Here is a 57671-nt window from a genome sequence, read left to right as displayed (position 1 = left end):
TGCTGGCGAACCCGCCCCAGAGCGTCAGGGTCGTGACGGCCCGCCGGATCTGCGCCCCGGACAGGCGGGCGACGGCGGCGAAGGCGGCGTCGTACAGGGTCATGGCCTGGACCAGGCCCAGCAGCAGGAACACGGGGTAGAGATGCCAGGCGGCCTGCACCTGCGACCACGCCAGGAAACCGAGGCCCGCCAGGGCCGACCCCGCCCCCATCACCGCGCGGCCATGGCCCCGGTCGATGGCCACGCCGACCGGATAGGCGGCGAGCGCGGCGACGACCAGCGCCATCGACGCCAGCAGGTAGACGTCGGCCTTCGTCAGGCCGAACGCCCGCATCGTCGGTTCCGCCAGCAGGGGGAAGCTGTAGACCAGCGTCCCCCAGGAGACGATCTGCGCCACGCCGAGACCCGCGATGAGGCCGTGGCGCAGGGGAGCACCGCGCGGGGTGCCGGCGGCAGGCATCCCGGCCGGTGCGGTGACCGTCATGCCGCCTTCGGCCCGCAGCAGCCCGCCTTGACGGGGATCGCGGCGGTCTCGACGGCCGCTTGGGCCTGGGTCGGGGCCTGGGCCGGGGCTTGGGCCGGGGCATCGCCGCAGCCGCAGCCGGTCCCGCCCGCCGCCTTGATGTCGGCGTCCTTCACGCAGCAGGCATCCACCCCGGCCGCGGCCGGTCCGCCGCAGCAGCCGCCCGCATCCTCCGCCACCGGCACCGGGCCGGGAGCGCTGCTGCACACGCCGGTCTCGGGCAGCTCCAGCCGCACGTCGTGGGCGGCCTCGACATCGCCCGCCAGGAAGGCGGCGATCGAGCGGACCTGCTCGTAGCCGGTCGCCATCAGGAAGGTCGGGGCGCGGCCGTAGCTCTTGATGCCCACGGTGTAGAAGCCCGGCTCGGCGTGGGAAAGCTCGCGCACGCCATGCGGGCGCACGGTGCCGCAGCTATGCAGGTTGGGATCGATCAGCGGCCCGAGCGCCTCCGTGCATTCCAGCCACGGGTCCAGCCTCAGCCGCAGCTCGCGCAACGGCGCGAGGTCGGGCCGCTGGCCGGTGGCCGCGACCACCTCGTCGACGCCCTCGATGCGCCGGCCGTCGTCGCTCTCGAGCACCAGCTTCCCGTCCGCCTCGATGACCTTCGCCACCCGGAACCCGGTCACCAGCTCCAGCGCGCCGCCGGCCTGAAGGTTGCGCAGCGCCGTGCCCAGCGCGCCGCGCGCGGCCAGCGCGTCGGCCTCGCCGCCGCCGAAGGCCCGCGCCGGGTCGGCGCCGCGGACGGCCCACACCACCCCGGTCCCCGGCGCCTGCCCTGCCAGCCGCGCCAGGTCCAGCAGGGCGTTGGCCGCGGAGTGGCCGGACCCGACGACCACCGTCCTGCGCCCCGCATAGCGGTCGCGCAGCGCCCCCGCCACGTCCGGGATGCCGTAGTGGATGCGCTCGGCGAAGGTCCCCTCGCCGACCGCCGGAAGGCCGTTCGCGCCCAGCGGGTTGGGCGTGGCCCAGGTGCCGGATGCGTCCAGGACGGCGCTCGCGAGGATCTCGCCCTCGCCTTCGGCCGTCTCGACCCGGACCACGAAGGGCGAGGCGTCGCGGCCGCCGGTCTTCACCTTGTCCATGTGCCGGCGGCCGATGGCGACCACCCGATGGCCGAGCCGGAGGCGGGCCGCGATCTCAGGCAGGGCGGCCAGGGGCCGCAGGTAGCCGTCGGCCAGCTCGCGCCCCGTCGGCAGGACGTCCGACGCCGGCGCGGCCCAGCCGGACCGCGCGAGCAGCGCCGCGGCCTCCCGGTCGACATTGTAGCGCCACGGCGAGAACAGGCGGACATGGCCCCAGTCCAGGATGTTGGCCGCCACCTCGGGAGCGGCCTCCAGGACCAGCGGCTCCAGGCCGCGGGCCAGCAGATGGGCGGCGGCGGCTAGTCCCACGGGTCCGGCGCCGATCACGACGACAGGGTGCGCAATGTTCATCATCGCCTCTCTCCATCGGGGGCCGGACCCGTCACGTGGCGCGTCCGATACCCATTACCATATTTCGACTATAATCGAAATAACATCCGGCGGCAGGTCGGTCAAGGATCATTTCGATAAACATGGAAATATGCCCCTCAGCCCGGCGGCGTCGGCACGCCCTGCCCGCCCTCCGCGCCGAGTTCGGCGGCGATGCGCCTGACCGTCTCGCGGGCGCTGCGGCCGACGCCGATCAGGGTCGCCGATGCCGGGCCGGTCCAGCCGCCGTAGCCGACCAGCCACAGCCGCGGTTCGCGGACGGAACGGGTGCCGTCGACCGCGACCGTGCCATCCGGGCCGACGACGTCCAGACACGCGAGGTGGTCGAGCGCCGGACGGAAACCCGTGCACCAGATGACGGCGTCGGCCCCGGTCGCGGTGCCGTCGCGCCAGACGACCCCCGTCTCGCCGAAGCGCGCGAACGGGCGGCGGGCGTGCAGCACGCCGCGGTCCCGGGCCGCGGCCATCGGCGGCACCATGACGATGTCCCCGAGGCCGCCGGCCGGGATCTCCGGCGCGCGGCCCTCCTGGAGCGCCTTGATGCGCGCCGTGGCCCGGTGGAACAGCACCCTGCCGTCGACCTCGTCCGGCAGGAACACCGGCGGCCGTTCGCTCACCCAGGTCGTGTCGGCCACTTCGGACAGCTCGGCGAGGATCTGCGCGCCGGAATTGCCGCCGCCCACGACGACGACCCGCTTGCCGGCGAAGGACTCCGGCCCCTCGTAGGCGCCGGAATGGACCTGGGCGCCGCGGAACGCCTCCCGGCCGGGATAGTGCGGGACGTAGGGGTGCCGCCAGGTCCCGGTCGCGCTCACGACCATGCGGGCCGTCCAGTCGCCCCGGTCGGTCCTCGCCAGCAGGACGCCGTCGCCCGCCCTCTCGACCGAGCGCACCGTCACCGGCCGGCGGACGGGCAGTTCGTACCGGGCCTCGTAGCGGGTCAGGTACCCGACGACGTCGTCGCGGCCGGGATAGGTGGTCTCGCCGCCGTTCAGCGGCCATCCCGGCAGGGACGACCAGGCGGCGGGGGAGAACAGGCGCAGCGACCGCCACGCATGCCGCCACGCGCCGCCGGGGGCGTCCTCGGCGTCGAGGATGAGGAAGGTCAGCCCGGTCCGCCGGAGATGATAGCCGAGCGCGAGCCCGGCCTGCCCGCCGCCGATCACCACGACGTCGGCATGGCCCGTCATGGAACGCGGCACCTTCTTCCCGCCCGGGGCATGCGGGAGGGCATCAGGCGGCGCTCGATGCCTTCCCGCCGGGCTCGGCTACGCTGCCCGGCGCGCAGCAGGCCTCGTCGGCCCCCGGGCTGCCGCAGCAGTTCTCCATCAGGAAGCCGACGACGCCGTCCATGACCTCGTAGTCGGCGGAGTAGATCAGCGACCGGCTCTCGCGGCGCTGGACGATGAGCCCGGCATTCGTCAGCACGGCGAGGTGGAACGACAGCGTCGCGGACGGCACGCCCAGCGCCTGCGCGATCGCGCCCGCCGCGCGGCCCCTGGGACCGGACTGCACGAGCAGGCGGAAGATCTCCAGCCGGGTCTCCTGCGACAGGGCGCCGAGCGCTCCGAGCACGTCCTTCTGCGCCAGCTTTGCGGTGGTCGGCATCGGTCATCCCATGGCTTCGGAGGTTCGTACGTCATTTCCAGAACAATGGAGATGTAACGACGAGCGGCGCTTCGTCAACTCCCGAGGGCGCGCGGCAGGCCTCAGACGTCGAGTCGCGTCACTCCGCGCCGGGCGCGGCCGGGTCCGGCCCCCTGCATGACGATCCTTTCGGCGCCGGACGCAAGCTCATCCAACGGTCCGGTCATATGACCTCCGTAAGCGCTTGATCCTACCGAATGGCGAGTTCATGGTGCAAAAGTATAGAAAGTAAATACCCCCTTCGACGGAGACCATCGTGAAATCGGTTAAAGTGCTTGCTGCCGCCGCTGTCTTTGCCACGCTTTCTGCATACTCTGGTGTGGCACATGCCGGCCAAGGCTTCTACATCACGTTCAGTGCTGGGACGGATTTTCCGACCACGACGATCGGCAACATCAACTACAAGAACTGGTACGAGAAGGACCTCACGCAGGGCAAGTCCATCCCCGGCAACACTTCGACGAAGCTCTACACCGAGCATTGCGCCGCCTTCTTCGGCTGCGGCTCGGAGAAGGGCGACCAGTCCCTTCCGGACGACGGGATCCTCTGGTCGGTGATGAACGGCACCAACAGCGTCGTCAACTTCTGCCTCAGCAATAACTACCCGATCAGCAGCACCTGCGGCGTCCAGGGCGGCGGCGGTTCCCAGTTGATCTACGACAACTGGATCGCGGGCTGCTACGTGCCCAATGGCGGCTACACGTGCACCGTGACCTCGATGAACCAGTCCGGCGACCAGATCGCGATCACCTACTCGCTCGGCCTGCCGGCCCTGAAGAAGTGACGGCACGCGGCGGCGCCTCCGGCGCCGCCGCGCCCCCCGAAATCCTGGACAGAAACCGCAGGGCCCGCACCAGCCTGGGCCAGCCTGGGGAGGACGACATGCGCCTCAACGACGTTCGACGCTTCGCATGGACCATGCTGGCGGGCATCGCGCTTCTGATACCGGGAGGCCTGCTTCCCGGAGGAACGGCGCCCCTCGCGGCCGACGCCCCCGGCGTGGCGTTCCCGGACACCACGACGGTCGACGGCAACGGAGCGGCGACGTTCACCCTGCCGCTGGCCCTTCCCCAGGGGACGGGCGGCCTCACGCCCAAGCTGTCCCTCACCTACAGCAGCCACCAGGACGACGGCCTGCTCGGCGTCGGCTGGATGCTGTCGGGGACCCATACGGTCGCCCGCTGCGCGCCGACGATCGCCCAGGACGGACACACCGGCGGGGTCACCTTCACCACCCAGGACCGGTTCTGCCTGGACGGCCAGCGCCTGGTCCCGATCGAGGGCGGCGCGCAGGGCGGCGACCAGACCGTCTACCGGACCGAGGTCGACGGCTTCGTCAAGGTGGTCTCGTACTGGAACGGCGGCCAGTCCTGCGGCGGGGGACCGTGCTCGTTCAAGGCCTTCGCCGGCAACGGCACGGTCGTCACCTTCGGGACCGAGGGCACGGGCTTCGCGGGCGTAGGCGCGCCCCCAGGCGTCGTCGCGGTGTGGGCCGTGCGCTCGATCACCGATTCCGACGGCAACTTCATCACCTTCGACTACCAGTCGCAGTCCGCGACCGGCGAATACCAGCTCACCGGCGTGACCTATAGCGGCGTCGGTCTCACCGACACCCGCGGCGTCGATTTCACCTACGAGCCCAACGCCCCCGTCGAGGCGGTCACCCGCTACCAGGGCGGGGTCGCGACGACGACGACGGTACGGCTCAAGCAGATCGTCGTGAAGACGACGATCGGCGGGCAGGCATCGCCCGTCGCGACATATTCCATCGGGTACGAGACCGGCCCGACGACCGGGCGCAGCCGGATCGCGACGGTCACCGAATGCGGGCGGACCGGCCAGTGCGCGGCCCCCCTCGCGCTGGCCTGGTCCGATCCCGCCGGGACGGCGGGCGGCCCGGCCTACACGGCGACCAGCGGCATCGCGACGAACCTGAGCGCGGACCAGGCCAACGACCTGTTCTTCGCCGCCGACTTCGTCGGCGACGGGCGTTCGGGACTGGCGCGGATCAACACCCAGAGCGGGCTGGTCGACGTCCTGACCTACAACCCCTCGGGCGGGACCTTCACCAAAACGCCATGGCGCTCCCAGCCGTCGAGCCAGTGCGCCTCGGCGGCGCTGGTCGGCGACTTCAACGGCGACGGCCCGGTCGACATCCTGTGCATCGGCGTCTACGGGTCGACCTTCTCCGGGACGACCTACTCGACCGACCCGCGCACCGGCGGCGTCGTCACGACGGCCTGGAAGCCCCAGAACTCTCCGAGCACGAGCAACAAGCGGTTCCTGTCCAGCGACGTGAACGGCGACGGGATCACCGACCTGGTCCTCCTGGGCGTGGTCGGGCAGAACCTGAGCGTCACCTCCTACCTGGGCCAGCCCTCGGGCGTGTCCGGGCAGCCGGTCGGCGGCCCGAGCACGCCGGCACGGTTCACCTCGCTGGCGACGGCCGGCATAGAGGCGACCGACCTGACCGGCGACGGGACCGCGGAGCTGGTCTATCCCGTCGTCTCCGGCAGCACGCTCCAGCTCCAGGTCGTGCCCGACCTGACGAACCCGGCCGCGACGGCCCGAAGCTGGGCGCTGCCCGGGATTCCCACCTCCGTGGCGAGCCAGTTCGACCTGACCTTCGGCGACCTGAACGGCGACGGCATCCAGGACCTGGTCGGTATCTTCGACAGCACCGGCGGCAGGACCGTCAAACGGTACCTCGCGACCGGCACCGAGCTGAACGAGGTCGCCGGCACGATCGCCTTCGGCCAGCAGGTCGCCTCGGTCGTCGTCGAGGACTTCAACGGCGACCACATGGCCGATTTCGGGGCGTTGCGCCAGTACGGGTCCGGCGGCCAGCTTTCGGTCGTGCTCTCGGGCGGGAGCGCCACGCCCCAGACCTGGGCCACGTTCACGCAGCCGCTCAGCACCACCTCCCCGGTCCTGCAGGGAGACTTCACGGGCCGCGGCTTCGCCGACATGGTCCAGCTCACCGTCCGGTCGGGAAGCTGGCAGGCCGAGACCTTCTTCGGCGCGCCCTATACCGTCGCGGGCCTGAGCGAACCTCCGCCGCCGGACACGCTGGTCTCCGTCGCCAACGGGGTCGGCGCCACCACCACCCTCACCTACGCGCCGCTCAGCAACACCTACGGCCCGGTCTACGCCAAGGGCACGGCGTCGGCGTATCCCTACCAGGACGTCCAGGACGCCACCTACGTCGTGTCCCGCCTCGACAGGTCCGACGGCATGGTGGACTGCGCGGGCCCGGACGCGGCCGGCCACTGCTTCACCTACACCTACGCCTATGCCGGCGCGGTCACGAACCTGGAGGGCCGGGGCTGGAGCGGCTTCACCTCGGTGACCTCGTTCGACCCGCAGGCGGAGCGCGCCAGCGTCACGGTCTACGAGACGCAGTTCCCGTTCACCCATCTGGCCACCGACCAGCAGATGCGGGCGATCCTCGGCGACCGCCTCGTGCCGATGAAGGCCCAGCCCCTGGTCAAGCAGTCCTGCACGATGAGCACCGGCGGGACGCCGGTCGGGACGAGGACCGACGGCGCACCGGCCGACTGCGCCCAGCAGGCGGCCACGCCGGCCAAGGCGTTCTTCCCGGGCGTCTACCAGGTCCAGCAGGTGGCGGAACTGTCGAGCATGTACCCGAACCCGGACGGGAACGCGCCCGATCCGCAGCCGGCCTACACGCTGGTCGAGACCTACGCCTATGACGGCTTCGGCAACGTCACGCTGGTGTCCGACCTCGGCGACGCCGCCGACGCGGACTCGGCGCCGGTCTACACCTGCGCGACCTACAACGCGCCGCCGACCGACCTGAGCGCCCAGGGGCAGTGGCGCCTGGGCTACGTCATCGACCACAAGATGCGCATGTCGGCGGCAGGCTGCCTCGACGGCAGCGCCTTCGCGGGCTGGACGCCCGGCACCGACCTGACCTGGGAGCGGAACGGCTACGACGGTTCCTGGCAGGTCCTCTACAGCGCCCGCTTCCTCGACGCGCGATCCCCCGACGCCCGGAACGCCACCTGCGCCGCACCGGTCGCGGGCGGAACCTGGCTGTGCACGTCCTACGGCTACGACGCCTACGGCAACGTGACCGCCAGCACCGACCCGCAGGGCGCCACCGAGACGTTCGGGTTCGACGCGACCTTCCACACCTTCCCGGTCACGCGGACGTCACCCCCGGTCGGGGGCGGCGACACGCTGACCGTCAGCCGCACCTTCGACCTGGCGCTGGGCGTCGTCCTGTCGACGACCGATCCCAACGGCAACACGACCGGTGCCAGCTACGACGACTTCGGCCGCCCGCTCGCCGCCACGGCACCGTCCCCGACCGACGGCTCGCAGGTGCAGACGACGGCGGTCTCCTACGCGGCGGGCACGCCCGCCGGATGGACGACGACGACCTCGTCGTGCACGGACTGGCGGGATTGCGGCCAGGCGTCCGACGCCTGGTCCTGGACCAGCGTGTCGTATGACGGCATGGGGCGCGAGTACGCGACCGTCCGCAAGGGCGCGGCCGGGGACGGCCCCGTGGTCCTCGAGACCGTCGCGTTCGACGCCGCCGGCCGCGTCGCCGCCCGGTCGCTCCCGTATTTCGCCGATACCGGGACGGCCGCCTTGAACCGGACGGACTACGATGTCTACGACCGCCCGGTGCTGACCTGCGGCCCGCCGGACGCCGTGCTGGGCACGTCGACCGTCCAGACCTGGATCTACGACAACGCCGCGCGGACCACGACCCGGAACACCTATTCCGCCGCGAGCTGCGCGGCATCCACCAGCGAGGCCAGGAGCCTGGTGCAGACCACGGTGTCGTCCTACGATACCAGGGGGCGGACGCTGAGGACGACGGCCCCCGACGGCGGCGTCGGCACCTTCGCCTATGACGGGCTGTCGCGGATCGTCGAGCGCGTCGGGCCGCTGGATTCGAACGGCAGCGACACGACCGTCTACGCCTATGACAGCCTGAGCCGGACGACGTCGCAGAGCGACCCGACGCGGGGCACGATCGCGCTCGCCTACGACGCGCTGGGCAACGTCGTCTCGACGCGGGACTCGGCCGGCAACACCGTCACGCAGACCTTCGACGCCCTGTCGCGTCCACTCGAGCGCACGTTGGTCGACGCGGGCGACGTGGCCGTCGAGACCTCGACCTTCGGCTACGACACCGGCGCCAACGCCAAGGGGCGGATGTCGAGCGCCGCGAACGCCACCGTCGCGCACACCATGGCCTACGACCGGATGGGCAACCAGTCCGCGTTCACGACGACCGAGGGCGGCACGACCTTCTCCTTCGGCGCCCTGTTCGACCCGCTGGGCCGCGAGACGGCGGCGGTCGGCGCCGACGGCTCCGTCGTCGAGACCGTCTACGGCGCGGACCTCAACCTGCAGTCCGTCAACTACTGCGCGGCGGGCGAGTCCGCGTTCCGCACGATCGCGGCCTATGGCGACTACACCGCGCTCGGCCGCTACCAGACGCGCAGCTACGGCAACGGGCTGGCCTCGCGGTTCTCCTACGACGTCGTGGGACGCCTGACCGCCAGCACGGCGACGTCGGGGACGACGGACCTCTCGTCCATGACCTATGCGTGGGGCGCGCAGGACAACCCCGTCAACGTGCTGAGCCGGATCACCGACACGCTCGCGGCCGGCCAGTCCCAGACGCTGGGCTACGACGTCATGGGCCGGCTGACCAGCGCGGCCGGACCCTATCCCGATACCGCCCTGACCTACGACGCCGGCGGCAACATCACGAGCTGGCGGACGGGATCGCAGACCACGATCTTCGAGACCGACCCCGCGGCCGCCTACCGGTTGAGCGGCAGCGAGACCGGGACCGGCCGCGACACCTACGACTATCTCGGCAATGGCGCCCTGTCGGCCCGGACGGGCGGCGGCGGCGCCGACGCATGGGCCTACGCCTACGACCCCGAGGCCATGCTGACCGGCGTCTCGCTGAACGGCGGCGACGTGTCGGACATGGCCTACGGTCCCGACAAGTCGCTCGCGGTCGAGAGGGACGCCGACGGGACGACGACGGTCTGGCTCGGCCCCGGGCTGCACCGGACGGCCGCGGACACCGGCACGCTGTGGACGACGTCGATCTCCGGTCCCGACGGCATCGTCGCGACGATCACCACGGACGGCTTCACTCCGTCGGCCGGGCAATCGACCTGCCTCGCGGCGCTGGGCTCCACCACCGCCGGCAGCCGGAAGGCGGATGCCGGCGCGCCCGGCTGGCCCGTCTCCGGCGCGACGGTGGCGGCGGCCGGCGCCGTCGGCCTGCCGGGCGGGCTCATCCTGCTGGTCGGCGGATGGCGCCGGCGGGACGGCGCCGGGGCGTGGCTGCGCCGCACCCTCGTGGCACTGCTGGCGTCCACCGTCGCGTTGGCGGGGACCCCGTGGCCGGCGCATGCCGATCTGGTACCGGGCCCGAACGGCGCGGGGATCGAGCAGACCGGGATCCGGTACTTCCACCGCGACACCGTCCTGAGCCCCAACCTGGTGACGGACGCCGACGGCAAGGAGACGGCGCGCGTCGCCTATCTTCCCTTCGGCGGCCTCAACGAGCCCTCCAGCGCTGGCGTCGACGATTTCCGCGAGAAGTTCGGCGGCCGCGACCAGATCGCGACCACCGGGCTGCTGAACTTCGGGGCGCGGGTCTACGACCCGGCGCTCGGCCGGTTCCTGACGCCGGACCCGGCGGGGCAGTTCGACAACCCCTACAGCTATGCCGGCAACGACCCGTTCGGCCATGCGGATCCCGACGGGCGCTTCTCGACCGAGGCTTATTTCGGCGGGGCCGGCCTGACCCACCAGCCGCCCGCCACGGCCGCCGGGGGCGGTGCTGCGTCGTTCTCGCCGGGCAAGGTGCTGCTGCATATCGGCGAGGCGGTCGCCCTGATCGCGATCTCCGTCGCCTTCCCCGAGGTCGGGGTGGCGATCGGCGTCGCCTTCGCCGCCTACGACGCGGTGAAGTTCGTGCGCGACCCGTCGCTCGAGAACGGGCTGGCGCTCGGCTTCGACGTGGTGACGCTGGGCTTCGGCGGCGAGGCCGACGCGGCGGAGGCCGGGATCGAGGACGCCGTCCACTCGGAAGGCGCGGGGATGGAGGCGACGAAGGGCGACGAGCCGCTCGACTCCGGCCTCGCCAACGACGGCCATGACGGCCAGCAGAAGGCGCCCGGCGGGGACGAGGCGTCATGCGGCGCCGCCTCCTTCGCCGGCGGCACGCCCGTCCGGACCCGCGGCGGCCCCGTCGCGATCGAGGACCTGCGGGTCGGCGACGAGGTCCTGGCCGGGGGCGACCCGGCGGACGCGGCGTGGCGCCCGGTGACGCGCCTGTACTCCCGGGTGGCCGAGGACGCGCTCGACCTGACGGTCGGCGGGGAGACGCTGCGGACCACGGCCAGGCACCCGTTCCTGGTCGAGGGCGGCGACTGGACCGAGGCGGCCGAGCTGCGGCCCGGCCGCACCGTCGTCCGCGCCGACGGCACCGCCGCAGAGGTGACGGAGGTCCGCCCCGTCGGGGAAGCGGTCCGCGTCTACAACCTGGAAGTCGCCGACCTCCACGTCTACGCCGTTGGCGAGGACGGCGTCCTCGCGCACAATGTCCTGACGGTCACCTGCGCCTACGACCCGAACGGCAGGAAGACGACCGCCCAGACGACCATCACCCAGGCGGACCTGGATACGGGGACCGGGACCAACAAGACGACGCGGGACTTCGTGAAGGACGAGGCCGGGTTCACGAAGCTGTCCGGCGGGAAATACGACCCGAACTCGGGGCTGACCGACGAGTTCCCGGATGCCGGGCACATCTTCGCGAACCGCCTCGGCGGGAGCGGCAGGGACGTCGAGAACATCTTCCCGCAGTCCCGCAGCATCAACCGGGGCCAATACCGGGTGTTCGAGGGGCAGGTCTACGACTACGTCGATACCAACGGAACGGTGTCCGCCAGGGTCGATTTCATATACGAGGACTCGACCGCGGTGGCCTCCGAGGTGCGGTACCGGGTTTATCAGGGAAACAAGAAGGTCTTCGACGTGACGTTCGGCAACTACACCTCGTTCTGAGGGCTGCAGATGACGATGGACCCATCCATCCGCGACTTCGCCCAGCATGCGGGAGCGGGCCTGTCCCAGCTCCTGCTGATGGCCGACCTGGCCCGGAAGCGGAACTTCGCCCACGACCTGGACGAGGGGACGATCGAGTTCGAGCCGGACATAAGGCTGGGGGTCGAGGTGCTGGGCATCGCCAACGACGAGAGCGGCGACTGGGTCTGGGCCTGGGACACCACCACCTGCGACTTCGCCGACAAGGTGCTGGTGCGGGCCCGGGCGCTGAAGGCGCTCGGCGAGAGCACGGGCGAGCCGCTGTTCACGCAGCCGCGGATCGACATCTCGGGCGCGGTCGGGGGCGACGAGATCGCGCTGCTGGCGGCGGCCCGCTGCGGGGGCAAAGGCTGGTTCGTCTTCCCCCTCCAGGGGAAATGGCGGGTCTACGTGGTGGTGACCGACGACGGGGGCCACCTGCCCCCGCCCGGCGAACGGCCGGCGCTGTTCGTCGTACGGGTCATCCGGCGCATGGTCGAGGCCTATGGCTTCCTCGACCACCGCGTCCCGGTGCGCGCATATCTCGAACACGAGCGGTACACGGTCGCGCAGGACGGACCAGCGCGCCTGGTCGCGGACTCGCCCCGGGCCGGCCGGCTGGTCGCGAGTTTCGACGACCGGCACCGGCTGTCCAGCGTCGAGACGGAAGAAGCGTCGGGCTGAACGTCCAGGGGCATACCTCTAGTCCGGCGGCGGCTCGGGCAAGCATTCCAGATAGCCGCGATACCCGACCCTGAGGCTGTCTCCGACCTCGAACACCATGGTCGCCTCCCGGCTCGCAAGGCCGTCCCTGATCTCGTTCAGTTCCCCTGGTACCGGGGCGACGAGCGCTCGGATCGGTTCGGCGACCAGGGCGAAATCATCGGCCTGCCCGCCGCCGGCCGCCGCGGGTTCCGCCGGCGCAAGCTCCAGGACGATCAGGCTCCCGTTCAGCTTCAAGACGCCGCGGGGCGTCGACGCGCCCGATCCCGCGCCCACCGCCAGCACCGGCCTGCCGGTGCTCGTATAGCGGAACTCGCAGCGGGGTCCCGCGCCGACCGCCATGCGGATCTCCGCATCCTTCATCGTGTGGGGATCGAGGGTCGGGACGTGCGCGCCGTCGAGCACGGCTTGCACGGTCATGATCCTGGCTGGCTCGGGGGCTCGTACGGCGTCGATCGCATCGTCCGGCGCGTCGGCCTCGCCGCACCCCGTGAGCAGCCCGAGCCCGGCGATCAAGCCGGCGATCAGGAGGAAAGGGAAAGCGCCTTGCATCAGTCCCGCGCCTCCAGGTCGGCGGCAAGGTACTTCATCTCCGCGATCTCGCGTTCCTGGGCCTCGATGATCTCGTCGGCGAGCTTGCGGACGCGGGGGTCCGTGATCTGGGCGCGCTCACTGGTCAGAATGGCGATCGAGTGATGCGGGATCATCGCCCTCATGTAATCGACGTCGTCGACCGTCGCCTGGCTCCGCACGAGCCACAGGGACAGGGCGAACACGGCCACGGAGCCGCCAAAGATGGCGAGGTTGACCGCCCGCTTCCTGTACATGTTCAGCATGTAGCCGAGCATTATGACGGACATGGTCGCGCCCATGACGAGAGCCATCCAGGCGCGGGTCTCGCTCCAGAACACATGCTCGAATGCATAGGTGTTCAGGTACATCAGGATGTACATGACGATGGTCGAGGTTGCGATCATGGCGGCGAAGCGCCAGTAGGACATCTGCATGCCTTCCGTCTTCCGGACTCAGTTTGCGTGGCCGCTGCCGCCGTGGTGCCCGCCGCCCTCCTGGGCGTCGCCCAGCGCCGCATACTGCTCGGGCGTCATGCCGGGCAGTTGCTTCACGAAGGCGGCGATGCTCCAGAGCGTCTCATCGTCGTGGGATGGTCCGAACGCAGGCATTCCGGTCATCTTGATCCCATGCCTGACGATCCAGAACACTTCCTCCGGTTCCCACTCGGCGGCCGCCTCGGCAAGGTGCGGCGGTCGCGGTCGCATACCGCTTGCCCATTCGGCCCGCTCGACGCCTGGTCCGGCATGGCAGTGCTGGCACGTCGATTTGTAGGAACCGGCCCCCACCGCGATCATCTCCGCGGTCACGGCTTCAGGCGCGACGATGTCGTCGGCACGGCTCTCGACGGAGTTGTGGAAGGTGGTATCGAACGCCCACCGAGTGAAGGAGGCATGTTCTTCCGTCGCAGCGACGTTGTACGACCCGGTATAGACGACGAACAGGCCGACGATGCCGAGCAGCGCCAGGACGGCCACGGCGCCCGCAACGACACCTAGTCCTGCCGATTTCTTCCAGTCGCCCACACGTTTCCCCGGCAAAGGTTCCTCGTAATCGCCCATTCAGGGTCTTGGCCGCTCCCACCTCCCAACGCGATATCATGGGCGTGGTTCCCTTGATCGCGGCAGCGTGGCGCCCAGGCCATGACGCCGAACGGCCTGCGCACGTCCATGGAACGGCCCCGACGCCGCCGTTCCGCCCATGACGGACGGTGGAAGCTTTCCCGCCAACCTTGTTACTCCCGTCACCTTCCGGCCCGCCCCTAACGTCTTCTCGACCAGCACGAAGCCGTTTCGAAACCGCCGAGGCGCGTGGCGAATACGGGATATCAGGAGGATAGAACGATGAAATCGACATGGGCCGCGCCGCTCGTCGCAATCGGCCTTATCGGCGCATCGGCGTTTGCGGGGGCGTTTACGGGCGAGGCGGCCGAGACCGGCATCGACCGGATGCCGGCCGAACTCGAGGCCCGGTTCGCCCTGAGCGCCCTGCCTCCGGCGCTGCGGGAAGAGGCGACGGTTCATCTTCTCGACCCGGCGAAAGGCTACGAGCTTTTGCGGGAGGGGACCAGCGGCGTGACGTGCCTCGTGCAGCGCACCGTCTGGGAAATGGGCGACTTCCGCAACGACATCTACATCCCCCTCTGCTACGACGCGGCGGGCACCGACACCTATCTGAAGGTCATCATGGACGCGGCCGCCCTTCGCGCCGAGGGAATGGACGTCGACGCGCTGAAAGCCGAAGTCGCGCGCCGGTACGAGGACGGGACGTACGAGGCCCCGGAAAAGCCGGGCCTGTCCTACATGGTTTCGCCGGTATACCGCACGATCGGACCGCCCGACCTGAAGGTCCATACCCTGTCCATGCCGCACGTGATGTTCTACGCCCCGAACGTGTCGAACGAGGACATCGGAGCGGCGCCGGATCTTGCCGATCACTCGAGCCTTCACAGCCCCTTCATCGACAGGCAAGGCATCGACGAGCAGAGCTACATGATCCAGCTCGTCGGGGAGGCGGAGAAGGCGAAGATCCTGGCGGACGAGAAGGCGCTTCTCGATGATCTCTGCGCCTATCGCGACGTGTTGTGCATTCCCGCTGCGAAGCCCTGACCCGTACGTCCAGAGCCGCGCGAGACTACCCGTTCGCTGCAAATAACGATCGGAAAAGGAGCACTATCGCCTCTGCTCTGATATGTGGTGCGCAAGGGACTTGCTTCAAGATCCGGGTCATCCCGTAAAACCGCCGACCGAAGCCACAAACTACGAGGTCACGGATATGCGGATGTTACTGCCGAGAAGCGAGTCCCGCGCGGTGGTGATCGCCGGGGGCGGTCCGACCGGGCTGACGCTGGCCGGCGAGTTGGCATTGGCGGGCGTCGACGTCGCCATCGTCGAGCGGCGCGCCGACGCGGAACTCACCGGCTCACGCGCGGGCGGCCTGCACTCCCGGACCATCGAGGTCCTCGATCAGCGCGGGATCGCCGATCGGTTCCTTTCGCAAGGACAGGTGGCCCAGGTCGCGGGGTTCGCCTGGATCCCTCTGGACATCAGCGACTTCCCAACCCGGCACAATTACGGTCTCGCGCTGTGGCAGAACCACATCGAGCGCATCCTCGCCGACTGGGTCGGCGAGCTGTCGGTGCCGATCCATCGCGGATGCGAGGTGACGGGTTTCGCACAGGACGATACCGGCGTCGACGTCGAGCTGTCCGACGGCCGGTCGCTGCGGGCAGGTTATCTCGTCGGATGCGACGGTGGGCGCAGCCTGATCCGCAAAGCGGCCGGGATCGGCTTCCCTGGCTGGGACCCGACGATCAGCAACCTGATCGCCGAGGTCCGGACGACGGGGGAGCCGGAATGGGGCCTCCGCCACGACGCCATGGGGGTCCATTCCTTCGCCAGGCTGGGAGACGACGGGACGGTGCGGGTCCTGGTGACGGAGCAGCAGCCCGGCCGCACCGGCGAGCCCACCCTGCGCGATCTCAGCGAAGCGCTCGTCGCCGTGTACGGGACCGACTACGGGATCCACGACCCCACCTGGATCTCCAGGTTCACCGACATGACCCGGCAGGCGGCGTCCTACCGCAAGGGGCGCGTGCTGCTCGCCGGCGACGCCGCGCACGTGCATTACCCGGCGGGCGGACAAGGCCTCAACATCGGCGTCCAGGATGCGGTGAACCTGGGGTGGAAGCTGGCCCAGGTCGTCAAGGGGGCCTCGCCGGAAAGCCTCCTGGACACCTACCATGCCGAGCGGCACCCGGTCGCCGCCCGCGTGCTGCGCAACACGATGGCGCAGGTGGCGCTGCTCCGCCGCGCGGAGGAACGCACCACGGCCTTGCGGGAGACCGTTTCCGAGTTCCTCGGCATGGACGAGCCCCGCAAGCGGCTCGCCGCGATGATGTCCGGCCTCGACATCCGTTACGATCTCGGCGAGGGGCACCCGCTGCTCGGGCGCCGAATGCCCGATCTCGACCTGGTCGCCGCCGACGGTCCGCTGCGCGTGTTCACGCTGCTGCACCGCGCCCGGCCGGTGCTGCTCCATTTCGGGAAGCCCGGGCGCCTCGACATCACGCCATGGGCCGATCGGGTCCGGACGGTCGAGGCCACCTATCCCGGTACCTGGGAGCTTCCGGTGCTTGGCACGGTCCCCGCCCCCACCGCCGTACTGATCCGGCCCGACGGATATGTCGCCTGGGTCGGAGAGGAGACCGAGCAGGGGCTCGCGGAGGCGCTGGCCACCTGGTTCGGACCGCCTGCTGCGGGGTAGCGCCGTAGGTGCCTTGCGAGGCGAGCGGACCTCGACGAGGCCTCCCGCGACGCCCAAACACCAGAGCCCAAGTTCTGGTCGAGGCTCTTGCCGAGCCAGTACAAAGTCGGCTGCCGTCCGGCATGATCCGTGAGGCCGCTGAGGCGCTGGCCGGCGCGCCGGCAGTCGGCGCCGGCGGTCGGCGGATGTTTCATGCCGTGGCGTCAGTCCTTGCGGTCAACAGGTCCCCCTGAGCGACTAGCATTCCGTCTCTCACCGCCGCCTCCACGGCAGTACCGAGCACCTGCCGCAGTTGGGCGCTGGTGGCCTTGAAGCCGAACAGGCGCGAGACGCCCATGACGACCTCCTCATGAGTCGCTCCCAGGTTCGCCGTCACGAAGGTGAGCGCAGCCGCCTTGATCTCTGCCGGGGGCAGCATCTCGGGCTTCCGGAGCCCGGCCGAGGAAACTTCGCAGCGATCACGAGCGACGGGATTGGTGCCCGGCATGCTGAGGAATCCTTGGTCGCCGACGATGACACCCGCATTGCACGCCGCCTGCACACCACGTTCCACAGCCGCCTGGATGCGGCTCCCGGCCCTCTGCAGCCCCCACAAGGTTCTAAGCCGCGCGACCACCTCGTCGCCATGCACCGGCCCTTCGACCTCGACGACCTGCCTCACGAGGTCCGCCATCAGTCCGGCAGGGACCTCATGCAACTGGATGTGGGCCGGGACGGCGAAAGCCGCCTCCCGATAGGCCGAACTGACCGATGGAGGCGCGACGACCTGAAGCCCAACTTCGGTGACGTCCTCACGGTCTACAGTGACCACCTCAAGCGGCACTGCCCGCGAGTGGCTTTGGGCTTTGCCATCCACGGACACGAGTTCGGCCTTCGCCGCCTCGATCGCGGCAATCGTCTTCCTCAACTGCTCCTGGGGACGGTTGAACCAGTCCGTGCTCCAGATCCGGTGGATAGTCCATCCGTGGTCCTCGAGCACCGCTTGGCGCAGGCGATCGCGGTCCCGGGCGGATCGGGAACTGTGGTACGCGGCACCGTCACACTCCACGCCGATTATGTACCGGCCCGGCCGGTCGTAGTCGGCGACGGCGAGGTCGATGAAGAACCCGGCCAAGCCGACCTGCGGGTGGACGTCGTAGCCATGCGATCGCAGCGCCGCAGCAACCTGCTCCTCGAACACGCTGTCGTATTCCCGGTCAGTGCGGTTGCCGATGCCCAGCTTGCCGGTGCGGGCGAAGTGCAGGAAGAGCTTGAATGCTGCGACGCCCTTGCCCCTCCCGCGCTCCAGGTCGATGTCCTCGTCCGTAATCGAGGCGAAGATCTCGCAGCGGCGCTTGGCCCGGCTGATGAGCACGTTCAGGCGGCGCTCGCCGCCTTCGCTGCTCAGCGGCCCAAAGCGCATGGCCATGTAGCCCTGGGGGTTCTTGCCGTATCCCACGGAGATGAAGATCACGTCGCGCTCGTCGCCTTGCACGTTCTCCAGGTTCTTGGTGAAGAACGGTTCGGCGGGATGCGCGGTGAAGAAGCCCTCCACGTCGGGGTTCAGGCGTCGCAGGCGCTCGAGTTCGTCGACGATCGCCCGGCGCTGCTTGCTCGAGAAGGTTGCGACACCCAGCGACAGGTCCGGGTGCTCCCGGGCGTGCCGGATGACGGCCTCGGCGACCGCCTTCGCCTCCTCGGCATTGGTCGCCGTGTTTCCGCTGTCGAACGTGCCGTGCGGCAGGTAGTTGAACCGCAACCCCATCCCGGCCTGCTGAGTGTAGGGGCTGGGGACGATGTAGAGCCGGTTGTCGTAGAACTCGCTGTTGGATACTGCGATCAACGACTGGTGGCGGCTCCTGTAGTGCCAGCGCAGCATGCGCTGCGGCAATCCCTTGGAGACGCAAAGCCCGAGGACGCTCTCCACGTCGGCGACACCCGCGGCACCATCTTCATCTTCTTCTTCGGTTCCGGCGATGACCTTGTCGAAGAAGCGGGTCGGCGGGAGCTGCCGGTCGTCGCCGACCACCACGGCCTGCTTGCAACGCGCGATCGCGCCGAGGGCGTCGACAGGCTGGATCTGGCTGGCCTCGTCGATGACGAGCAGGTCGAACTCAACGGCGCCCGGCTCGAGGAACTGAGCGACCGAGAGCGGGCTCATCAGAAAGACGGGCTTGATCGCCTGGATTGCGGCGCCCGCCCGCTTCATTAGCTGTCGGATCGGCATGTGGCCGCGCCTGCGGGCGATCTCGCCCTTCAGCACGCCGAGCGGCCCGGCTCCGCCGTCCTGCCGGGGCATGCGTCCATGATGCGCCGCGGCCACTTCCAAGCGCGCCAGGCGGATGCGGTCCTTGTCCAGCCTGCCGAACTCCTGGACGAGGCGGGTCTGCCCGTCGCCGTCGAAGCGCGCGATCCCGGGATCCTCCCTTACCATCGCCGAGAGGAGCGCCTCGTAGTAGGCCATCTCGAACTCGGGCACGACCGTCCGCGAGTCGAGGCTGGCGTCCGCGAGCCGGTCCACGAAGGCATCAAGCCCGGCGGCACGAGCCTGTTCGGCCTTGGCCGAGTAGGCGATCCACTTGGTGAGATCCTCGGACCGCTCGATCCACAGGTCGAGGCGGGCCAGCACGGCGTTCGGGTCGAGGCCGACCAATTCGCCGGAGCCGAACGCTGCGAGCATGTCGAGCTTCAGGTCGGAGAACAGGCGCCCGAGTGTATCCTCGATGCCCGGCCTCGCGTCCGCGAGGCGTTGCGCAAGCGACCCGACGCCGCTCCGGTCACCGATGGTCGCGGCCAACCGCCGAATCTCCTCCGACATTCTTTCGTCGCCGTTCCCCCGGGTCCAGTCGAGGGCACGGCGAAGCAACGGCCAGTCGGACTTCTCCCGACGCCAGCGCGAGCCGAACACCTCCCGGCCAAGGGCCTCGTTGCGGACGAGTTCGGCGGACGCCTTCTGCGCGGCGATCAGCCTGTCCAGGAGCCGTAGCCGCTCCTCAATCGTCTTGGGAGGCTTTCCTGCGAGAATCGACCGGAACAGCGCATCCGCACGTTTGTAGTCGCCCTTCAGCCATCGCAGCCAACCCGCGCCGTAGGTCGCGATGTGCTGCCTCGCCAGCTTCACGTCCGTGTCCCAGGCGGCGTCCGAGAGGACCTGCGAGAGTTCCCGGCGGGCCTCGCCGTACAGCTCCCCGGCCTTCAAAAGGTCTGCGACCTCGTCCGTTTGGGTGCTCCAGCATTTGGACGCCAATGCTTCCGGCTCCAGGTCCGGCGCGTCCGCAACCCGTGCCGCCAGCCTCGCCAGCCGCTCCGCTCCAGCGAAGGTCGCCTCGCTCTCGACACCGAGCGCAGACTGCAACGTGCCATGGTCGGCAAGGAAGTTCGAGACGCGGTCGCGGAGCTCGGTGACGCGGGTGACGAGACGCTGGAGCTCGGTCGGCAGGACCGAGGGAAGTCCGACGCCACGCCAGGGATGGCGCGAGGGCGTGCCGATATCGTCGATGCGTCCGGCAAGCTCCTTGAGCTGGAGCTCGCGTTCCGCCTTGTCGTGCCTCGCCCAGAGCTCCGGCTCTTCTAGAGCCGTCGTGGCTGGCTCGTGCCCGGCTTGGCGCAGCCGGACCAGATGCCCGATAGCGTGATAAGGGCTGAGGTCGGAGGGCTGGTGCCGCTTGTGGAGGCGCGCCGCATGGGCGTTTAGGCTGTCCCGGTACTGACCAAGCTGGCGGATCAGGGCGCCGTCCGCCGACCCGTTGGGCCTGCCCAGGTCCCAGGTACGCCGGAGTTCCTCGAGCACCGAGCGCTTGTTGGCCTTGTTGCTGTGAAGTTCGAGGCAGATGTCACCGACGCCGCTCTGGTCCAATCGGCGCTTCACCACCTCCAGGGCAGCCATCTTCTCGGCGACGAACAGCACCTTCTTCCCGTCCACCACCGCGGACGCGATGATGTTCGCGATGGTCTGCGATTTGCCCGTTCCGGGTGGTCCCTGAATGATCAGGTGGCGCCCGCGGCGGACCTCATGGACAGCGGCCGTCTGCGAACTGTCGGCATCGACGATGTGGACCAACGCCTCGGGGCCGACGTGCGGGTCGATCGGGTCGTCGTCCCCGAACAGCGGCTCGCAGCCCGGGAATCCGTCGCCCAGCAGGGCCGAGACCACCGGATGGTTTGCGAGGCCCGCTCCTTGTGGCCAGGTGGCCGGGTCCAGGTCGCGGTACATCAGGAACTTGGCGAACGAGAAGAACCCGAGGACGATGTCGTCCCTGAGCACCTCCCAGCGAGGCTGGCCGGCGACGGCCTTCTCGACACGGGAGAAGTATTCTTCGGGGTCGAACGCCTCCTGGTCGCCCTCCATGAACGCGGGCAGTTCAAGGCCGAACTGGCGCCTCAGCAAAGCGGCCAGCGAGAGGTTGGCCGAGGGGTCCTCCTGGAGCCAGCGGAGGCGGAACCGCTCCGCGGCAGTCCCGCGCTCGAGCGCGACGGGCACGAGAATGAGCGGGGCGAACCTCTCGATGTCCGAGTTGGCGTCCTCGAACCATTTCAACATCCCCATGGCCAGGAAGAGGATATTGACGCCCTGCTCCTCCTGGAGGGTCTTCGCGTCGAGGTGCAGCGTGAGGAGCCGCTTCTGAAGCCCCTCGGAGGTCAGCCTCGTCTGGAGCCTCGTGTCGCTGTGGCGTTGCGCGACTCCGCGTTCGTCGACCTCATCGTCTTCTGGCTGGGCGAGTTCCGAAATCTCGTGTTCCGCGTCGGCACTGTCGGGCTCCTGCCCGGTCTCACCAGATGCCTTCCGTCCGGGCGCGAAGGTCAGCGCCCGCCCTTCGGCGACGAGAAGCCGGTAAATCTCGGCGGTCAACTCGTCGACAGCTTCCACTGTCTTCGTCGTCTTCGACCGCCGGGGAACATGGATCAGACGGTTGCGCGTGGACAGGTCGAGCAGTTCCATCCGCGCACGGTTCAGCTTCCCAGCGAGCGAGGTCGGTCCGTCGGGCACAGTCAGTTCGGCGGTGTCAGGCATGGGCTCGTCTTCTCGCAATTCCGGGCGGCCCATCGCGCACGAATATGGCCAATACCGAAGGTACGTCGCAGTTTACAGGTACTACAGCAGACCTAAACCGTTTGTGTCAATTAAACGAAAATTAACACCGATCGCAGCGGGGCGTGCGTCACGTCATCGCCTGTCTTGATACGTCGCGGCATTGACGCTTGGCTTGTGAGACTCCATGCGAGGCGTCGGCTTTCTGGATGATGTGGCACTCAGACAGAAGCGAACCGGGTGGGACGGCGGATCGTATCCTTACGCGCACTCGGCCTCGACGTCGTCAGGTAGCGCACGTGCCCAACGGCAATCGATTCGGCCTGGAGCCCACCTTGGCTGCGCATCCCGTCTCGATCACCAGGCCCGGCGTCTCGATCGGGAGCGCAGCCCGGGATGGGCCTTCCCGACCGGTTCCGGCCTGGGTACGCTGGTGTGGACGCAACCGACCGGGATTGGGAACATGGCACGCGGCGAGCCCAGCGCGAGGGACTGGCTGTCGTTCCGCCGCGACCCGGAAACCGGCATCGAGAGCATCCGTGCGCACTCCACCGGGCACGCCTACGATCCCCACGACCACGACGACTTCCTGGTCGGGATCACGGAACGGGGCGTCCAGGAGTTCCAGTGCCGTGGCCACGTCCACATCAGTACGCCCGGTCGGGTGATCCTGATCGAGCCGGGGGAGCCCCATGACGGGAACAGCCCCTCGGAGGCGGGCTTCACCTACGCCATGCTCTACCTGCCGCGGAACCTGCTGGCGGCCCGCTCGGACGAGCTCAGGGAACTCGGCGGGCCGACGGCCCCGCTCGGTTTCCGCCACACTCTGGCGGACGACTCCCGGCTGGCGGAGGCGGTCCGGTCCGCCTTCCTGGCCCTGCACGGGGGCGAGGGCAGGCTCGCCCGGGACCTCGGCATACAGGGGCTGGCGGAACGCCTGCGGGGACACGTGCTCCCCGGGCGGACGGGGCGGGGAAAGGTGGACGCCGTCGCCGCAAGGGCGCGCGACGTTCTCCATGCCCATTTTCCGGAGGATATCGGCCTGGAGGAACTGGCCTCGCTCTCGGGGGTCGATCGGTTCCGCCTCAACCGCGTCTTCGGAGCTGCGTTTGGCGTTTCTCCCCACGCCTACCTCGTGCGCCTGAGGCTGAAGGCTGCCCGCCGCCTCCTGGCAAAGGGGGAAACGCCCGCCGCCGTCGCGGCCGAGGTCGGGTTCGCCGACCAGAGCCACCTGGGCCGATGGTTCCGGCGCGCATACGGGATGACGCCCGCCGCCTATCGCTCGGGCCGCACGAACGTTCCAGACTGAGCCTCCGTCCTCGGCCAACATGGCGCGGAAGGAGACCGCACCATGTTCGGCACCAAGGTAGCCCTGATCATCCGCTCCGGCCTCCCGGTCTGGCAGAAGCTCAACGTCGCGGCGTTCCTCGCCACCGGGGTGGCGGCCGCTGCGCCCGAGGCGCTCGGCGAGCCCTATGTCGACCAGGGCGGCCGGGTCTACGGCCGCATGCTGGGCCAGCCCGTGCTGGTGTTCGCCGCGGACAAGGCCGGCCTCCAGGCGGCTCACGGCGAGGCGTTGGCACGCGGCCTCGCGGTCGTCCCGTACGTGGCGGCGATGTTCTCCACCGGCCACGACGCCGCCAACCGGGCGGCTTTCGCGGCCGAGGACCCGACCGACCTCGACCTCGTGGGCCTGGCGCTGCGCGGCGCCAGGAAAGCCGTGGACAAGGCCACCAAGGGCCTGTCTCTACACGCCTGACACAGTCGGATGAGAGTGGGCCGACGGTTAATTGCGTATTTCGGGCTCGACGAGTTTAGCGAGCTTGCGCAGCGACTCCTGCCAGCCGAGATAACAGGCCTCGACGGGGATCAGATCGGGCACGTTCTCCTGAACCACCGTCATCTCCGTTCCGACCGAAACGGCCGTCAGCGTGACGGTCACCTTCATCTCGCCCGGAAGGTTCGGATCATCGAATACATCGCTGTAGACGAGCGTCTCGCCGGGCACGAGTTTCAGATAGGTGCCGCCGAAGGAATGGATTTGCCCGGTCGTGAAGTTCCGGAAGGACATTCTGTGCTTGCCGCCTTCCTTCGCCTCGAGCTCATGGACCGTACAGGTGAAACCGAAGGGCGGAAGCCAGCTCGCAACCGCGTCAGGTTCCAGAAAGGCGCGGTAGACCTTTTCAGGCCTGGTGGCGAAGACCCGGTGCAGTTTGACGGTGTTGGGCATGGTCATTTCCCTCGGCCGGGTCGGCCTGCTACCGCCGCTTCCAGCGCCGCGATATCGATCTTCGTCATGGTCATCATCACCTCCATCGCACGCCTGGCCTTCTCGCGGTCGGGATCGGTCGTCAGATCCATCAGCCGCTTCGGCGTGATCTGCCAAGAGAAGCCCCAGCGGTCCCTGCACCAGCCGCAGGCGCTTTCGCTGCCGCCGTTTCCGACAATGGCATTCCAATAGCGGTCGGTTTCTTCCTGGTCTTCAGTCAGCACCATGAAGCTGACGGATTCGTTCGCCTTGAAATTAGGGCCGCCGTTCAGGCCCAGGAACGACTGGCCGAGCACGGTGAACTCGACGGTCAGCTCGTTGCCTTCCCGGCCGCCGGGATAATCGGCCGCGGCCGCGTTCACCCGGCCGACATGGCTGTCGGGAAAGGTGGCGGCGTAGAACTCCGCCGCCTTGCGTGCTTCGCCGTGGTCGAACCACAGGCAGCTCACGAGTTCGGTCATGTCTGTCTCCTCGCTAGGCTCGGGCCGACGACGTCAGGACAGCGACGGCGACCAACGCAGCCATGGTTGCAGCGGTGGCGAATTCGCTGCTTCGTATCCCGAGGACGAACGAGTGGCGCGCCTCCCGACAACCGACCCATATTTTTTGGGCGACGGGTCCGCGGCCCGAATCCGTCATTGGACTGCGCCGGACCGCGGTCGTTCGAGCTGCATCGCAACGACATCGGTCGTGCGTTCGCCATGGCGCCCCGCGGACGCAAGAACCTCGAATTCCGGGAATGCGGCCATCGGAACATGCGAACGGGCCCGACCGGGCCCGTTCGCGTTCCATGCGTCAAGATTCGTAGATTGTGGGTCCGTTCACACCCTCACACGTCCAGATTCGCGACCTTCAGCGCGTTGTCCTGGATGAACTCGCGCCGCGGCTCGACGACGTCGCCCATCAGGGTGGAGAACACCTCCTCGGCTTCGTCGGCGTGGTTGACGCGCACCTGGAGGAGCGAGCGCTTGGTCGGGTCGAGCGTCGTCTCCCAGAGCTGGTCCGGGTTCATCTCGCCCAGGCCCTTGTAGCGCTGGATCGAGGCGCCGTGGCGGCCGTGCTCCAGCACCGCCTCCAGCAGCGCGGTCGGGCCGGTCACGAGGCGCAGCTCCTTCTCCTTCAGCAGCAGCCTCGCATGGGTCCCGAAACGGGTGCGGAACGCGTCGGGCAGGGCCGCCAGGCGCCGCGCCTCGGCGCTGTTCAGCAGGTCGGTGTCGAGCATGTAGCGGTGGGTCACGCCGCGCCGGGTGCGGAACAGGTAGATCGCGTCCGGCGTCGCCTCGCCGGTCCAGCCGCCCGAGGTCCCGTCCGCGTTCGGCAGCCGGTTCAGGCGCGCCGCCACGGCACTCGCCGCACCCGAGGCGCGCAGCTCGTCCGCCAGCAGGTCGGCGCCGAGAGCGCTGGCGATCGCCGCCTGCTCGACCACGGCCTGGCCGCCGATCTTGCGGGCCAGCGTCTCGATCGGGCCGCGCACGGCGCGCGCCTGCTCGACCAGAACCCTCAGCTCCTCGCCGGACGCCGTGCCGCCGTCCTCCGACGCCAGCACCACGTCCTCGATGCCCTCGCCGATCAGGTAGTCCTCGAGCTGGCGGTCGTCCTTCAGGTACCGCTCCTTCTGGTTGCCGCGCTTGATGCGGTACAGCGGCGGCTGGGCGATGTAGAGATAGCCCTTCTCGATCACCTCCGGCATCTGCCGGTAGAAGAAGGTCAGCAGGAGCGTGCGGATGTGGCTGCCGTCCACGTCCGCGTCGGTCATGATGATGATCTTGTGGTAGCGGGTCTTGGCGACATCGAACTCCTCGCGCCCGATGCCGGTGCCCAGCGCCGCGATCAGGGTACCGATCTCGGCCGAGGACAGCATCTTGTCGAAGCGCGCCCGCTCCACGTTCAGGATCTTGCCGCGCAGCGGCAGGATCGCCTGGTACTGGCGCGAGCGCCCCTGCTTGGCCGAGCCGCCCGCCGAATCGCCCTCGACGATGAACAGTTCGGAGAGCGCCGGGTCGCGCTCCTGGCAGTCCGCGAGCTTGCCCGGCAGCGAGGACACCTCCAGCACCCCCTTGCGGCGCGTCAGCTCGCGCGCCTTGCGCGCCGCCTCGCGCGCGGCGGCCGCCTCGACCACCTTGCCGACGATCTTCTTCGCGTCGTTGGGATGCTCCCCGAACCAGTTCTGCAGCGCCTCCGCGACCACGCTCTCGACCACCGGCCGCACCTCCGAGGAGACCAGCTTCTCCTTGGTCTGGCTGGAGAACTTGGGATCGGGCACCTTGACCGAGACGATGCAGGTCAGCCCCTCGCGCGCGTCGTCGCCGGCGAGCTGCACCTTCTCGCGCTTGGCGATGCCGCTCTCGGCGGCGTAGCCGTTGATGGTCCGGGTCAGCGCCGCGCGGAAGCCGGCCAGATGCGTGCCGCCGTCCTTCTGCGGGATGTTGTTGGTGAAGCAGAGCGTCGTCTCGTGGTAGCTGTCCGTCCACTCCAGCGCCACCTCGACCGTGACGTCGGTGCCGAGCTCGCTGGTGCGGGTCGCCGACAGCGTCACCGTCTTGTGCAGCGCCTGCTTGGAGCGGTCGAGATAGGCGACGAAAGCCTGCAGCCCGCCCTCGTAATGCAGCTCCACCGTCTTGTGCTCGACCCCGCGGGCGTCGATCAGCACCAGCAGCACGCCCGAGTTCAGGAAGGCGAGCTCGCGCAGCCGGTGCTCCAGGGTCGCGAAGTCGAACTCGGTCTTCGTGAAGATCGTCGGCGAGGGCCGGAAGTTCACCTCCGTGCCCGAGCGCGGCTTGCCGTCCACCACCGGCGCCGGCCCGACATCGGTCAGCGGGCCGACCCGCTCGCCCATGCGGAACTCCATCTCCCACTGCCGCCCCTGGCGCCAGATCCGCAGCCGCAGCACGTCCGACAGCGCGTTCACCACCGACACGCCGACGCCGTGCAGGCCGCCCGACACCTTGTAGGAGTTCTGGTTGAACTTGCCGCCGGCATGGAGCTGCGTCATCACGACCTCGGCCGCCGACACGCCCTCCTCGGAATGGATCTCGGTCGGGATGCCGCGGCCGTTGTCGCGCACCGTGACCGAGCCGTCGGCGTTCAGCACGACCTCGACCCGGTCGCAATAGCCCGCCAGCGCCTCGTCGATGGCGTTGTCCACCACCTCGTAGACCATGTGGTGCAGGCCCGAGCCGTCGTCGGTGTCGCCGATATACATGCCCGGTCGCTTGCGCACGGCGTCCAGGCCGCGCAGCACCGTGATCGAATGGGCGCCGTACTCCTCGGGATTACCGGGAATCGGGCCGTCGGTGGTGGGGTTCAGAGCTTCCTGTGCCATCGGTCCATACTAACAGAAAAACCTCGGGGAATCGGTGATTTCAGTGTCCGGGCGCGGCCAAGCCGCCGGCCCCGGGCCGCCTCATCGGGCCGCCTCATCGGGCCGGTGTCACGCTCGCGTCCTCCACGCCGAAGGCGCCGACCCGGTCGCCCAGCTCGGCGAACACTCCGGCGTCGGTGCCGGTCATCCAGGCCTGAGCCCCGAGACCCAGGATCTCCGCGAACAGGGCCGAGCGGCGCTCGGCGTCCAGATGGGCGGCCACCTCGTCGAGCAGCATCACCGGTGCCGCCCCGCGCGCCGCCGCGACCAGCCGCGCGTTCGCGAGCACGATCGAGACCAGGAGCGCCTTCTGCTCGCCGGTCGAGCACAGCCCCGCCGGCATGCCCTTGGCGCGGTGGCGCACCACGAGGTCGCTGCGGTGCGGCCCGACCGAGGTGCTGCCGGTCAGCGCGTCGCGCCGCCGCTCCTCGGCCAGCCGGCCGCGCAGCCCGTCCTCCACCGCCAGCGCCGGGCTGCCGGCCAGCCAGTCCTCGACCGCCCCCGCGACCGCCAGCTCGGCCTGCGGGAACGGCCCCAGGCCCTGGTCGGCCGCGGCCTGCAGCCGCGCCACCACGTCGCGCCGCGCCGCCGCGACCGCGACGCCGGTGGTCGCCATCTCGTTCTCGATCGCCGACAGCCACGCATCCTCGGCCCGGCCGCCGGACCTGGCACCGGACCGGGCGTCGCGCAGCAGCCGCGCGCGCTCGCGCAGCGCCGTCTCGTAGCGGTTCAGCCGGCCGGCATGCGCGGGGTCGAAGCCGAAGACCAGCCGGTCCAGGAACCGCCGCCGGCCGCCCGTCCCCTCGACGAACAGCCGGTCCATCTGCGGCGTCAGCCAGACCACGGCGAAATGCTCGGCCAGCGCCATCTGGCCGCGCACCGGCTGCCCGTCGATGCGCACCTGGCGCCGCTCGGCGGCCTCGGCCGACGCGCCGTCGCGCCCGGTCCCGATGTCGACCGGCCCGAGCGGCGTCTCCACCCGGGCGGCCACCGCCCAGCCGGCCACCTCCCCCGCCGCACCGGCAGGCGCCCCGGCCGCCTCCCCGGCAGGCGTCGCAACGATCGTCTCGACCTCGGACAGACGCGCGCGCCTCAGCCCCCGGCCGGGAGCGAGGAAGCTGACCGCCTCCAGCAGGTTGGTCTTGCCGGCCCCGTTCGGCCCGGTGAGGACGACCGGCCGCGGGTCCAGCTCCATGCGCAGCCCCTCGTAGCCGCGGAAGCGGCTCAAGGTCAGGCGCAGCACGGCGAGCCGCCCGGGGGCGGCCTCCTGCCTGGCCTCGGTCATCCTTGCTGCGGTGGGCGCTTGCAACGGCGATCGGTCTCCGGCCCCGCCGCCGGACGGCATGCCGGTCCGGGCGGGGTCATGGGCGGGACGAGGCGCGCGCCGTCGGGCGCGGGCCTCAGACCCGCATGGGCATCAGCACGTAGAGGGCAGCTCCGTCGGCGACGTCGCGGACCACGGTCGGGGACGCGGCGTCGGCCATCGTGAAGCGGGCGACCTCGCCCTCGATCTGCTGCGTGATGTCCAGTAGATAGCGAGAGTTGAAACCGATTTCGAGGGGCGAAGAGGAATAGGAGACCTCCAGTTCCTCGGTGGCGCTGCCGGCTTCCGGGCTGGTCGCCGAGAGCACGAGCGAGCCTTGGCCGAGGCTCAGCTTCACCGCCCGGCTCTTCTCGGTCGAGATCGTCGCGACGCGGTCGACCGCGCTCGCGAAGACGCGGGCCGCGACCTCCATGACCTTGTCGTTGCCGGTCGGGATCACGCGCTCGTAGTCCGGGAAGGTGCCGTCGATCAGCTTCGAGGTCACGACGATGCTGTCGAAGCCGAACCGGACCTTGGTCTCCGACAGGCTGACCTCGATCCGGTCGGCGGCCTCGTCGATCAGCTTGCGGATCTCGGCGACGGTCTTGCGCGGCACGATCACGCCGGGAATGCCCTCCGCCCCGTCGGGCAGCGGCATCTCGACCCGGGCCAGGCGGTGGCCGTCGGTCGCGACCGCGCGCAGCACCGCCACGTCCGCCTCGCCGGACTGGCCGCGCGCGGAATGGAGATAGATGCCGTTCAGGTAGTAGCGCGTCTCCTCGGTCGAGATCGCGAAGCGCGTGCGGTCGACCAGGGTGCGCAGGTCGCCGGCCTGCAGCGTGAAGCAGTGCGCCATCTCCCCGCCGGACATCTGGGGGAAGTCCTCGATCGGCAGGCAGCCCAGCTTGAAGTTGGAGCGGCCGGAACGCAGCGTCAGCACGTTGCCGTCGCCGCAGTCCAGCTCGATCTGGGAGCCGTCCGGCAGCTTGCGCACGATGTCGTAGAGCGTATGCGCCGGCGCGGTCGTCGATCCCGGCCGCAGCACCTCCGCCGGGACCGACTCGACGATCTCCAGGTCCATGTCGGTCGCGGTCAGCGCCAGCTCCCCGTCGCCCGCGCGCAGCAGCACGTTGGAGAGGATCGGTATCGTGTTCCGCCGTTCCACCACGCTCTGCACGTGTCCGAGAGACCGGAGGAGCGCTGCGCGTTCGATCGTGATCTTCATGGTGTCCGGGCGGCTGGGGTTCTGGCAGGGACCCGTCGCGCCGCGCGGCCGGCAGGCCGTCCCGGCGAAACGGGCGCCGAATATACCACAAACGCCGCTATTTCGAAGGAAATCGTCGTCGCCGGCCGCGACGCCGGGATCAACCCTCCAGCATGCGGCGCAGCAGCTCCACGTCCTCGGAGAAGCTCGCGTCGGTCGAGACCAGCTCCTCGACCTTGCGCACCGCGTGCATCACGGTCGTGTGGTCGCGCCCGCCGAACTTGCGCCCGATCTCGGGCAGCGAGCGCTGGGTCAGCTGCTTGGCGAGGTACATCGCCACCTGGCGCGGCCGCGCCACCGCGCGGGCCCGGCGCGCCGAGCTCATGTCGGACAGGCGGATGTTGTAGTGCTCGGCCACGCGCTTCTGGATCTCGTCGATCGTGACCCGGCGGTCGTTGGCGCGCAGCAGGTCGTGCAGCACCTCCTGGGTCGATTCGAGCGTGATCGCCCGGCCCACCAGCTCGGAATGGGCGACGATGCGGTTCAGCGCGCCCTCCAGCTCGCGCACGTTGGAGGTGATCTTGTGGGCCAGGAACTCCAGCACCTTCGCCGGCATCTGGGCCCGCATCCCCTCCGCCTTGGCCTGGAGGATGCCCAGGCGCAGCTCGTAGGTGGTGGGGTGGATGTCGGCCACCAGCCCCCAGCCCAGGCGCGAGCGCAGCCGCTCCTCCATGCCCTCGAGGTCCGAGGGCGACTTGTCGGCCGAGATCACGACCTGGCGGTTCTGGTCCACCAGCGCGTTGAAGGTGTGGAAGAACTCCTCCTGGGTGCTGTCCTTGCCGCTGATGAACTGGACGTCGTCGATCATCAGCACGTCGACCGAGCGGAACTGCTCCTTGAAGGCCATGGTGTCCTTGAAGCGCAGCGCCCGGATGAACTGGTACATGAACTTCTCGGCCGAGAGGTACAGCACGCGCCGATTCGGGTCGCGCTTGCGGATCGCCCAGGCGACCGCATGCATCAGGTGGGTCTTGCCGAGGCCGACCCCGCCATAGAGGAACAGCGGGTTGAAGGTGACGGAGCTCGCCTCGGCGACCCGCCGCGCCGCCGCGTGGGCGAGCTCGTTCGGCTTGCCGACGACGAAATTCTCGAAGGTGAAGCGCGGGTCGAGATGGGCGAACTGGTCGTCGCGCTCGGGCAGCGCCAGGGGCGTCGCCCGGTCGGGATCGCTGTCCGATTCGACCGGCACCGGCACCGGCGGCAACCCGTCGTCGTCATTGGCCGAGGAGCCGATCTCGACCCGCTGGGGCGCCACCATGATCTCGACGGACTGGACGTGCGGGTTCTCGCCGACCCACAGCGCGCGGATGCGGTCGGCGTAGTGGGTCAGCACCCAGTCGCGCATGAACCGGGTCGGGACCGCGATGCGCAGCTCCGAGCCGCGCAGCTCGGTGACGCAGAGCGGCTTGAGCCAGCGGCCGAACGCCGTCTCGCCCACCTCGTCGCGAAGGCGACCGCGAACGCGCGCCCACTGCTGATCCAACGAACCGCTCACCGACATGCCTCATACGCTCCCGCCCACGCCGCGCCCATCCCACGGACACGGCGGCACGGCACCGTCGCCCACGGTGCCGCACAGCCCCCTACGAAACAGCGACCGCCCCATTTTCGCCGGCCGGCCCGCGGACGTTCCCGCAGACCAGGAAACCCGGACGAAGAGACGACATTGCCCTCCCCAGTAGCGGGCACGCGCCCGCCACAGGATACATCAAATGCTTTTTATGTAATTTGGGACGATCCGATGGGTGAAAAGTTCGCTTTTCTTCCCTGGACAATCCATTAGAGCGTTCCCGGATTTGCGTTTCAACCGACGGCCGCCTGTTGTTCTGCGAACGGCGTCGCGGCGGCGCACGCAACGAGCAACTCTAGACTCGTGACGAAAAGCTGACAATGGGGCCGAACCGCGAACGGAGCAAAAAGCAAAATTCGTTCGAAGCGGTGGGCACGGACGGCATCCGACCCGAACGGGGCCGGCCCGAACGGCACCGGCAACGAAAAGGGCCGCGCCCCGAAGGGCGCGGCCCCGTTCCCGGTCGTCCGGTCAGAGCGACTTGATGCGGTGCGACAGGCGCGACAGCTTGCGCGACACGGTATTCTTGTGCAGCACGCCCTTGGTCACGCCGCGCATCATCTCCGGCTGGGCGAGACGGAGCGCTTCGTTGGCGGCGGCCTTGTCGCCGGACTGGATCGCGACTTCGACCTTCTTCACGAAGGTGCGGACGCGGCTGACCCGGGCACGATTGATCTCGGTGCGCCGCTCGGTCTGGCGGATACGTTTCTCTGCGGACTTGTGGTTGGCCATGACAAAACCTTCTGCGGACACACCCTGTGCCGAATGCGAGCGCGCCTTATATCCGCGCCGCATCGGAAGAGTCAAGTGGGACGGTCGGGCAGGACCGCCGGGCAGAAACGCCGGGCGGACCTGTCAGCGATGCTTGAACCGGGGCTGGCGCTTCTCGACGAAGGCGGCCATGCCCTCCTTCTGGTCCTCGGTCGCGAAGGTGGAGTGGAACAGGCGCCGCTCGAAGCGCATCCCCTCTTCCATCGAGGTCTCGTAGGCCCGGTTCACCGCCTCCTTGGTCATCATCGCGGCCGGCAGCGACATCGACGCGATGCGCTCGGCGACCTTCATCGCCTCGTCCAGCAGGTCGGCGGCGGGGATGATGCGGCTGACCAGTCCGGCGCGCTCGGCCTCCTCGGCATCCATCATGCGGCCGGTCAGGCACATCTCCATCGCCTTGGACTTGCCGACGAAGCGGGTCAGCCTCTGGGTCCCGCCCGAGCCGGGGATGGTGCCGATCGTGATCTCGGGCTGGCCGAACTTCGCGGTGTCGGCGGCCAGGATGAAGTCGCACATCATCGCCAGCTCGCAGCCGCCGCCGAGCGCGTAGCCCGCCACGGCCGCGATCACGGGCTTGCGGCACTGGGCGACGCGCTGCCACTTCTTGGTGATGAAGTCGCCGAGATAGACGTCCATGTAGCCCTGGCTCGCCATCTCCTTGATGTCCGCGCCGGCCGCGAACGCCTTCTCGCTGCCGGTCAGCACGAGGCAGCCGATCTCGGGGTCGGCCTCGAACGCGTCGACCGCCTGGCCGAGCTCCGTCACCAGCTTGTCGGACAGCGCGTTCAGCGCCTTGGGGCGGTTCAGCGTGATCAGGCCGACGCGCCCGCGGGTCTCGACCAGGATGTTCTCGTAGGCCATCGCTCACAGTCTCCGTTCGGGGCGACCCCGCAGGATGCGCGGGGTCTATTGGGGGTTGAGGATGAAGCGGACGGTCACCGGCCCCCGGTCCGGGGGCCGGCGCTCCGGCCGACCGACGAATTCGAGCGCCAGGACCTCTCCGTCCCGCGCGTAGCGGTCGGGCCCGGCCGGCCGCCAGCCGAGCTGGGGCAGCGTGCGGGCGTAGAAACCCCGCACCTCCGCCGGGGCCATGTCCCCGCGCGCCACGGCCTGGACGATCCTGCCGTCGGGCTTGTCGAACAGGACCACCTGCCCGGTCACGGGGACCAGCCCCTCCATCAGCGGCAGGTCGCCGATGCCGACGACGAAGCCGGGCCCGGCGGCGCCGGCCCCGGGGGAGGCTGCCCACAGCAGCCCGGCGACGAGCGCCGGAAACAGGACGGGGACCCGGATCATGGCCACTGCTACTACCTCAGCCCTGGCGCCGCGGACAATAAAAAGTCGATCGATTGCTCTGGATGATGCGCTGGACGCCGCCGGTCCGCGCCACGTCGCAGGTGCAGCCCGGGCAGGGCTCGCCCTCGCGGTCGTAGACGGCGAAGCGGTGCTGGAAGTAGCCGAGCTCGCCTGACGCCTGGACGTAGTCGCGCAAGGTGGAGCCGCCGGCCTCGATCGCCTCGGCCAGCACGTCGCGGATCGCCGCCACCAGCCGCTCGGCGTCGCGCCCGGTCACCGAGGCGGCCGGGCGCAACGGGCCGATCCCGGCCCGGAACAGGGCCTCGCAGGCATAGATGTTGCCGATCCCAGCGACCACGGTCTGGTCCAGCAGCGCCGCCTTGATCGGCGTCCGGCGCCCGGCCAGCCGCTCGACCAGCACGCCGGCGCCGAAGGCGTTGCCGAGCGGCTCGGGCCCGAGTGCGGCCAGCAGCGGGTGGAGGTCGAGCGCGTCGGCGTCGGCCAGCGCCATCAGCCCGAATCGGCGCGCGTCGTTGAACCGCACCTCGGTCCCGTCCTCGACCTTGACGATGACGTGGTCGTGGCGGCCCGGCGGGCCGAGGTCGCGGCCGACCGTCATGCGCCCCGACATGCCGAGATGGCACAGCAGCGCGGTCCCGTCGTCGAGGCGCACGACGATGTACTTCGCGCGCCGGCCGACCGCCTCGACCCGGCGCCCGGCCAGCCGCTCGGGCAGGTCGGGCGGCAGCGGGACGCGCAGGTCCGGCCGGCGCATCTCGACCGACACGAGCCGGCGCCCCTCGAGGCTGGAGGCGAGGCCGCGGCAGACCGTTTCGACTTCGGGGAGTTCGGGCATGCGCCCATGTATAGCCGGACTCCGCCGGCCGGCCAATCGGCAAGGCCTCGCCCCGCCCCGCCGGCCCGGCTGCGATCTGGCACCCCGCGCGGCGAGCCTGTATGGTGCGCGCCATGGCAGAGAACCTCCCGCCCGACACCGATCCGCCCGCCGCCTCCGAGGCCCACTGGTTCGGCTTCCGCCCCGTCGACCCCGAGGGCAAGGCGCCGCTGGTGCGCCAGGTGTTCGACAACGTGGCGCCGAGCTACGACCTGATGAACGACCTGATGTCGGCGGGCGTGCACCGGCTGTGGAAGTCGACGCTGGTCGACCTGGTGGCGCCGAGGCCGGGCATGGTCCTGCTCGACGTCGCGGGCGGCACCGGCGACGTGGCCCTGCGCTTCCTGGAGCGCGCGCCCTCGGCCTTCGTCCACGTCGTCGACATCAACGAGCAGATGATCCGCGTCGGCCGCGACCGCGCGATCGACCGCGGCGTGCTGGAGAACGTCGACTGGGCCGTCGGCGACGCCGAGCGCCTGCCGGTCGCGAACCGGTCGGTCGACGCCTACACGATCGCCTTCGGCCTGCGCAACGTCACCCGCATCGACGCCGCCATCGCCGAGGCGCACCGGGTGCTCCGCCCGGGCGGCCGGTTCTTCGTCCTGGAATTCTCCCGCGTCGTGGTGCCGCTGCTGGCCGGGATCTACGAGCGCTACTCCTTCTCGGTCCTGCCGCGCCTGGGCCAACTGGTGGCGGGGGACCGCCAGTCCTACCAGTACCTGGTCGAGAGCATCCGCCGCTTCCCCGACCAGGAAGCGCTCGCCGGCAGGATCCGCGCGGCCGGCTTCGGCCAGGTCCGCTACCGCAACCTGACCGGCGGGATCGCGGCGATCCATTCCGGCTGGCGCCTCTGACGGCACCGGGCGACGATGTTCCGCACGATTCGCAACCTCGCCCGCCTGGCGGTGATCCTGCGCACGCTGGGCCGCTACGACGCGCTGTTCGCGGACGAGCTGCGCGACGTGGCGCCCGGCTACGCGCTGCTGACCGCCCCGATCCGCCGGCGCGACGTCCCCGGCCGGCCGGGCGAGCGGCTGGCGGCGGCGCTGACCGAGCTCGGCCCCAGCTTCATCAAGCTCGGCCAGATCCTGTCGACGCGCTCCGACCTCGTCGGCGAGCAGGTGGCGGCCGACCTCGCGCGGCTGCAGGACAAGCTGCCGCCCTTCCCCGCCGCCCAGGCGCGCCGCATCGTCGAGGAGGAGTTCGGCCGCCCGGTCGACGAGCTGTTCGCGTCCTTCGACGACCGGCCGGTCGCCGCCGCCTCGATCGCGCAGGTCCATTTCGCGGTCCTGCCGCCCGTCCCCGGCGCCCCGGAGGACGATCCCCCGCCGCGCGAGGTCGCGGTCAAGATCCTGCGGCCGGGCATCGAGCGCGCGTTCCAGCGCGACCTGGACCTGTTCCGCTGGCTGTCCGGGCTCGCGCTCTGGATCCAGCCGCGCCTCAAGCGGCTGCGGCCGAACGAGGTCGTCGACATCTTCGCCGACACGGTGAGGATGGAGATGGACCTGCGCATGGAGGCCGCCGCCGCGTCCGAGCTGTCGCAGAACTTCCGCGACGACCCGACCTTCGGCGTGCCCGGCATCGACTGGGACCGGACCAGCCAGCGGGTGCTGACGCTGGAGCGCGTGCGGGGCATCAAGGTCGACGAGGTGGACGGCATCCGCGCCGCCGGCTTCGATCCCGACGAGGTGCTGGCGAAGGCCTCGGCCGCCTTCTTCAACCAGGTGTTCCGCGACGGCTTCTTCCACGCCGACCTGCATCCCGGCAACCTGTTCGTCGATACCGAGGGCAACGTCGTCGCGGTCGATTTCGGCATCATGGGCCGGCTCGACCGGGCGACGCGCACCTATCTCGCGGACATGCTGCTGGGCTTCCTCAACGGCGACTACCGGCGGGTCGCGGTCGTCCATTTCCAGGCCGGCTACGTGCCGGCGCACCAGTCGCTGGAAACCTTCACCCAGGCCTGCCGCGCGATCGGCGAGCCGCTGCTCAACAAGCCGCTGCACGACATCTCGATCGGCCGGCTGCTGGCCCAGCTGTTCGCGGTGACGGAGCAGTTCGAGATGGAGACGCAGCCCCAGCTCCTCCTGCTGCAAAAAAGCATGCTGACCGCCGAGGGGGTCGGGCGCGCGCTCAACCCCGACATCAACATGTGGGAGCTGGTCCGGCCGCTGATCGAGGCCTGGATGCGCGAGAACCGGGGTCCGGAGGCGCGGCTGGCCGACGATTTGGAGACGTTCCTGCGGGTCGTGCGCGACCTGCCGTCGGCCCTGCGCCATGCCGAGCGGCTGACCCGCATGCTGACCGAGGCCGGGCTGAAGGCGCATCCCGAGACCTTGAACGAGCTGCTGAACCGCTACGGCGCGAAGCGCCAGCGCATGGTCTGGCCGGTATGGATCGCGACCGCGGTGTTCGCGGCGCTGCTGGCGGCGCTGCTGACCTGAGGACGGACGGGCGGCCGGAGAATCCATCCGCGAAGCCGGCGCAAGTCCGTGCTATGAGGATGGAGCAGAGCGAAAGGGAGGGCCCCCGGGTTCCGGACGCCCCCGAGTGAGCGGATCAGAGCTTGGGAGCGGCCGTTGAGCGCAGTTGACCCCGGGAAGGAGCCCACGCCGGAAGCACGGCCGGTGAGCCGCGCGACCGTCTCGGCGTTCGCCCTGATCGGCCTGCTCCTGGCGCTCGTGCTGCTGCTGGCGGGCGTTTCCGTCTGGCAGGCCCAGCGCGACGCGCGGCGCGCCGTCGAGGGAAGGGCGGTCAGCGCGGCCTATACCGCCTCGACGCATGTCCGCTGGCTCGTCGAAGCCAATCTCCAGGCGCTGCGGCGGGTGGCAGAGTCCATGGCCGGCAGGCCGGACCTCTTCGCCGCCTCCACCGTGAAGGACCTCAACGAGGCCGTCGCGGCGCTGCCGGGCGCGGTCCCCATCTGGGTGTTCGACGCCGACGGCGATTCGATGCTCAGCAACGAGGCGGCCGGCATACAGGCGAACGTCGCGCAGCGCGACTACTTCCAGGCGCTGAAGGCGGGCGCGGAATGGCACATCGGGCCGCTGCTGACCGGCCGCGTCACCGGCCGCAAGGTGTTCCCGATCGGCTACAGAATCGAGAGGGAGGGGCGGTTCCTCGGCGCGGTCGTCGTCTACGTGCCCGCCGACCTCATGGCGCAGTTCTGGGCCTCGATGGACCTCGGCCCGGGCTCCACGGTCGGCCTGCTCCGCGACGACGGGTGGCTCGTGACGCGCTACCCGATCCCGGAGCGGACGCTCAACCTGGCCGACTACGTCCTGTTCACCCGGTACCTTCCGGCCGCCCCGGAAGGCTTCTACGAGGCCGCGGCCTCTCCGGCGGACGGGGTGAGCCGGATCGTCGGATACCGCCGCGTCGAGGGCCTGCCCCTGGTGACCGTCGTCGGCGTGCCCGCCAGCAGCCTGGCCGACAACCTGTTCCGCCGCACGAACGAAATCGCGCTCGTGGCGGCGCCGGTCGGGCTCGCCCTGCTGCTGGTGTCGCTGTGGGTGGTGCGGCTGCTGCACCGGGAGGAGCAGGCGCGCCACGCGCTCGCCGGCGCCCTCGAAGATAACCGGACCCTGTTCCGGGAGATCCACCACCGCGTGAAGAACAACCTGCAGACCGTCGCGGCCCTCGTCCGGCTGCAGCCCGGGCCGGCCGAGCCGAAGCAGGAGCTGATGCGCCGAATCACGGCGATGGCGGCCATGCACGAGCATGTCTACCGCTCCGACCGCTTCGACCGGCTCGACGCGTCCGACTACGTCCGCACGCTGGTCGAGGCCCTGCGCGGCGCCTACGGCTCCGAGGTCGAGGTCTCGTGCGCGCTCTCTCCCGTGATGGTCAGCCCCGACCAGGCGCTGCCGCTGGGCCTCATCGTCAACGAGGTGGTCTCGAACGCGTTCAAGCATGCGTTTCCCGACGGCCGCGCCGGCCTGATCGAGGTGAGCCTCCGGAACGAGACGGCGGAGGCGGATCGGGCGGTCCTGCGGGTCCGGGACGACGGCATAGGCCATTCCCCGGAATGGACGAGCGGGATGGGCAGCCGCCTCATCCGCGCGCTGGCGCAGCAGATCGGCGGGCGCCACGAGTTCCGGAACGACGGCGGCACGGTGTTCGTGCTGGCCTTCCCGCTCGACCCGCCGTCGAGAGGCGGTGCCGAAAACCGCACCGGGCCGGGAGGGGCCTGACAGCGGCCGCGCGACATGCGATAGATGGACCCGGGACCCACGCCGAACCGACAGGGACCGATCCCGTGAGCGACCTCGCACTTCTCGACGGCAAGCGCATCCTGCTGATCATCTCGGGCGGGATCGCGGCCTACAAGAGCCTGGAGCTGATCCGCCGGCTGAAGGAGCGCGGCTGCCGGGTGCGCTGCGTCCTGACCGCGGGCGGCAGCAAGTTCGTGACGCCGCTGTCGGTATCGGCGCTCTCCGAGGAGAAGGTGTTCACCGACCTGTGGTCGCTGACCGACGAGGCGGAGATGGGGCATATCCGCCTCTCGCGCGAGGCCGACCTCGTCGTCGTGGCGCCGGCCAGCGCCGACATCCTCGCGAAGATGGCGGCCGGCCTCGCCGACGACCTCGCGACGACGGCGCTGCTCGCCACCGACAAGGCGGTCCTGGTAGCACCTGCGATGAACGTGATGATGTGGGTCCATCCCGCGACCCGCGCCAACGTCACGACCCTGGAGGCGCGCGGGGTGCGCCGGGTCGGCCCGGACAGCGGGGACATGGCCTGCGGGGAGGTCGGCGCCGGCCGCATGAGCGAGCCGATGGCGATCGTCGCCGCGATCGCCGCGTTCTTCGCGGAGCAGGCGCCGCCGCGCCCGCTGGCCGGGCTGCACGCGCTGGTGACGAGCGGCCCCACCCACGAGCCGATCGACCCCGTGCGCTACATCGCCAACCGCAGCTCGGGCAAGCAGGGCCATGCCGTCGCGGCGGCGCTGGCCCGCCTGGGCGCCCGGGTAACGCTGGTCTCCGGCCCGACGCACGAGCCCGACCCCGCCGGTGCGGCGGTGCTGCGGGTCGAGACGGCGCGCGAGATGCTGGCGGCCTGCGAGGCGGCGCTGCCGGCCGACGTCGCGGTCTGCGCCGCCGCGGTCGCCGACTGGCGGTTCGAGGCGGCCGGCCAGAAGCTGAAGAAGGAGGGCGGCGGCCCGCCCCGCCTCGTCCTGGCCGAGAACCCCGACATCCTGGCGACCCTGTCGCGGCCCGGGCCGGTGCGCCCGCGCCTCGTGGTCGGCTTCGCCGCCGAGACCGAGCGCGTCCTCGAGCATGCCGGCGCCAAGCTGCGGCGAAAGGGCTGCGACTGGATCCTCGCCAACGACGTGTCGCCGGGCAGCGGCGTCTTCGGCGGCGACAGCAACGCCGTGCACCTGCTGACCCGGGACGGGAACGACGTCGAATCCTGGCCGAGGGCCGGCAAGGACGAGGTGGCGGCCAGGCTCGCCGAGCGGATCGCGCTGCATTTCACGACCTGAGGCTGGGCGGCGCTGTAGAAATCGGCAGTACGGGACTGGGAAATAGGATCTATCGCCCCCATTTCCCCCGGCATAAGATGTGAATTCACCGGAAACCGGCCGATACGACACCGATGCTGCGTGTTTCTAAGAAGCTGATGTTTGCCATCGAAGCCGTGCTGGACATCGCCTACAACTCCGGCAGCGAGCCGGTGCAGAGCGGCGAGATCACGCGCAGGCAGGGCATCCCCAAGCGCTACCTGGAGCAGGTGCTCCAGCAACTCGTGCGCGAAGGCATCCTCTCGGGCGTGCGGGGGCCGCGCGGCGGCTACCGCCTCGCCCGCGAGCGCCGCCGCATCAGCGTCGGCGAGATCGTCCGCGTCGTGCGCAGCATGGAGACGGCGTCCGACCCGTTCGAGGAGCCGACCGGCTCCGTGCTCGGCCACAAGGTCGTCCGGCCGATGTGGATGGAGCTGCAGGAGGAGTGCATGGCCAGGCTCGACCGGACCACGATCGAGGACCTGTGCCTCCAGGCGAACCGCGCCGGGATCGAGAGCGAGTCCCAGGCGCGGATCGATTTCACGATCTGAACACCGACCACCAGACGCTTCGATGGAGTGACATCATGGCCGAGTCCCAGGCCGAGTTCCGCGGCAAGATCTACGATGGCATCCTGGACACGATCGGAGCGACGCCCCTGGTCCGCGTCCGCCGGCTCGCCGCCGAACACGGCGTCGAGGCCGAGATCGTCGGCAAATGCGAGTTCTTCAACCCGCTTTCGAGCGTGAAGGACCGCATCGGCTTCGCGATGATCGAGGCGGCCGAGTCCGAAGGCCGCATCGCGCCCGGCCGCACGACCCTGATCGAGCCGACCTCCGGCAATACCGGAATCGCGCTCGCCTTCGTCGCCGCCGCCAAGGGCTACCGCCTGGTCCTGACCATGCCCGAGAGCATGTCGATGGAACGGCGCAAGATGCTGAAGCTGCTGGGCGCGGAACTGGTGCTGACCCCGGCCCCGGAAGGCATGAAGGGCGCGATCCGCAAGGCGGAGGAGCTGCTCGCCTCCGAGCCCGACGCCTACATGCTGCAGCAGTTCAAGAACCCCGCGAACCCCGAGATCCACCGCCGGACCACGGCCGAGGAGATCTGGCGCGACACGGCCGGCCGCGCCGACGTGCTGATCAGCGGCGTCGGCACCGGCGGCACCCTGACCGGCGTCGCGGAGGTGATCAAGGCGCGCAAGCCCGAGTTCCGGGCGATCGCGGTCGAGCCCGAGGACAGCCCCGTCCTGTCGGGCGGCATCCCCGGCCCGCACAAGATCCAGGGGATCGGCGCCGGCTTCGTTCCCGACATCCTCGACACGAAGCTGATCGACGAGGTGGTGCGCATCTCCAACCAGCGCGCGTTCGAGACCGCGCGGGCGGCGGCGCGCCTGGAAGGCCTGCCGATCGGCATCTCGTCGGGTGCCGCCCTCGCGGCGGCCCTCGAGGTCGGCGCCCGCCCGGAGATGAAGGGCAAGCTGATCGTCGCGGTCCTGCCGAGCTTCGCCGAGCGCTATCTCTCGACCGCCCTGTTCGAAGGGCTGGACTGACCCGCGGCTCCCCTCTCCCGCCGGCTCTCCGGCGCTGCGCGGGAGAGGGAACGGCGGCCTCGTCAGGCCGCCATGCTCGCCAGCGCCGTGCGGCAGGCCTGCTCGCACCGGCGGCAGGCCTCGGCGCAGACCCGGCAGTGGTCGTGCATGCCGGCATGACGCTCGCATTCCTCGGCGCACAGGCGGCAGGACGTCTCGCACGCGGCCAGCATGCGGCGGATCACCTCCTCGTTGGAGCCAGTGCGCCGCAGCGCCACCTTCCCCGTCGCGTCGCAGACATCCGCGCAGTCGAGATTGAGCCGGATGCACTGGCGCAGCCGCTCGACCCCCTCCTCCGCCAGGCACGCGTCCGCGCAGGACAGGCAGGTCAGGGCGCAGGCGGCGCATTCCTCGATGCAGCGGACCAGCGCCTCGTTGACGCTGCCCTTCACGTCGGGATGGGTCGCGATCATCGCTCGGATGCTCATCGGGCTTCCTTTCCCTTTCGGTCGCTTTCAGTCGGTACCGGTCGGTATGCAGGCCCCAACAGCCGTCGCCGCGACGCATTGCGCAGGGGCCGGCGCGTGCTAACCTGCGGGCCATGGACTTCACCGAGACCGAGATCGAGCGCTATGCGCGCCACATCCTGCTGCCCGAGGTGGGCGGCACCGGCCAGCGCCGCCTGCTGGAGGCGCGCGTGCTGGTCGTGGGGGCCGGCGGCCTCGGCGCGCCGCTGCTGATGTACCTGGCCGCGGCCGGGGTGGGCACGCTCGGCGTTGTCGATCATGACACGGTGGACCTGTCCAACCTCCAGCGCCAGGTGATCCACGACACGGGCGGGCTCGGCCGGCCGAAGGTGGACAGCGCGGCCGAGCGCATCCGCGCGCTCAACCCGGACGTCAGGGTATCGGCCTTCGCCGAACGCCTGACCCCGGCCAACGCGCTGGACCTGGTCTCAAGCTTCGACGTCGTCGCCGACGGCACCGACAACTTCGCGACCCGCTTCCTGCTCAACGACGCGTGCTTCCTCGCGGGGCGGACGCTGGTGTCGGCGGCGCTGCTGCGCTTCGACGGGCAGCTCTCGACCTTCAAGGCGCATCTCGGAGCGCCCCATCCCTGCTACCGCTGCCTGTATCCGGAACCGCCGCCGCGCGGCCTGATCCCCTCGTGCTCGGAGGCCGGCGTGCTCGGTGCGCTCGCGGGCACGATCGGCTGCCTGCAGGCGACCGAGGTGCTGAAGGAGATCCTCGGCATCGGCACCGGCCTGTCCGGCCGGCTGCTGATGGTCGATGCGCTCGACGTCGCGTTCCGCACGGTGCGCCTGCCGCGCGATCCCGACTGCCCGCTATGCGGCACCCGGCCGCGCTACCGGGACCTGAGCCACCACGAGACGGGAGCCCGGCCGTGAGCGCGGCAGCGGCGGAAGGGCTCGGCCTCGTCGTCTTCTCCGGCGGCTTCGACCGCGTCCATTACGCGCTGGTGATGGCGAGTGCCGCGGCCGCGACCAACCGCGAGGCCACCTTGTTCTTCACCGGCCGCGCCGTCGCGGCGCTGGCGGCTCCCGACGACGCCGGCCGGCCGGGCTGGCACCGCCTCGACCCCGCGGACGACGGCGCGTCCCCGGCCGAGCGCGACGCCGGCTTCGCCGCCCGCGGGATCGGTGGCTTCGAGGAACTGCTGGAGGCGTGCGTCGCGCTGGGCGTGCGGATCGTCGTGTGCGAGATGGCGCTGCGCGCTGCGGGGATGGAGGACGCGAAGCTGCGCGAGGACGTGCCAATGGTGCGCGCGGGCGTCGTCACGCTGCTGAACGAGACGCCGGGACGGCTGCTTTTCGTTTGAACAGGCGGCGTTTCGGCCGGCAGTCTACCGGACCCCGATTGCTTTCCTGAAGCGCGAGGTCATGGCGGCGGCATGCTCGGGCGTGAAGCCCTTATGCTTAGTAAGGTAGGTCTCCAGCGTAAGCTCGCCTCGACGAACCCGCTCCCGCAAGGCCGTCTCATGATCTTCCCTGGCTCGCGTGATGCGATCCGTAAGCTCACTTGGCGAGTCGCTGAAACGCGAGTTGACGCCCATAACTCATAGCCTGTGAATAACTAGAACATTCCGGGTATGGTAGCGCGTCTCACGCATTCCGATCAAGTAGTCCGTCATTGATGCAGCAGAGCACAAACGCGCGTACCAACGCGCCAGTGCCGCATCATTGGGCACTCCTATAATCGTTCCGACGGCTGAATCGTTGCAGAAACTTCTAATACCCTCCGCAAGACGGTCGGCGAGCAGGCGGATTTCTCCAGTCGACAAACGCTCATCCTTCGCAAGACGCCTAAACTCTGAACCGACGTCCAACTCGTTGATCGCGTTGTCGAATTTTACGAAATGTGCGGCATTGTCCGCGGAGGATCTCAGCCGCTGCTCCTCGAAAAAGCCGTCCAATCCGAGATCGGCCGCGTCAGCCAGTTCGAAGCGCATCGTGTAGATGTGTTCACCTATGGGAAACGAGGTCCCCCAGGCTCTCAGGAAAGCCGACTGACTGGGTTCGACTGGTGCGAAGACGGGACGGCATGCATCAGGACGGAGGGGTATTTGCACACAATAGGATTACATCCGCCGGATGGGATGTGCAAGCCATGCACCGCCGATCACCCCGTCTTCAGGTCGAGGGCGTAGCCTGCCGAGCGGACCGTACGGATCAGGTCGGTCTCGGTGTCCTCGTTCAGCGCCTTGCGCAAGCGCCGGATATGGACGTCGACCGTGCGCAGCTCGACATAGACGTCGTGTCCCCAGACCAGGTCCAGCAGCTGCTCGCGCGAGAAGACGCGGCCGGGATGCTGCATGAAGTGGCGCAGCAGCCGGAACTCGGTCGGCCCCAGATGGACGTCGCGGCCGTTGCGGCGGACGCGGTGGGCGGCGAGGTCCATCTCGATGTCGCCGAAGCGCAGCAGCTCGTCCGAGAGGCCGGGAGTGGCGCGGCGCAGCACGGCGCGCATGCGCGCGACCAGCTCGGTCGGCGAGAACGGCTTCGCGACGTAGTCGTCGGCGCCGGAGTTCAGCCCGCGCACCCGGTCCGCCTCCTCGCCGCGCGCGGTCAGCATGATGATCGGGATGTCGCGCGTCTTCGCGTTGCGCCGGAGCTGGCGGCACACCTCGATCCCGGAAGTCAGCGGCAGCATCCAGTCCAGCAGGATCAGGTTCGGCGCCTGCTCGGTCGCGAGCAGGATCCCCTCCTCGCCGTCGCCGGCGACCAGGGTGCGGAAGCCTTCCTTCTCGAGGTTGTAGCGCAGCAGCGTCACGAGGTCCGCCTCGTCCTCGACGAGGAGGACCAGCGGCTTCAGCGCGGTGTTCGAGCGCCGGTCGTCCATGGGCCGTCTTTCCGCAAGCTCGCTCATTGCGCGTCCTCGCCGGCCGGCGCCGTGACGGCGTAGCTGGTGTCGGCCTTCGGCCGGTCGCCCGTCAGGGGCTGGCCGACGACCAGGAAATGGATCGTCTCGGCGATGTTTGTCGCATGGTCGCCGATCCGCTCGAGGTTCTTCGCGATGAACAGCAGATGGGTGCAGGGCGTGATGTTGCGCGGGTCCTCCATCATGTAGGTCAGGACCTCGCGGAACATGCTGGTGTACAGGTCGTCCAGCTCCTCGTCGCGCCGGCGCGCCGCGACCGCCTTCTCGACGTCGCGGTCGATGTAGCTGTCCAGGACCTCCTTCATGATCTCCTGGACGAGCCGGCCCATGCGCGGGATGCCGGCGGCCGGGCGGACGGCCGGCACCTGCGCCAGCGCGATCGAGCGCTTGGCGATGTTGGCGGCGTAGTCGCCGATGCGCTCGATGTCGGCGGCGATCCGCAGGGCCGAGACGATCTCGCGCAGGTCCGACGCCATGGGCTGGCGCAAGGCCAGCAGGCGCAGCGTCTCGGCGTCGATCTCGCGCTCGTACTCGTCGACCTGGTGGTCGGAGCGCATCACCTGGCCCGCGAGCTCCGCGTCGCGGCGCATCACCGCCTGGATCGACGCCTCCACCTGGGCCTCGGCGACGCCGCCCATCTGGGTGACGAGGTTCGACAGGCGCCGCAGCTCCTGCGCGAAGGACTTGACGATGTGTTCGCTGGTCATTGCGTCGCCCGCTTGAGGTGTTGGCCCGGGGTCGGCCCGGGGGCCGGGATCAGCCGTAGCGGCCGGTGATGTAGCCCTGGGTGCGCTCGTCGCGCGGGTTGGTGAAAATCTCTTCGGTGTCGCCGACCTCGACCATCTCGCCGAGATGGAAGAAGGCGGTGCGCTGGGACACGCGCGCGGCCTGCTGCATGTTGTGGGTCACGATCACGATCGTGTAGTTCTCGCGAAGCTCGTCGATCAGCTCCTCGATATGGGCGGTCGCGATGGGATCGAGTGCCGAGCAGGGCTCGTCCATCAGGATCACCTCCGGGCTGACCGCGATCGCGCGCGCGATGCACAGCCGCTGCTGCTGGCCGCCCGACAGGCCGGTGCCCGGCTCGCGCAGCCGGTCCTTCACCTCGTTCCACAGCCCGGCGCGCTGGAGGCTCTTCTGGACGACCTCGTCCATCTCGTCGCGCCCGGCCGCGAGGCCGTGGATGCGCGGCCCGTAGGAGACGTTGTCGTAGATCGACTTCGGGAACGGGTTCGGCTTCTGGAACACCATGCCGACGCGCGCGCGGAGCTGGACGACGTCGATCGAGCGGTCGTAGACATCCTGCCCGTCGAGCGTGATCAGCCCTTCGACGCGGCAGTTCTCGATCGTGTCGTTCATGCGGTTGAGGCAGCGCAGGAAGGTCGACTTGCCGCAGCCCGACGGCCCGATCAGCGCCGTCACCTGGCATTCGCCGACCGAGAGGTCGATCCCCCTCAGCGCCTGCTTGGAGCCGTAGAAGACCTTGACGTCGCGGGCGTCCATCTTGAGCCCGGCGCGGGACGCGGCCGGCTCGGAGGCCCCGGGGCGGGAGGACTGCATCTGGGTCTGGACGGCCATGGGGGCTACCAACGCCTTTCGAACTTCTTGCGGAGGATGATCGCGAGCGCGTTCATCGCGATCAGGAAGGCCAGCAGCACCATGATCGCCGCGGAGGTCCGCTCGACGAACGCGCGCTCGGGGCTGTCGGCCCACATGAAGATGGTGACCGGCAGCACGGTGGCGGCATCCGTGAAGCCGCCGGGGATGTCGACGATGAAGGCGACCATGCCGATCATCAGCAGCGGCGCCGTCTCGCCCAGCGCCTGGGCCATGGCGATGATCGTGCCGGTCAGGACGCCCGGCATCGCCAGCGGCAGCACGTGGTGGCCGACGACCTGGAGCCGCGAGGCGCCGATGCCGAGCGCCGCCTCCCGGATCGAGGGCGGCACCGCCTTCAGCGCGGCGCGGGTCGTGATGATGATGGTCGGCAGCGACATCAGCGCCAGCACGATGCCGCCGACCACCGGGGCCGAGCGCGGCAGCCCGAACAGGTTCAGGAACACCGCGAGGCCGAGCAGGCCGAACACGATCGAGGGCACGGCCGCGAGGTTGTTGATGTTGACCTCGATCAGGTCGGTCCAGCGGTTCTTGGGAGCGAACTCCTCCAGGTACACCGCCGCCGACACGCCGATGGGCACGGCCATCGCCAGCGTGATCATCAAGGTCAGCGCCGAGCCGATCGCGGCGGCATAGATGCCTGCCAGCTCCGGCTCGCGCGAGTCGCCGTTGGCCATCAGGCGCCAGTTGAAGCCGGAGACGACGGCCCCGTCCGCCTCGAGCGCGTCGATCCAGCCGATCTGCCGGTCGTCGACGCGCCGCTCCGTCTGGCCGACCTCGCGCCGGATGTTGCCCTTGAGGAGCTGGTCCGCGTCGTCGGACAGCGGCAGCCGCACGGCCTGGCGGGTCCCGATCAGGTCCGGGTTCTCCAGCACCATGGAGCGCAGTTCGTAGGCGGCGCCGACGCTCAGCAGGTCGTTGAGCGCACGGCGGTCGGACCGGCTGTCGACCTCGGGAAACCGCTCGCGCAGGGCTTCGCGCGCCAACGCCTGGTAGTTGGCGCCGCCGAGCACGGCCGGGTCGCGGGTGCCGGCGGGGTCGATCTCCTGCGGGTCGAAGTTGATCTCGAGCACCACGTCATGCTGCCAGAAGGCCGTGTAGCCCTTGCTGACGATGCTGCCCAGCAGGATCGCCAGCATGCCCAGCGCGACGCCGATCGCGGCGATGCCGTAAAGGCGGAAGCGGCGCTCGGCGGCATAGCGGCGGCGCAGGCGCCGCGCGAAGGCGTCGGACTGGTAGACCGGCATCGGGCGGTCGTTCGCGGCGAAGTCAGTCATATTTTTCCCGATACTTCTGGACGACCCGCAGGGCGACGACGTTGAGGCACAGGGTCGAGACGAACAGGACCAGGCCGAGGCCGAAGGCCGACAGCGTCTTGGCGCTGTCGAACTCCTGGTCGCCGACCAGCAGGGTGGCGATCTGGACCGTCACCGTGCTGACCGCTTCCAGCGGGTTCGCGGTCAGGTTCGCGGCGAGGCCGGCGGCCATCACCACGATCATGGTCTCGCCGATCGCGCGGCTGACGGCGAGCAGCACGCCGCCGACGATGCCGGGCAGCGCCGCCGGCAGGACCACCTGGCGGATCGTCTCGGACCGGGTGGCGCCGAGGCCGTAGGCGCCGTCGCGCAGCGACTGCGGCACCGCGTTGATGACGTCGTCGGCGAGCGAGCTCACGAAGGGGATGATCATCACCCCCATCACGACGCCGGCGGCCAGCGCCGATTCGGAACTGACGGAGAGGCCGAACGACTGGCCGAGGTCGCGCACGAAGGGCGCCATGGTCAGCGCGGCGAAGAAGCCGTAGACGACGGTCGGGATGCCGGCCAGGATCTCCAGCAGCGGCTTCACCGTCGAGCGCACGCGCGGCGGCGCGTATTCGGACATGTAGATCGCCGACATCAGCCCGACCGGGACCGCGACCACCATCGCGATGGCGCTGATCAGCAGCGTGCCGACGAACAGCGGCACGGCCCCGAAGGACCCTTCGGAGGCGACCTGGTCGGTGCGGATCGCGGTCTGCGGGCTCCAGTGCAGGCCGAACAGGAACTCGGCCGGGGACACCTGGGCGAAGAAGCGCAGCGATTCGAACAGCAGCGACATCACGATCCCGACCGTGGTCAGGATCGCGACCAGCGAGCACAGGACCAGCAGCAGGGTCAGCACCCGCTCGACCTGGTTGCGCGCGCGCAGGCTGGGCGAGATGCGGGCGCGGGCATGGGCGAAGCCGAACGCCGCCAGCGCCAGCATCAGCGCCGCGAGCGCCCAGTCCCCGATGGAGTGGAGATGGAGGTAGTGGTCGGCCGCGGCGCGCACCACCGGGTCCGCCTCGCGGAACGCGGTGCCGTGGGCGAGGTTGCGCACGTCGATCATCAGCAGCGAGATCTGCTGCTGCGTCAGCCCCTCGGTCGCCGCGGGCGGCAGCGACGCGCGCACGAGGCCGTTGACGATCGTGCCTTCCAGCGCCACCCACAGCGCGAAGACGACCAGAGCCGGCAGCCCGGCCCACAGCGCCACATAGGCGCCGTGATATCCCGGGACCGAATGGAGCGTCGACAGGGAGCCCCCCGCCGTCGCCACGGCCCTCCTGCGTCCGGTCAGATAGCCGATGACGGACAGGAGCAGCAGGGTGGCGATCAGGACTGAACTCGGCATGAGAACGGTTCGACGCTCCGGAATTCGAGGGTGGCCGGGCGGCCCGAAGGACCGCCCGGCCGGGACCGCATCACATCGTCAGCGGGGTGAGGCTGTTCGCCTGGGTACGGACCTGGCCGCGCTCCTCTTCCGGCAGGGCGATCAGGCCCTTGTCGGCAAGGTAGCCGTCCTCGCCCATGGCGCGCTCGGCGGTGTACTCGGCGACGAACTCGCGGATGCCCGGGACGGCGCCCACATGGGCATTCTTCACGTAGACGTAAAGCGACCGGGACACCGGATACTCGCCCGAGGAGATCGCATCGTATTCCGGCGCGACGCCGCCCACCGTGCTGCCCTGCAGCCGGTCGGCGTTCTGGTCGAGGAAGCTGTAGCCGAAGACGCCGAAGGCGTTCGGGTTGGAGGTCAGCTTCTGGACGATCAGGTTGTCGTTCTCGCCGGCCTCGACGTAGCCGCCGTCCTCGCGGACCTGGCTGCACACCGCCTTCTTCTCGTCCTTGCCGAGCGCCTCGACCTCGGCGAACTCCTCGCAGCCGACTTCCATCACCAGCTCGACGAAGGCGTCACGGGTGCCGGACGTCGGCGGCGGGCCGTAGACCTCTATCGCGACGTTGGGGAGCGAGGGATCGATGTCGGACCAGTTCTTGTAGGGGTTCTCGACCAGCTTGCCGTCGACCGGGACGGTCTTGGCCAGCGCCTGCCAGATCTGCGGGATCGTGAAGCCGGCCTGCGGCGCGTCCTTCGAGTTGGCGACGACGATGCCGTCGAAGCCGATCTTCATCTCGGTGACGTCCTGGACGCCGTTCGCGGCGCAGTTCTCGAGCTCCGACTTCTTGATGCGGCGCGACGCGCCGGTCACGTCCGGGTGCTCGAGGCCGACGCCGCCGCAAAACAGCTTCATGCCGCCGCCCGTGCCGGTCGACTCGACGACCGGGGTCTTGAACTTCCCGTCGCGCCCGAAGGTCTCGGCGACCGCGCTGGTGAAGGGGAACACGGTCGAGGAGCCGACGATCCGGATCTGGTCGCGGGTCTGCGCGTTCGCGGCGCCGGAAACGGCGAAGGTGGCGGCCAGGGCGGTAGCGGCCAGGGCGAGGGTCTTGGTATTCACGATCGATGCCTCCGAACTTCAGCCTGTCGAGCGGGCAGCCGAGCCCGCGAGTTCCGCGGTGCCATCACCGTCGGTTCGGCAGGACCGTAGCGGCGGACGGTGATACGATTACTACGGTTGCGTTACGGTTTGATGACATCGCGGGCGGCGTCCGCCGCGGCCGCCGCGGGCAGGTGCACCGTGAAGGTGCTGCCCTTGCCGACCTCGCTCTCGATCGCGAGGCGGCCGCGGTGGCGGTTGACGATGTGCTTGACGATGGCGAGGCCGAGGCCGGTGCCCCCCATCGCCCGGCTGCGCGCCGCGTCGGCGCGGTAGAAGCGCTCGGTCAGGCGGGGCAGGTGGATGCGCGCGATGCCCTCGCCGCGGTCGGTGACCGAGACGGCGACGATGGCGCCGGCGCGGCGCATCCCCGCCGGCAGCGCTGCGACGTTGGCGAGCGTCGGGACGTTGGCGAGCGCCGAGCCGGCGGCGGGCCCCGGGCCGGACGCCTGGGCGCCGCCGCTGGCCGCGATCGTGACCTCCGTGCCCTCGCGCCCGTACTTGATCGCGTTCTCGATCAGGTTCTGGAACACCTGGGCGAGCTGGTCCTCGTCGCCGACGACCCGCGGCAGGCCGGGCGGCAGGTCGAGCCGGAGGCGGATGCGCCGCTTGGCGGCCTTCATCTCCAGCCCCGCGACGACGTCGTCGAGGATCTCGGCCAGGTCGGCCTCGCCGGTCGGGGCCGTGTGCTCGTCGATCTCGATGCGCGAGAGCGACAGCAGGTCGTCGACGAGGCGGGACATGCGCGAGGCCTGGTCCTGCATGATCGACAGGAAACGGTCGCGCGCCTCGGGGTCGTCGCGCGCCGGGCCGCGCAGCGTCTCGACGAAGCCGAGCAGGGTCGCGAGCGGCGTGCGCAGCTCGTGGCTGGCATTGGCGACGAAGTCGGCGCGGGTCTGCTCCATCCGCTTGATCGCGGTGATGTCGTGCAGGGTCAGGATCACGCTGGTCTCGGGCACGTCCTCGGCGTCGCGCGCCTCGGGGCGGAACCGCTTGATCCGGGCCTGGAAGACGCGCTCGACCGGGACCGGCAGGGTGAATTCGAGGTTGCGCGACGCCTTGCCGGCGAGCACGGCGTCGACCGCGGCCAGGACGTCGGGGTTGCGCAGGCCCGCGGCGAGGTCGCGCCCGGCCAGGCGGCCGCCGAACAGCTCGCGCGCGGCCTGGTTGGCGCGCACGACCCGGCGGCGCGCGTCCAGCAGGACGAACGGGTCGTGGAGCGCGTCCAGCATCCGCTCGCTGGCGTCGAGCTGCGCGGCCAGCGTCTCGTGGCGCCGCCGCCAGGCGCGGTGCAGGCGCGCGAGCGCCGCGTTCAGGCTGCGGGCCTCGGGCGAGCCGCCCTCGGGGACGGGGACGGGAGCGGCGGGCTCGGCTTCGGCCAGGCGGCGCACATAGGCGGCGGCGCGCGCCAGCTCGGCGCGATGCGCCCGGACGACGCCGACGGCCCCGGCGACGGCGAGTGCGGCCCCCGCCGCGGCCGGGAGGATGGCGACCTCCCCTTCGACCGCGAGCGCCAGCAGCGCGCCCACGGTCGGCAGCAGCAGGGCGGCCAGTGCCAGGAGCAGCTTCATGGCGGGGTGCGGCCCCCTACCGCGTCACTCCCCGCTCACCACTGCAGGGCGTCGTGGGCCGCGAGCACCGCGGCGTTCACGAGGTCGGAGACGGTGGCGCCCATCTGGACGACCTGGGCCGGCTCGTCCAGGCCGATCAGGAGCGGCCCGACGAGCTGCCCGCCGCCCATCTTCTGCAGCATCTTCGCGCTGATGTTGGCGGCGTGCAGCGCCGGCATCACCAGGACGTTGGCGGCGCCCGACAGGCGGGCGAAGGGATAGAGCCGCTTCATCAGGTCGTAGTCGAGGGCGACGTCGGCCGACATCTCGCCGTCGTACTCGAAATCGACCCGACGCGCGTCCAGCAGCGAGACGGCGTCGCGCACGTGCTGGGCGCGCTGGCGCATGGGCTGGCCGAAATTGCTGTAGGAGAGCAGCGCCACGCGCGGCTCGTGGCCCATCTGGCGGGCCTTGGCGGCGGCCTGCACGGCGATGTCGACCAGCTCCTCCGGCGTGGGGAGCTCGTGGACGGTGGTGTCGGCGATGAAGACGGTGCGGTTGCGGGTCACGACGATCGAGAGGCCGAACACGCGCTCGCCCGCGCGCGGGCTGATGGCGCGGCCGATCTCCTCGTAGCAGACGGAGAAGGAGCGGGTCAGGCCGGTCACCAGCGCGTCGGCGTCGCCCTGGGCGACCATGCAGGCGGCAAAGGTGTTGCGGTCCTGGTTGACCATGCGCTGGCAGTCGCGGTGGAGCGCGCCGCGGCGCTGCAGGCGCTTGTAGAGGAAGTCGGTGTAGCGGCGGTTCGCGTCCGACAGGCGGGCGTTGTGGATCTCCAGCGCATCCTCGGCGTGCAGGCCGAGCTGCTGGAGCTGGGTCTTGATGACGTCCTCGCGCCCGACCAGCACCGGCGTGCCGTAGCCGGCGGCGCGGAACGCCAGGGCCGCGCGGATCGCGCGTTCCTCCTCGCCCTCGGCGAAGACGACCCGCTTGGGGTTGGCCTTCACCTTGGCGAAGATCAGCTGGAGGCTGTCGGCGGTCGGGTCGAGGCGCGAGCGCAGGCTGTCGCGGTAGGCCGTCATGTCGACGATCGGCTTGCGGGCGACGCCGCTCTCCATCGCGGCCTGGGCGACGGCGGCCGGGATCTTGACGATCAGGCGCGGGTCGAAGGGCACGGGGATGATGTATTCCGGCCCGTAGCGCAGCCGCCGCCCGGCATAGGCGGCGTCGACCTCGTCGGGCACGTCCTCGCGGGCGAGCTCGGCCAGCGCGCGGGCGGCGGCGACCTTCATCGCCTCGTTGATGGTGGTGGCGCGCACGTCGAGGGCGCCGCGGAAGATGTAGGGGAAGCCCAGGACGTTGTTGACCTGGTTCGCGTAGTCCGAGCGCCCGGTCGCGACGATGGCGTCGGCGCGCACGGCGCGCACCTCCTCGGGCGTGATCTCCGGGTCGGGGTTGGCCAGCGCGAAGATGATCGGCTTGGCGGCCATGGCGCCGACCATCTCGGGCGTGACGGCGCCCTTGACCGACAGGCCGACGAACACGTCGGCGCCGGCCATCGCCTCGGCGAGCGTGCGGGCGTCGGTGCGCACGGCGTGGGCCGACTTCCACTGGTTCATGTGCTCGGTGCGGCCCTGGTAGATGACGCCCTTGGTGTCGCACAGGACGATGTTGTCGTGGGGCACGCCCATGGTCTTGAACAGCTCGGCGCAGGCGATCGCGGCGGCGCCCGCGCCGTTGACGACCATGCGGATGTCGGAGAGCCGGCGCCCGGTCAGGTCGGCCGCGTTGATCAGCCCGGCGGCCGCGATGATCGCGGTGCCATGCTGGTCGTCGTGGAAGACCGGGATGTCCATCAGCTCGCGCAGGCGCTGCTCGATGATGAAGCAGTCCGGGGCCTTGATGTCCTCGAGGTTGATGCCGCCGAAGGACGGGCCGAGGAAGCGCACGCAGTTCACGAACGCATCGACGTCGGAGGTGTCGACCTCCAGGTCGATGCCGTCGACGTCGGCGAAGCGCTTGAAGAGGACGGCCTTGCCCTCCATCACCGGCTTGGAGGCCAGCGCGCCGAGGTCGCCGAGGCCGAGCACGGCGGTGCCGTTGGAGATCACGGCGACGAGGTTGCCCTTGGCCGTGTAGTCGTAGGCCGTGGAGGGATCGTCGCGGATCCTGAGGCAGGGCACGGCGACGCCGGGGGAATAGGCCAGGGCCAGGTCGCGCTGGGTGGTCAGCGGCTTGGTCGGGGAGATCTCGAGCTTGCCGGGGCGTCCGCCCGCATGGAGCAGGAGGGCTTCTTCTTCCGTGACGCGCTTGTCGGTATCGGCCATCGTTTCCTCGTTCGTCACTCCGCCGCCGCGGAGGGCCGAAGAATCCTACCCGTTTCAGGGACCTCGGGCCAGTCCGCGACGGAAATTCGCGTTTGGCCGCACTTTTGTTAGGCTGGGATCGTTTAGCACGACGGCGGGCACGCGCAACCGCCCGCCCTCTCCGAGGGGCGGCATGCCAGGGTTGACGCAGGCGACCGGGCCCGGGAGAGGCTGGGTCAGGGAGAGGCCGGACCCGGAGAAGAAGGAGCGCAGAGCGATGAGGTACCGGAGCGTTGCCGCCGTCCTGGCCATGCTGGCCGCGTCCTGCGGCACGGCCCCGCCCGCGGGCACGGACTGGGAGGCGGCGACGTCGACCTCCGCGCGCGACGCGGCGCTGTCGGAATGCGACGAGCAGGTCGACATGCGGATGCAGCTGCGCGGCTACCCGCGCCAGCCGAGCCCGGAGACGCCGCAATACCGCTACCGCGAGGCGTTCTTCGACAAGTGCATGCGCGACAAGGGCTACGAACCGGGGTGAGCGGGACAGGCAGGACGCGGGCGCCGGACCCGCATCCACCTCCCCTTCCGGAATCGTCCCGAGTCGCGGGCAAGTAGCCGTCCCCTCCTCCCTTTTTCGCGTCCCCGGACTACGTCCGTAATCTCCGCGCCGGCCGGCAACGGCCGGGCGAATGGAAATTGCGTGCCCGGACGGGGGTCTTTCCGGTCCGAGAGAACGGAATCGACGGCCCCGCGACGTTCTATGTCTCCCATCTTATATCCCAAATGGGACATGCGCGGATAAGATGGCTCGCGGCATCAATGAGGCGGCGCTCGCCTCGACCGAGCGCCCTTCAAACCGCGAGAGGCATCCCGATGCGTACTCCCAGGCCAACATCCGGTCCGGTCGTCCCCGCGAACAGCGACGTGCCCCCGCATCTCGTGAGGATGCTCAACGAAATGGACGAGGGACGGATCGTGCAGACACGCCGTTTCCGCGTCGGCGACCGGGACGTCACGGTTCGTCTCGAAGCCGTGATGTGGAAAGTGCTTGAGGAGATGTGCCGGCGCGAGCGCCGGACGCTCCACGAGATCGTGAACCTGGTCGCCGCGCAGCAGACGAAGGGAACGTCCCTTGTCAGCGGATTGCGCGTCTTCGCCGCCGCCCATTTGGCGGCCCGCCGCTCGGGCGGCTGAGAGACCGGGGGCGAAGGGCGCGATATTACCGGGATATGCCGGCACCACTACGCCACTAATGCAGGCATACAACACATTCCGTTTCCGGCGACCACTGCATGCAGATCCCTCTTGGCCGAAGGATCAATTGCATGCAAGCTTTCCAAAGGGCAGTGACGGCATCCTCTCCATAGGGCGTGGATGCCGTCGGCGCGCCGATGCGTGCAGGCTGTGGACCTTTGGAGTCGGACCGGATGGCGCACAACATGTTTATCGAGAGCAGGACGGTCCGCGTTCACGGCGTCAAGAAGCGGCTGCGCTTCGACCGACGGATATGGGACGGCCTCGACGAGCTCTGCGAACGCGAAGCCCTGACCATGGACGAGTTCGTCAGCCAGGCGGTGCACAAGTACCCGGGGCAGCCGCTCAAGTCAGTCCTGGAGATGATGGCCGTCATGTACTATCGGGAAGCGGCGGAGAAGTCGCGGCCGGATGACCCAAGCGTCCTAGAGGCGAACCTTGGGCAGCGGCGCCACTGAGCATTTCTCGATGGCCAGGGGCGTGCAGCTAAAGTCGAACAGGCCGCTTGCAACTCTTACAGGATCGACTTCCCTGTTTACGGCGCCATCCTGGGCATTGACCTCATCTAGTTTCTTTCAGTTCCGGCTGAGCGTCTTGCCAAGTGTCGGAATGGATCTTCACCCAGCTCTTCCTCTCGTGGTGTCTTGTCGGGGACAATGAGCATCCGTGGAAGGCGTGACCTAAGCCGCGAGGAGCCATACGATTCTCAAACACACCACCTGAAACCGCCTTTGGGTTCGTCGACATGGAATCGTATGGCGCTCCCGCCGCACAGCAAAGATCAAAGGTCAGGGGTAGACAACGAGCTTTGACAAGTTGACCAACACTCTCACCAGATCCGAACGTTTGCTTACTGAGGCCTTCTTGAATATTGATTTCATTTGATTTCGGATGGTCCCGATGGACACACTGCCTTTCTTGGCGACTTCCTCTGGCGTTGCCCCAGAGGCCAGCTGGACGGCAACACGAGCCTCGGCAACCGTGAAATCAAACGCCTGCTGAAGTACTGGAAAGGGCAATGTGATTTCCTTCATGGGGTCGATAACACTGAGAGCACAAATTCCGTGAATCTTTCCGCAATCAAGGAAAGAATTCGCGAACATCATCCCGATTTTCACAAAAATGTATCCGCTATCTTTCTTAGATATTCTCAAGGTCAAGCTTGAACACGGATCTACTCTCATGGAATATTCGTAAATTGCACGATGGAGGGTTTCATTATCTTTCTTTATGCTCGTTGCAATTCTCTTTTCCTTGAGAAAAAGCCCGTTGTTTTGCTCAAGAATATCCAGAAAATATCGATCGGCATCAATTATTGCCCCACTGAACGAAACAATTCCAACTGCAATTTCTGGTTTACTTGGTTGGTAAATTTCAAAAGCACTTTTGACCAAATGGTCCATTCCAGAGCCATTCCTAAAGAACCTACCAAACCCTTCTCTGAACTCGTTCGTGATATCAAGGCGAGATGAGAATATCCCATATCCGGGAAATACCTGATGCCTCGCCAGATAAACATTTCCTGTTGAGTGCCTAATTACGTACTGAGCAAATCTCGTTTTGGTTCTGAAATTTATGGCATTTTCAAGCCATTTTCTTGGGTTTTCATACACTATTGGATCATCAAGTAGCAAGCGATCGAAACATCTCCAAAAATTTTTCGCGTAGGATTCATCGCGTATATCGTCACCAAATCCATATACAGCCTTTGCCCGCCCATTTGCATATAACAACTTATCATTTTTATTATCAAACATCATGATAACAGCGCCATTCACGTTTGCTGCCTCTACGACTTGGCCAATTTCTGCAGGAAATTCACTATTCATCGTAAGTTGTCATTAGACCTGTTGGGAATTTGAAAGAATGAAATGCAATCTGGTCGACCTGGGCATACCAACCTGCAGCGAATGAAGCCTGTTGTGTGGGTTGCGGAGCACCGCAAGCGCCAAGCTGTACCTCTTGCTAGATGCATACCATGTTAAACTGTATCGCCTCCACCTCGGGAGACCAAGTCAAAAAGATGGCTTACTTACTCCCGTCTAAGTGGTGCATCCGGCAAATCGTCAGAGATTGTTGTGTCCCGGCGCTGTTGAGGGGGTATGCGCATGTGCTTGGGAGCAGCGTCATGGTTGTTCGGCTTCGGGAACTGAGTGATCACGAGCGGGGGGAAGTGCAGCGG

The 57671-nt window shown here is 69.2% G+C and carries 47 protein-coding genes (1 of these 47 running past the window's edge); 18 read left to right on the top strand and 29 right to left on the bottom strand.

Going from position 1 to position 57671, the window contains the following annotated elements:
• The 4 genes from VGO20_RS05090 to VGO20_RS05075 form a co-directional block, all read right to left on the bottom strand.
• On the bottom strand, nt 1–484 hold the 5' portion of the coding sequence (locus tag VGO20_RS05090; protein WP_327501215.1) for an MFS transporter. The gene continues 764 nt to the left of window position 1, outside the view; the window shows 484 of its 1248 coding nt (coding positions 1–484); its start codon is at nt 482–484; its stop codon lies off the left edge, out of view.
• The gene (locus VGO20_RS05085; protein WP_327501214.1) at nt 481–1959 is read right to left on the bottom strand and encodes an NAD(P)-binding domain-containing protein; all 1479 of its coding nucleotides are present in this window, start codon (nt 1957–1959) and stop codon (nt 481–483) included. Before VGO20_RS05085 ends, VGO20_RS05090 begins: the two co-directional genes overlap by 4 nt.
• Before the next feature lie 134 nt (nt 1960–2093).
• Nucleotides 2094–3185 carry an ArsO family NAD(P)H-dependent flavin-containing monooxygenase gene (locus VGO20_RS05080; RefSeq protein WP_327501213.1) on the bottom strand — a complete coding sequence of 364 codons (1092 nt, stop codon included), beginning with the start codon at nt 3183–3185 and terminating at the stop codon, nt 2094–2096.
• Between the two features lie 43 nt (nt 3186–3228).
• Nucleotides 3229–3603 carry an ArsR/SmtB family transcription factor gene (locus VGO20_RS05075; RefSeq protein ID WP_327501212.1) on the bottom strand — a complete coding sequence of 125 codons (375 nt, stop codon included), beginning with the start codon at nt 3601–3603 and terminating at the stop codon, nt 3229–3231.
• 358 nt (nt 3604–3961) lie between these two features.
• Between VGO20_RS05075 and VGO20_RS05070 the strand changes: the two genes are divergently transcribed.
• The 3 genes from VGO20_RS05070 (at nt 3962) to VGO20_RS05060 (ending at nt 12423) form a co-directional block, all read left to right on the top strand.
• Nucleotides 3962–4426 (top strand): hypothetical protein, encoded by a 465-nt coding sequence (locus tag VGO20_RS05070; RefSeq protein WP_327501211.1) that lies wholly within the window; start codon nt 3962–3964, stop codon nt 4424–4426.
• 98 nt (nt 4427–4524) lie between these two features.
• Nucleotides 4525–11721, top strand: a complete 7197-nt coding sequence (locus VGO20_RS05065) for a polymorphic toxin-type HINT domain-containing protein (RefSeq protein WP_327501210.1) — start codon at nt 4525–4527, stop codon at nt 11719–11721.
• A gap of 9 nt (nt 11722–11730) precedes the next feature.
• Complete coding sequence (locus VGO20_RS05060; protein WP_327501209.1) at nt 11731–12423, top strand: DUF6882 domain-containing protein; 693 nt, start codon at nt 11731–11733, stop codon at nt 12421–12423.
• A gap of 18 nt (nt 12424–12441) precedes the next feature.
• Here VGO20_RS05060 and VGO20_RS05055 read toward each other — a convergent pair whose 3' ends face one another.
• From VGO20_RS05055 to VGO20_RS05045, 3 genes are read right to left on the bottom strand one after another with little or no spacing between them, the layout of a single operon-like run.
• Nucleotides 12442–13014 carry a hypothetical protein gene (locus tag VGO20_RS05055; RefSeq protein ID WP_327501208.1) on the bottom strand — a complete coding sequence of 191 codons (573 nt, stop codon included), beginning with the start codon at nt 13012–13014 and terminating at the stop codon, nt 12442–12444.
• The gene (locus tag VGO20_RS05050) at nt 13014–13469 is read right to left on the bottom strand and encodes a DUF305 domain-containing protein (RefSeq protein ID WP_327501207.1); all 456 of its coding nucleotides are present in this window, start codon (nt 13467–13469) and stop codon (nt 13014–13016) included. Before VGO20_RS05050 ends, VGO20_RS05055 begins: the two co-directional genes overlap by 1 nt.
• An 18-nt stretch (nt 13470–13487) precedes the next feature.
• A complete protein-coding gene (locus tag VGO20_RS05045) occupies nt 13488–14093 on the bottom strand; it encodes a c-type cytochrome (protein WP_327501206.1) in 606 nt (201 codons plus the stop codon).
• A gap of 249 nt (nt 14094–14342) precedes the next feature.
• Between VGO20_RS05045 and VGO20_RS05040 the strand changes: the two genes are divergently transcribed.
• Together VGO20_RS05040 and VGO20_RS05035 are read left to right on the top strand one after the other, a co-directional pair.
• On the top strand, nt 14343–15140 hold the full coding sequence (locus VGO20_RS05040) for a hypothetical protein (protein WP_327501205.1): 798 nt from the start codon (nt 14343–14345) through the stop codon (nt 15138–15140).
• Nucleotides 15141–15312: 172 nt separating this feature from the next.
• Nucleotides 15313–16797: an FAD-dependent monooxygenase gene (locus VGO20_RS05035; RefSeq protein ID WP_327501204.1), complete on the top strand. Its 1485-nt coding sequence runs from the start codon at nt 15313–15315 to the stop codon at nt 16795–16797.
• Nucleotides 16798–16987: 190 nt separating this feature from the next.
• Here the strand turns inward: VGO20_RS05035 and VGO20_RS05030 are convergent, their stop codons facing one another.
• The gene (locus VGO20_RS05030) at nt 16988–21787 is read right to left on the bottom strand and encodes a DUF3320 domain-containing protein (protein WP_327501203.1); all 4800 of its coding nucleotides are present in this window, start codon (nt 21785–21787) and stop codon (nt 16988–16990) included.
• Between the two features lie 481 nt (nt 21788–22268).
• Between VGO20_RS05030 and VGO20_RS05025 the strand changes: the two genes are divergently transcribed.
• Both VGO20_RS05025 and VGO20_RS05020 read left to right on the top strand, forming a co-directional pair.
• Nucleotides 22269–23114: an AraC family transcriptional regulator gene (locus tag VGO20_RS05025; RefSeq protein ID WP_327501202.1), complete on the top strand. Its 846-nt coding sequence runs from the start codon at nt 22269–22271 to the stop codon at nt 23112–23114.
• Nucleotides 23115–23156: 42 nt separating this feature from the next.
• A complete protein-coding gene (locus tag VGO20_RS05020; RefSeq protein ID WP_327501201.1) occupies nt 23157–23564 on the top strand; it encodes a DUF2000 domain-containing protein in 408 nt (135 codons plus the stop codon).
• 27 nt (nt 23565–23591) lie between these two features.
• On the opposite strand, the gene VGO20_RS05015 is transcribed toward VGO20_RS05020, so the two are convergent.
• The 10 genes from VGO20_RS05015 to mutM form a co-directional block, all read right to left on the bottom strand.
• Nucleotides 23592–24035, bottom strand: coding sequence for an SRPBCC family protein (locus VGO20_RS05015; protein ID WP_327501200.1), 444 nt, complete (start codon nt 24033–24035; stop codon nt 23592–23594).
• 2 nt (nt 24036–24037) lie between these two features.
• Nucleotides 24038–24535: a VOC family protein gene (locus tag VGO20_RS05010; protein ID WP_327501199.1), complete on the bottom strand. Its 498-nt coding sequence runs from the start codon at nt 24533–24535 to the stop codon at nt 24038–24040.
• Nucleotides 24536–24903: 368 nt separating this feature from the next.
• Nucleotides 24904–27396: a DNA topoisomerase (ATP-hydrolyzing) subunit B gene (gyrB, locus tag VGO20_RS05005; protein ID WP_327501198.1), complete on the bottom strand. Its 2493-nt coding sequence runs from the start codon at nt 27394–27396 to the stop codon at nt 24904–24906.
• Nucleotides 27397–27490: 94 nt separating this feature from the next.
• On the bottom strand, nt 27491–28720 hold the full coding sequence (gene recF / locus VGO20_RS05000) for a DNA replication/repair protein RecF (protein ID WP_327501197.1): 1230 nt from the start codon (nt 28718–28720) through the stop codon (nt 27491–27493).
• 115 nt (nt 28721–28835) lie between these two features.
• Nucleotides 28836–29963, bottom strand: a complete 1128-nt coding sequence (dnaN, locus tag VGO20_RS04995; RefSeq protein WP_327501196.1) for a DNA polymerase III subunit beta — start codon at nt 29961–29963, stop codon at nt 28836–28838.
• Nucleotides 29964–30102: 139 nt separating this feature from the next.
• On the bottom strand, nt 30103–31503 hold the full coding sequence (gene dnaA / locus VGO20_RS04990) for a chromosomal replication initiator protein DnaA (protein ID WP_327501195.1): 1401 nt from the start codon (nt 31501–31503) through the stop codon (nt 30103–30105).
• 540 nt (nt 31504–32043) lie between these two features.
• Nucleotides 32044–32304, bottom strand: coding sequence for a 30S ribosomal protein S20 (rpsT, locus tag VGO20_RS04985; protein ID WP_327501194.1), 261 nt, complete (start codon nt 32302–32304; stop codon nt 32044–32046).
• A 123-nt stretch (nt 32305–32427) separates the two neighbouring features.
• Nucleotides 32428–33204, bottom strand: coding sequence for an enoyl-CoA hydratase (locus VGO20_RS04980; RefSeq protein ID WP_327501193.1), 777 nt, complete (start codon nt 33202–33204; stop codon nt 32428–32430).
• Nucleotides 33205–33249: 45 nt separating this feature from the next.
• Complete coding sequence (locus tag VGO20_RS04975) at nt 33250–33639, bottom strand: hypothetical protein (protein WP_327501192.1); 390 nt, start codon at nt 33637–33639, stop codon at nt 33250–33252.
• A 16-nt stretch (nt 33640–33655) separates the two neighbouring features.
• Nucleotides 33656–34495 carry a bifunctional DNA-formamidopyrimidine glycosylase/DNA-(apurinic or apyrimidinic site) lyase gene (mutM, locus tag VGO20_RS04970; RefSeq protein WP_327501191.1) on the bottom strand — a complete coding sequence of 280 codons (840 nt, stop codon included), beginning with the start codon at nt 34493–34495 and terminating at the stop codon, nt 33656–33658.
• Between the two features lie 113 nt (nt 34496–34608).
• Here mutM and VGO20_RS04965 point away from each other — a divergent pair, with 113 nt between their 5' ends.
• The 6 genes from VGO20_RS04965 (at nt 34609) to cysK (ending at nt 41589) form a co-directional block, all read left to right on the top strand.
• Nucleotides 34609–35388, top strand: coding sequence for a class I SAM-dependent methyltransferase (locus VGO20_RS04965; RefSeq protein WP_327501190.1), 780 nt, complete (start codon nt 34609–34611; stop codon nt 35386–35388).
• 15 nt (nt 35389–35403) lie between these two features.
• Complete coding sequence (gene ubiB / locus VGO20_RS04960) at nt 35404–36978, top strand: 2-polyprenylphenol 6-hydroxylase (RefSeq protein WP_327501189.1); 1575 nt, start codon at nt 35404–35406, stop codon at nt 36976–36978.
• A 183-nt stretch (nt 36979–37161) separates the two neighbouring features.
• Nucleotides 37162–38727, top strand: a complete 1566-nt coding sequence (locus VGO20_RS04955; RefSeq protein ID WP_327501188.1) for a sensor histidine kinase — start codon at nt 37162–37164, stop codon at nt 38725–38727.
• Between the two features lie 65 nt (nt 38728–38792).
• Nucleotides 38793–40019, top strand: coding sequence for a bifunctional phosphopantothenoylcysteine decarboxylase/phosphopantothenate--cysteine ligase CoaBC (gene coaBC / locus VGO20_RS04950; RefSeq protein WP_327501187.1), 1227 nt, complete (start codon nt 38793–38795; stop codon nt 40017–40019).
• Nucleotides 40020–40132: 113 nt separating this feature from the next.
• A complete protein-coding gene (locus tag VGO20_RS04945; protein ID WP_327501186.1) occupies nt 40133–40588 on the top strand; it encodes an RrF2 family transcriptional regulator in 456 nt (151 codons plus the stop codon).
• A 35-nt stretch (nt 40589–40623) separates the two neighbouring features.
• The gene (cysK, locus tag VGO20_RS04940) at nt 40624–41589 is read left to right on the top strand and encodes a cysteine synthase A (protein ID WP_327501185.1); all 966 of its coding nucleotides are present in this window, start codon (nt 40624–40626) and stop codon (nt 41587–41589) included.
• A gap of 62 nt (nt 41590–41651) precedes the next feature.
• Here cysK and VGO20_RS04935 read toward each other — a convergent pair whose 3' ends face one another.
• A complete protein-coding gene (locus VGO20_RS04935; protein WP_327501184.1) occupies nt 41652–42056 on the bottom strand; it encodes a four-helix bundle copper-binding protein in 405 nt (134 codons plus the stop codon).
• Between the two features lie 113 nt (nt 42057–42169).
• Here VGO20_RS04935 and VGO20_RS04930 point away from each other — a divergent pair, with 113 nt between their 5' ends.
• Both VGO20_RS04930 and VGO20_RS04925 read left to right on the top strand, forming a co-directional pair.
• Nucleotides 42170–42976: a HesA/MoeB/ThiF family protein gene (locus tag VGO20_RS04930; RefSeq protein ID WP_327501183.1), complete on the top strand. Its 807-nt coding sequence runs from the start codon at nt 42170–42172 to the stop codon at nt 42974–42976.
• Nucleotides 42973–43407 (top strand): DsrE family protein, encoded by a 435-nt coding sequence (locus VGO20_RS04925; RefSeq protein WP_327501182.1) that lies wholly within the window; start codon nt 42973–42975, stop codon nt 43405–43407. Before VGO20_RS04930 ends, VGO20_RS04925 begins: the two co-directional genes overlap by 4 nt.
• A gap of 237 nt (nt 43408–43644) precedes the next feature.
• Here VGO20_RS04925 and VGO20_RS04920 read toward each other — a convergent pair whose 3' ends face one another.
• From VGO20_RS04920 to VGO20_RS04880, 9 genes are all read right to left on the bottom strand, one after another.
• Nucleotides 43645–44037: a hypothetical protein gene (locus VGO20_RS04920; RefSeq protein ID WP_327501181.1), complete on the bottom strand. Its 393-nt coding sequence runs from the start codon at nt 44035–44037 to the stop codon at nt 43645–43647.
• 170 nt (nt 44038–44207) lie between these two features.
• Nucleotides 44208–44927, bottom strand: a complete 720-nt coding sequence (gene phoB, locus VGO20_RS04915; protein WP_327501180.1) for a phosphate regulon transcriptional regulator PhoB — start codon at nt 44925–44927, stop codon at nt 44208–44210.
• A gap of 23 nt (nt 44928–44950) precedes the next feature.
• Nucleotides 44951–45673: a phosphate signaling complex protein PhoU gene (phoU, locus tag VGO20_RS04910; protein WP_327501179.1), complete on the bottom strand. Its 723-nt coding sequence runs from the start codon at nt 45671–45673 to the stop codon at nt 44951–44953.
• Nucleotides 45674–45722: 49 nt separating this feature from the next.
• Nucleotides 45723–46544: a phosphate ABC transporter ATP-binding protein PstB gene (gene pstB / locus VGO20_RS04905; protein WP_414639775.1), complete on the bottom strand. Its 822-nt coding sequence runs from the start codon at nt 46542–46544 to the stop codon at nt 45723–45725.
• 5 nt (nt 46545–46549) lie between these two features.
• Nucleotides 46550–47860 (bottom strand): phosphate ABC transporter permease PstA, encoded by a 1311-nt coding sequence (gene pstA / locus VGO20_RS04900; RefSeq protein ID WP_327501178.1) that lies wholly within the window; start codon nt 47858–47860, stop codon nt 46550–46552.
• On the bottom strand, nt 47853–49235 hold the full coding sequence (gene pstC / locus VGO20_RS04895; RefSeq protein WP_327501177.1) for a phosphate ABC transporter permease subunit PstC: 1383 nt from the start codon (nt 49233–49235) through the stop codon (nt 47853–47855). Before pstC ends, pstA begins: the two co-directional genes overlap by 8 nt.
• A gap of 70 nt (nt 49236–49305) precedes the next feature.
• Nucleotides 49306–50340 (bottom strand): PstS family phosphate ABC transporter substrate-binding protein, encoded by a 1035-nt coding sequence (locus VGO20_RS04890; RefSeq protein ID WP_327501176.1) that lies wholly within the window; start codon nt 50338–50340, stop codon nt 49306–49308.
• A 122-nt stretch (nt 50341–50462) separates the two neighbouring features.
• On the bottom strand, nt 50463–51950 hold the full coding sequence (locus VGO20_RS04885) for an ATP-binding protein (RefSeq protein ID WP_327501175.1): 1488 nt from the start codon (nt 51948–51950) through the stop codon (nt 50463–50465).
• A 35-nt stretch (nt 51951–51985) separates the two neighbouring features.
• On the bottom strand, nt 51986–54256 hold the full coding sequence (locus tag VGO20_RS04880; protein ID WP_327501174.1) for an NADP-dependent malic enzyme: 2271 nt from the start codon (nt 54254–54256) through the stop codon (nt 51986–51988).
• Between the two features lie 256 nt (nt 54257–54512).
• Here VGO20_RS04880 and VGO20_RS04875 point away from each other — a divergent pair, with 256 nt between their 5' ends.
• From VGO20_RS04875 to VGO20_RS04865, 3 genes are all read left to right on the top strand, one after another.
• On the top strand, nt 54513–54773 hold the full coding sequence (locus tag VGO20_RS04875; RefSeq protein ID WP_327501173.1) for a hypothetical protein: 261 nt from the start codon (nt 54513–54515) through the stop codon (nt 54771–54773).
• 437 nt (nt 54774–55210) lie between these two features.
• Nucleotides 55211–55429: a ribbon-helix-helix domain-containing protein gene (locus tag VGO20_RS04870; RefSeq protein WP_327501172.1), complete on the top strand. Its 219-nt coding sequence runs from the start codon at nt 55211–55213 to the stop codon at nt 55427–55429.
• Nucleotides 55430–55662: 233 nt separating this feature from the next.
• Nucleotides 55663–55947, top strand: coding sequence for a ribbon-helix-helix domain-containing protein (locus tag VGO20_RS04865; protein WP_327501171.1), 285 nt, complete (start codon nt 55663–55665; stop codon nt 55945–55947).
• A gap of 330 nt (nt 55948–56277) precedes the next feature.
• Here VGO20_RS04865 and VGO20_RS04860 read toward each other — a convergent pair whose 3' ends face one another.
• Nucleotides 56278–57318, bottom strand: a complete 1041-nt coding sequence (locus VGO20_RS04860; protein ID WP_327501170.1) for a helix-turn-helix transcriptional regulator — start codon at nt 57316–57318, stop codon at nt 56278–56280.
• Between the last annotated feature and the right edge of the window lie 353 nt (nt 57319–57671).

The sequence above is a fragment of the Arenibaculum sp. genome (genome assembly GCF_035998295.1).
Taxonomy (GTDB): Bacteria; Pseudomonadota; Alphaproteobacteria; order Azospirillales; family Azospirillaceae; genus DASYHS01.
The sequence above is the reverse complement of the archived record's forward strand: the minus strand, read 5'-3'. Positions and strand labels throughout refer to the sequence as shown.

Bases quoted from the DNA above. Each gene is read 5' to 3' on its own strand.
- VGO20_RS05085 (WP_327501214.1), bottom strand. From the start codon at position 1,959: ATGATGAACATTGCGCACCCTGTCGTCGTGATCGGCGCCGGACCCGTG.
- VGO20_RS05080 (WP_327501213.1), bottom strand. From the start codon at position 3,185: ATGACGGGCCATGCCGACGTCGTGGTGATCGGCGGCGGGCAGGCCGGG.
- VGO20_RS05075 (WP_327501212.1), bottom strand. From the start codon at position 3,603: ATGCCGACCACCGCAAAGCTGGCGCAGAAGGACGTGCTCGGAGCGCTC.
- VGO20_RS05065 (WP_327501210.1), top strand. From the start codon at position 4,525: ATGCGCCTCAACGACGTTCGACGCTTCGCATGGACCATGCTGGCGGGC.
- VGO20_RS05060 (WP_327501209.1), top strand. From the start codon at position 11,731: ATGACGATGGACCCATCCATCCGCGACTTCGCCCAGCATGCGGGAGCG.
- VGO20_RS05055 (WP_327501208.1), bottom strand. From the start codon at position 13,014: ATGCAAGGCGCTTTCCCTTTCCTCCTGATCGCCGGCTTGATCGCCGGG.
- VGO20_RS05050 (WP_327501207.1), bottom strand. From the start codon at position 13,469: ATGCAGATGTCCTACTGGCGCTTCGCCGCCATGATCGCAACCTCGACC.
- VGO20_RS05045 (WP_327501206.1), bottom strand. From the start codon at position 14,093: ATGGGCGATTACGAGGAACCTTTGCCGGGGAAACGTGTGGGCGACTGG.
- VGO20_RS05035 (WP_327501204.1), top strand. From the start codon at position 15,313: ATGTTACTGCCGAGAAGCGAGTCCCGCGCGGTGGTGATCGCCGGGGGC.
- VGO20_RS05030 (WP_327501203.1), bottom strand. From the start codon at position 21,787: ATGCCTGACACCGCCGAACTGACTGTGCCCGACGGACCGACCTCGCTC.
- VGO20_RS05025 (WP_327501202.1), top strand. From the start codon at position 22,269: ATGGCACGCGGCGAGCCCAGCGCGAGGGACTGGCTGTCGTTCCGCCGC.
- VGO20_RS05020 (WP_327501201.1), top strand. From the start codon at position 23,157: ATGTTCGGCACCAAGGTAGCCCTGATCATCCGCTCCGGCCTCCCGGTC.
- VGO20_RS05015 (WP_327501200.1), bottom strand. From the start codon at position 24,035: ATGCCCAACACCGTCAAACTGCACCGGGTCTTCGCCACCAGGCCTGAA.
- VGO20_RS05010 (WP_327501199.1), bottom strand. From the start codon at position 24,535: ATGACCGAACTCGTGAGCTGCCTGTGGTTCGACCACGGCGAAGCACGC.
- gyrB (WP_327501198.1), bottom strand. From the start codon at position 27,396: ATGGCACAGGAAGCTCTGAACCCCACCACCGACGGCCCGATTCCCGGT.
- recF (WP_327501197.1), bottom strand. From the start codon at position 28,720: ATGACCGAGGCCAGGCAGGAGGCCGCCCCCGGGCGGCTCGCCGTGCTG.
- dnaN (WP_327501196.1), bottom strand. From the start codon at position 29,963: ATGAAGATCACGATCGAACGCGCAGCGCTCCTCCGGTCTCTCGGACAC.
- dnaA (WP_327501195.1), bottom strand. From the start codon at position 31,503: ATGTCGGTGAGCGGTTCGTTGGATCAGCAGTGGGCGCGCGTTCGCGGT.
- rpsT (WP_327501194.1), bottom strand. From the start codon at position 32,304: ATGGCCAACCACAAGTCCGCAGAGAAACGTATCCGCCAGACCGAGCGG.
- VGO20_RS04980 (WP_327501193.1), bottom strand. From the start codon at position 33,204: ATGGCCTACGAGAACATCCTGGTCGAGACCCGCGGGCGCGTCGGCCTG.
- VGO20_RS04975 (WP_327501192.1), bottom strand. From the start codon at position 33,639: ATGATCCGGGTCCCCGTCCTGTTTCCGGCGCTCGTCGCCGGGCTGCTG.
- mutM (WP_327501191.1), bottom strand. From the start codon at position 34,495: ATGCCCGAACTCCCCGAAGTCGAAACGGTCTGCCGCGGCCTCGCCTCC.
- VGO20_RS04965 (WP_327501190.1), top strand. From the start codon at position 34,609: ATGGCAGAGAACCTCCCGCCCGACACCGATCCGCCCGCCGCCTCCGAG.
- ubiB (WP_327501189.1), top strand. From the start codon at position 35,404: ATGTTCCGCACGATTCGCAACCTCGCCCGCCTGGCGGTGATCCTGCGC.
- VGO20_RS04945 (WP_327501186.1), top strand. From the start codon at position 40,133: ATGCTGCGTGTTTCTAAGAAGCTGATGTTTGCCATCGAAGCCGTGCTG.
- cysK (WP_327501185.1), top strand. From the start codon at position 40,624: ATGGCCGAGTCCCAGGCCGAGTTCCGCGGCAAGATCTACGATGGCATC.
- VGO20_RS04935 (WP_327501184.1), bottom strand. From the start codon at position 42,056: ATGAGCATCCGAGCGATGATCGCGACCCATCCCGACGTGAAGGGCAGC.
- VGO20_RS04930 (WP_327501183.1), top strand. From the start codon at position 42,170: ATGGACTTCACCGAGACCGAGATCGAGCGCTATGCGCGCCACATCCTG.
- VGO20_RS04920 (WP_327501181.1), bottom strand. From the start codon at position 44,037: ATGCGCTTCGAACTGGCTGACGCGGCCGATCTCGGATTGGACGGCTTT.
- phoB (WP_327501180.1), bottom strand. From the start codon at position 44,927: ATGGACGACCGGCGCTCGAACACCGCGCTGAAGCCGCTGGTCCTCCTC.
- phoU (WP_327501179.1), bottom strand. From the start codon at position 45,673: ATGACCAGCGAACACATCGTCAAGTCCTTCGCGCAGGAGCTGCGGCGC.
- pstB (WP_414639775.1), bottom strand. From the start codon at position 46,544: ATGGCCGTCCAGACCCAGATGCAGTCCTCCCGCCCCGGGGCCTCCGAG.
- pstA (WP_327501178.1), bottom strand. From the start codon at position 47,860: ATGACTGACTTCGCCGCGAACGACCGCCCGATGCCGGTCTACCAGTCC.
- pstC (WP_327501177.1), bottom strand. From the start codon at position 49,235: ATGCCGAGTTCAGTCCTGATCGCCACCCTGCTGCTCCTGTCCGTCATC.
- VGO20_RS04885 (WP_327501175.1), bottom strand. From the start codon at position 51,950: ATGAAGCTGCTCCTGGCACTGGCCGCCCTGCTGCTGCCGACCGTGGGC.
- VGO20_RS04880 (WP_327501174.1), bottom strand. From the start codon at position 54,256: ATGGCCGATACCGACAAGCGCGTCACGGAAGAAGAAGCCCTCCTGCTC.
- VGO20_RS04875 (WP_327501173.1), top strand. From the start codon at position 54,513: ATGAGGTACCGGAGCGTTGCCGCCGTCCTGGCCATGCTGGCCGCGTCC.
- VGO20_RS04865 (WP_327501171.1), top strand. From the start codon at position 55,663: ATGGCGCACAACATGTTTATCGAGAGCAGGACGGTCCGCGTTCACGGC.
- VGO20_RS04860 (WP_327501170.1), bottom strand. From the start codon at position 57,318: ATGAATAGTGAATTTCCTGCAGAAATTGGCCAAGTCGTAGAGGCAGCA.